37 protein-coding genes (1 of these 37 running past the window's edge) are annotated in these 57671 nt (G+C 51.6%); 19 read left to right on the top strand and 18 right to left on the bottom strand.

What is annotated here, in order from left to right:
- Positions 1–1859 carry the 5' portion of a sodium-translocating pyrophosphatase gene (locus CRP01_RS03280; protein ID WP_099148570.1) on the bottom strand. Its footprint begins 343 nt before the window's first position, so only the first 1859 of its 2202 coding nucleotides appear in the window; it begins with the start codon at positions 1857–1859; the stop codon falls past the left edge of the window.
- A 424-nt stretch (positions 1860–2283) separates the two neighbouring features.
- Positions 2284–2526 (bottom strand): MoaD/ThiS family protein, encoded by a 243-nt coding sequence (locus CRP01_RS03275; protein WP_099148569.1) that lies wholly within the window; start codon positions 2524–2526, stop codon positions 2284–2286.
- A gap of 716 nt (positions 2527–3242) precedes the next feature.
- On the opposite strand from CRP01_RS03275, the gene CRP01_RS03270 reads away from it, so the two are divergent.
- Positions 3243–4259, top strand: a complete 1017-nt coding sequence (locus CRP01_RS03270; protein ID WP_170110198.1) for a lytic transglycosylase domain-containing protein — start codon at positions 3243–3245, stop codon at positions 4257–4259.
- Positions 4260–4422: 163 nt separating this feature from the next.
- Here the strand turns inward: CRP01_RS03270 and CRP01_RS03265 are convergent, their stop codons facing one another.
- The gene (locus CRP01_RS03265) at positions 4423–6954 is read right to left on the bottom strand and encodes a M14 family zinc carboxypeptidase (RefSeq protein WP_099148567.1); all 2532 of its coding nucleotides are present in this window, start codon (positions 6952–6954) and stop codon (positions 4423–4425) included.
- 237 nt (positions 6955–7191) lie between these two features.
- On the opposite strand from CRP01_RS03265, the gene CRP01_RS03260 reads away from it, so the two are divergent.
- Positions 7192–8028, top strand: coding sequence for a sulfurtransferase (locus CRP01_RS03260; protein ID WP_099148566.1), 837 nt, complete (start codon positions 7192–7194; stop codon positions 8026–8028).
- A 12-nt stretch (positions 8029–8040) separates the two neighbouring features.
- On the opposite strand, the gene CRP01_RS03255 is transcribed toward CRP01_RS03260, so the two are convergent.
- Positions 8041–8292 (bottom strand): hypothetical protein, encoded by a 252-nt coding sequence (locus CRP01_RS03255; protein ID WP_143473245.1) that lies wholly within the window; start codon positions 8290–8292, stop codon positions 8041–8043.
- 283 nt (positions 8293–8575) lie between these two features.
- On the opposite strand from CRP01_RS03255, the gene CRP01_RS42960 reads away from it, so the two are divergent.
- Together CRP01_RS42960 and CRP01_RS03245 are read left to right on the top strand one after the other, a co-directional pair.
- On the top strand, positions 8576–9673 hold the full coding sequence (locus tag CRP01_RS42960) for a ferredoxin--NADP reductase (RefSeq protein WP_099148564.1): 1098 nt from the start codon (positions 8576–8578) through the stop codon (positions 9671–9673).
- Positions 9674–9711: 38 nt separating this feature from the next.
- Positions 9712–11385, top strand: coding sequence for a tetratricopeptide repeat protein (locus CRP01_RS03245; protein ID WP_099148563.1), 1674 nt, complete (start codon positions 9712–9714; stop codon positions 11383–11385).
- 33 nt (positions 11386–11418) lie between these two features.
- On the opposite strand, the gene CRP01_RS03240 is transcribed toward CRP01_RS03245, so the two are convergent.
- From CRP01_RS03240 to CRP01_RS03230, 3 genes are read right to left on the bottom strand one after another with little or no spacing between them, the layout of a single operon-like run.
- Entirely contained in the window at positions 11419–12921 is a 1503-nt protein-coding gene (locus CRP01_RS03240; RefSeq protein ID WP_099148562.1) for an alpha-amylase family glycosyl hydrolase, read from the bottom strand.
- Positions 12914–13714 carry an alpha/beta fold hydrolase gene (locus tag CRP01_RS03235; protein ID WP_099148561.1) on the bottom strand — a complete coding sequence of 267 codons (801 nt, stop codon included), beginning with the start codon at positions 13712–13714 and terminating at the stop codon, positions 12914–12916. The genes CRP01_RS03240 and CRP01_RS03235 overlap by 8 nt, the downstream gene beginning before the upstream one ends.
- Before the next feature lie 9 nt (positions 13715–13723).
- Complete coding sequence (locus CRP01_RS03230; RefSeq protein ID WP_099148560.1) at positions 13724–14839, bottom strand: tRNA-queuosine alpha-mannosyltransferase domain-containing protein; 1116 nt, start codon at positions 14837–14839, stop codon at positions 13724–13726.
- A 127-nt stretch (positions 14840–14966) separates the two neighbouring features.
- Here CRP01_RS03230 and CRP01_RS03225 point away from each other — a divergent pair, with 127 nt between their 5' ends.
- The 3 genes from CRP01_RS03225 (at position 14967) to CRP01_RS03215 (ending at position 18021) form a co-directional block, all read left to right on the top strand.
- Complete coding sequence (locus CRP01_RS03225) at positions 14967–16199, top strand: GAF domain-containing SpoIIE family protein phosphatase (protein ID WP_233752616.1); 1233 nt, start codon at positions 14967–14969, stop codon at positions 16197–16199.
- A gap of 199 nt (positions 16200–16398) precedes the next feature.
- A complete protein-coding gene (locus tag CRP01_RS03220) occupies positions 16399–17214 on the top strand; it encodes an NINE protein (RefSeq protein WP_099148617.1) in 816 nt (271 codons plus the stop codon).
- 147 nt (positions 17215–17361) lie between these two features.
- Positions 17362–18021: a CBS domain-containing protein gene (locus tag CRP01_RS03215; RefSeq protein ID WP_099148558.1), complete on the top strand. Its 660-nt coding sequence runs from the start codon at positions 17362–17364 to the stop codon at positions 18019–18021.
- A gap of 70 nt (positions 18022–18091) precedes the next feature.
- Here CRP01_RS03215 and ruvC read toward each other — a convergent pair whose 3' ends face one another.
- On the bottom strand, positions 18092–18658 hold the full coding sequence (gene ruvC / locus CRP01_RS03210; protein WP_099148557.1) for a crossover junction endodeoxyribonuclease RuvC: 567 nt from the start codon (positions 18656–18658) through the stop codon (positions 18092–18094).
- A 33-nt stretch (positions 18659–18691) separates the two neighbouring features.
- Between ruvC and CRP01_RS03205 the strand changes: the two genes are divergently transcribed.
- From CRP01_RS03205 to CRP01_RS03195, 3 genes are read left to right on the top strand one after another with little or no spacing between them, the layout of a single operon-like run.
- Positions 18692–19693, top strand: coding sequence for a lysylphosphatidylglycerol synthase transmembrane domain-containing protein (locus CRP01_RS03205; RefSeq protein WP_099148556.1), 1002 nt, complete (start codon positions 18692–18694; stop codon positions 19691–19693).
- Positions 19694–19707: 14 nt separating this feature from the next.
- A complete protein-coding gene (locus tag CRP01_RS03200) occupies positions 19708–20586 on the top strand; it encodes a DUF3108 domain-containing protein (RefSeq protein WP_099148555.1) in 879 nt (292 codons plus the stop codon).
- Between the two features lie 8 nt (positions 20587–20594).
- Complete coding sequence (locus CRP01_RS03195) at positions 20595–21239, top strand: DUF4230 domain-containing protein (RefSeq protein ID WP_099148554.1); 645 nt, start codon at positions 20595–20597, stop codon at positions 21237–21239.
- 116 nt (positions 21240–21355) lie between these two features.
- Here the strand turns inward: CRP01_RS03195 and CRP01_RS03190 are convergent, their stop codons facing one another.
- Entirely contained in the window at positions 21356–22720 is a 1365-nt protein-coding gene (locus CRP01_RS03190; protein WP_099148553.1) for a DUF5723 family protein, read from the bottom strand.
- Between the two features lie 98 nt (positions 22721–22818).
- Positions 22819–24366 carry a hypothetical protein gene (locus CRP01_RS03185; RefSeq protein ID WP_099148552.1) on the bottom strand — a complete coding sequence of 516 codons (1548 nt, stop codon included), beginning with the start codon at positions 24364–24366 and terminating at the stop codon, positions 22819–22821.
- Between the two features lie 320 nt (positions 24367–24686).
- Here CRP01_RS03185 and CRP01_RS03180 point away from each other — a divergent pair, with 320 nt between their 5' ends.
- Positions 24687–25916: a Pycsar system effector family protein gene (locus tag CRP01_RS03180; RefSeq protein WP_099148551.1), complete on the top strand. Its 1230-nt coding sequence runs from the start codon at positions 24687–24689 to the stop codon at positions 25914–25916.
- Positions 25917–26064: 148 nt separating this feature from the next.
- Here the strand turns inward: CRP01_RS03180 and CRP01_RS03175 are convergent, their stop codons facing one another.
- From CRP01_RS03175 to pheT, 5 genes are all read right to left on the bottom strand, one after another.
- Positions 26065–26829, bottom strand: a complete 765-nt coding sequence (locus CRP01_RS03175) for an SGNH/GDSL hydrolase family protein (protein WP_099148550.1) — start codon at positions 26827–26829, stop codon at positions 26065–26067.
- 110 nt (positions 26830–26939) lie between these two features.
- A complete protein-coding gene (gene rny / locus CRP01_RS03170) occupies positions 26940–28622 on the bottom strand; it encodes a ribonuclease Y (protein ID WP_099148549.1) in 1683 nt (560 codons plus the stop codon).
- Positions 28623–28846: 224 nt separating this feature from the next.
- On the bottom strand, positions 28847–29149 hold the full coding sequence (locus tag CRP01_RS03165) for a cell division protein ZapA (protein ID WP_099148548.1): 303 nt from the start codon (positions 29147–29149) through the stop codon (positions 28847–28849).
- A 2-nt stretch (positions 29150–29151) separates the two neighbouring features.
- Complete coding sequence (locus CRP01_RS03160) at positions 29152–29448, bottom strand: hypothetical protein (RefSeq protein WP_099148547.1); 297 nt, start codon at positions 29446–29448, stop codon at positions 29152–29154.
- Between the two features lie 46 nt (positions 29449–29494).
- Positions 29495–31939, bottom strand: coding sequence for a phenylalanine--tRNA ligase subunit beta (pheT, locus tag CRP01_RS03155; protein WP_099148546.1), 2445 nt, complete (start codon positions 31937–31939; stop codon positions 29495–29497).
- 346 nt (positions 31940–32285) lie between these two features.
- On the opposite strand from pheT, the gene CRP01_RS03150 reads away from it, so the two are divergent.
- The 6 genes from CRP01_RS03150 (at position 32286) to CRP01_RS03125 (ending at position 39714) form a co-directional block, all read left to right on the top strand.
- A complete protein-coding gene (locus tag CRP01_RS03150; RefSeq protein ID WP_099148545.1) occupies positions 32286–32732 on the top strand; it encodes a MarR family winged helix-turn-helix transcriptional regulator in 447 nt (148 codons plus the stop codon).
- Positions 32733–32786: 54 nt separating this feature from the next.
- The gene (locus CRP01_RS03145; protein WP_099148544.1) at positions 32787–33956 is read left to right on the top strand and encodes an efflux RND transporter periplasmic adaptor subunit; all 1170 of its coding nucleotides are present in this window, start codon (positions 32787–32789) and stop codon (positions 33954–33956) included.
- A 33-nt stretch (positions 33957–33989) separates the two neighbouring features.
- Entirely contained in the window at positions 33990–37133 is a 3144-nt protein-coding gene (locus CRP01_RS03140) for an efflux RND transporter permease subunit (protein WP_099148543.1), read from the top strand.
- 211 nt (positions 37134–37344) lie between these two features.
- A complete protein-coding gene (locus CRP01_RS03135) occupies positions 37345–37884 on the top strand; it encodes a 5' nucleotidase, NT5C type (protein ID WP_233752615.1) in 540 nt (179 codons plus the stop codon).
- A 3-nt stretch (positions 37885–37887) separates the two neighbouring features.
- Positions 37888–38304 carry a GtrA family protein gene (locus CRP01_RS03130; RefSeq protein ID WP_099148542.1) on the top strand — a complete coding sequence of 139 codons (417 nt, stop codon included), beginning with the start codon at positions 37888–37890 and terminating at the stop codon, positions 38302–38304.
- Between the two features lie 24 nt (positions 38305–38328).
- Positions 38329–39714 carry a TolC family protein gene (locus CRP01_RS03125; RefSeq protein WP_099148541.1) on the top strand — a complete coding sequence of 462 codons (1386 nt, stop codon included), beginning with the start codon at positions 38329–38331 and terminating at the stop codon, positions 39712–39714.
- A gap of 95 nt (positions 39715–39809) precedes the next feature.
- On the opposite strand, the gene CRP01_RS03120 is transcribed toward CRP01_RS03125, so the two are convergent.
- Entirely contained in the window at positions 39810–40697 is an 888-nt protein-coding gene (locus CRP01_RS03120) for a glutamate--tRNA ligase family protein (protein WP_222845651.1), read from the bottom strand.
- Positions 40698–40760: 63 nt separating this feature from the next.
- Between CRP01_RS03120 and CRP01_RS03115 the strand changes: the two genes are divergently transcribed.
- Complete coding sequence (locus CRP01_RS03115) at positions 40761–41144, top strand: bleomycin resistance protein (protein WP_099148540.1); 384 nt, start codon at positions 40761–40763, stop codon at positions 41142–41144.
- Between the two features lie 126 nt (positions 41145–41270).
- On the opposite strand, the gene CRP01_RS03110 is transcribed toward CRP01_RS03115, so the two are convergent.
- Both CRP01_RS03110 and CRP01_RS03105 read right to left on the bottom strand, forming a co-directional pair.
- The gene (locus CRP01_RS03110; RefSeq protein ID WP_099148539.1) at positions 41271–42752 is read right to left on the bottom strand and encodes a DUF1501 domain-containing protein; all 1482 of its coding nucleotides are present in this window, start codon (positions 42750–42752) and stop codon (positions 41271–41273) included.
- A 9-nt stretch (positions 42753–42761) separates the two neighbouring features.
- Positions 42762–45566: a PSD1 and planctomycete cytochrome C domain-containing protein gene (locus CRP01_RS03105; protein WP_222845650.1), complete on the bottom strand. Its 2805-nt coding sequence runs from the start codon at positions 45564–45566 to the stop codon at positions 42762–42764.
- Between the two features lie 856 nt (positions 45567–46422).
- On the opposite strand from CRP01_RS03105, the gene CRP01_RS03100 reads away from it, so the two are divergent.
- Positions 46423–57671: hypothetical protein (locus CRP01_RS03100; RefSeq protein WP_143473244.1), on the top strand; the 11249-nt coding region annotated here is incomplete at its 3' end.

Below are 57671 nucleotides of genomic sequence, written 5' to 3'. Positions count from 1 at the left end.
ATCAGACCGGGGATCACCATTTCGCGAATAGAAGCGGCGGTAGAGATCTCTACACATTTGCTGTATTCGGCTTTACCGTCAGCAGCGTCGAACGTTTTCTGGTCCGCTTCGCTCCACTCACTGTATTCCTTACCGTCGTTTTTACGCATGACGTTCAGGGCAGCCGAAAGTTCCGGGATCGTTTTGAACTGGCGGCGTACTTCCTGGATCATATCCATCGCCGCACGGCCAACTGCACCCATAGAGAGGGCGGAGAACAGGAACGGCAGCATACCACCGATCAGCAGACCCGCCATAACAACCGGGTCGGCAATATTGATACTGTTGATACCGGCAGTGGTCATGAAGGCTGCGAACAGTGCCAGTGCGGTCAGCGCCGCAGAACCGATCGCAAAACCTTTACCGATAGCGGCAGTCGTGTTACCTACAGCGTCCAGTTTATCGGTACGCTGGCGTACTTCTTTCGGCAGATCACCCATTTCGGCGATACCACCGGCGTTATCGGAGATCGGACCGTAAGCATCCACCGCCAGCTGAATACCCGTGTTGGAAAGCATACCAACGGCAGCGATCGCAATACCATACAGACCGGCAAAGTGGTGCGCACCGATAATAGCAACCGCCAGGATCAGAATAGGAATTGCAGTAGACTGCATACCCACTCCCAGACCGGCAATGATGTTGGTGGCAGAACCGGTCAGTGACTGGTCTACGATCCCTTGTACCGGCTTGGTACCGGTACCGGTATAGTATTCGGTGATGTAACCGATACCCAGACCAGCTACCAGACCGAAAAGTACGGCGAAGAATACACCGCTTGCATTATAGGTTACGTCACCATAAGTCCAGGTAGCAGGCATCATCCACACTACGATCAGGTAGGTAGCGATCAACATGATCACCGCGGAGATCAGTTCACCCTGGTTCAGTGCCTTTTGCGGATCACCTCCTTCTTTAACCCGTACGAAGAATGTACCGATCACGGAAGTAATGATACCCACACCGGCCAGCAGGAGCGGAAGCAATACTGCGTTCAGCGCATCGAAACCACCCGTGTGGTTCTGGAAAGCAGGCAGGTTGATGAAGGCAGCACCCAGTACCATCGTACCGATGATGGAACCTACATAAGATTCGAAAAGGTCGGCACCCATACCGGCTACGTCACCTACGTTGTCACCTACGTTATCCGCAATAGTAGCGGGGTTCAGCGGGTGATCTTCGGGGATACCGGCTTCTACTTTACCTACCAGGTCGGCTCCAACGTCAGCAGCTTTGGTGTAGATACCACCGCCAACACGGGCGAAAAGTGCGATAGAAGAAGCACCGAATGAGAAACCCGTTACTACGGTAATTACCCGGTTTACGTTTTGTGCCGAATCCAGGCCAAACATATTGCCGTAAAGCAGGAACAGAATACTCAGTCCTAAAACCCCCAAACCTACAACACCAAGTCCCATTACGGAACCTCCTGCAAATGCTACTTCCAGGGCTTTACCCAGGCTGGTCCGTGCCGCGTTGGTCGTACGCACGTTGGCCTTGGTAGCGATCCGCATACCGATGAAGCCGGCAAGTGCGGAACAAATAGCACCCAATACAAAGGAAAGCGCAACCAGTGCGGAAGAGGCTTCCGAACGGCTACCACTCCAGGCAAGAAGAATGGCCACCACCACTACGAAGATGGCAAGTACCCGGTATTCTGCTTTCAAAAAAGCCATTGCACCGTCCGAAATGTTCTTTGCAATTCTCGCCATACGGTCCGTACCTACCTCCTGCTTGGATACCCAGGCTGAACGCCAGAAGGTATAGGCAAGGGCAATCAAGCCGAAAATGGGAAGCGCAAAAGTAATTGTCTGACCCATAGTTTAATTTTTTACTATATCTGTAATTTGCAATTTATAAAAGGTGCGCAAAACTAAAGCAAATTTGTGTTTTGTCCAATAAAATTGCCTATTGATGAGTGAGTTAGCGGGCAATTGCCGCTATTAGATATTAAAAAAATGAGGAATGGCGGTGGTTTGGAGGCCAAATCTCCGGTAACCGGAGGGCGTAAAAAGATGGCGGTAGTGATATCGGCTTACTTGAAACCGGGCTGCGAAGCCGACCTCCGGCGGGCAGAAGAACGCGTAGGACCCGCTATTAGATGATAAAGCAAAGTAAGTCTTTCGGAGCGACACCTTATAATAAGGTATACCGCTAACGGAGTCTTTTCGGATAACCCGTTTCCGGTCGCGGAAATTCGGGCAGCAGCCCAAACCTGATCCGTTGGAAATGATAGTTGGTAGGTTACCCTCCGCTTACCGGTGGGATCAGCACGACGTCATCCTGCCCCCGCAGCAGGAGTTCATCGCCGGCGTACTCATTGTTGACCGCAATGGCGAGAGATCGCAATTTTTTGAAATCCGGATACTGCTCGAACAGCACGTCTTTCAGTTGGGCGACCGAAGTGGTTTCCGGGAGGTCTATATTTATTGTGTTGCCACCGATGATATCTTTGGCAATTCCGAAGCCGAAGATGGTTAATTGCATGAAACGAACTTTTTTATACCCCAAATTGGGTAGAAAATGAGCGGTTTAGGAGTCAAAATGGGCCAAAAACGCAGTTGCGGGAAAAAATTTAACATATTTTTAACATTTTTCTGGCTTTCAAAGGTATCCAACATTTAATTTGGCCGTATACCCCATTTAGGGTAGAAAAAATTTTTTAAGAGCCTTCCATATTACCATTTATCTTCCGCTTTTACGTGTGGGTAATACCCTATACAAACGCCATTTTACCCCACAGAACATGGATACAACGTTTTAACCCGCAAATTCGTTGACTATATCGACGAAACGCTATAGTTTTGCCCTTCGGTTACATGAAGCTACTCAATTAAGAATCTGATCCTTAACGTATTAGACAACACGAACATATCAAACCAAATTAATTTTAACGAGGGATCAGCTCGTTCTTCCTGTGAAACACTATCACTCCACAGGGCTTTTATTAGGAAAGCCAAGGAGGTGCGAGATTACGTCGACTACAAGCTGAAAAGCTTAATACCAGGTGACCTGGTCACATTAAGCTCGTCAGAAACACATTGAACTAGTAGTTCGGCCATTAAGAACTTAAAAAGATTGAGATGAAATTCCCATGGACAATCAATGTTCTGGCAGGCCTTTGTCTGTTGGCAACAACAACTGCTGCGAGTGCAGCCCCAACAAGTAACGCTACCGACCCCTCCCCGGTGAAGATCACGTCTTTGTCAAATGAGGAAATCCGAGAGCGCCTGGAGCGAATTGACCTACCTTTCAAGGCTCCGATCAACAAATCTGTTCGAGATTACATCAAGCAGTACACGATCAATGGTTACAAAGATTCCGAGTTGATCCTCGGCCGGACCACGATGTACTTCCCGATCTTCGAGCACTACCTGAACGTTTACCAGTTACCGAAATCCCTGAAGTATTTGCCGATCGTAGAATCTGCCCTGAGAGCAGATGTGCGTTCCCACGCCGGCGCTGCCGGACTCTGGCAATTTGTACCGATCTCTGCGCGTCACTTCAAACTGGAAGTGAACAGCGTGGTTGACGAACGACTAGACCCTTACCGTTCTACCGAAGCCGCAGTGAAAATGCTGGACTTCCTGTATAAAGAACTGGGCGACTGGCCCCTCGTACTGGCTGCTTATAACTGTGGCCTCGGACGCGTACAGCAGGCTATCCGCCGCGCACGCTGCAACAACTACTGGGATATCCAGCAATATCTGCCGCAGGATACCCGCCGTTATGTACCCGCTTTTATCGCCGCCGCTTATCTGGGCAACTACTACCAGGACCACGGTTTGACCCCCCGCTATCCGGATATGGATCTGCAGGATACCCGTGTTTTCCGGGTTTATTCCAATTTGTCTTTCTATAAGTTGTCAAAAGCTGTAAATTTGCCACTGGACATTCTGAAGAGCCTGAATCCCGGTTTTGTAGGAAGATATATCCCCTACAACCGCAAAGGACATTTTCTGAGTGTGCCGGCCGTTTACGCAGCGGCAGTGAGAGCCTATCTGGACGAGCTGCAGAACATTGCACTCGATACTCCGGAAGGGTATTTTGAGACTTTTTACACAGTAACTCCGGGGGACCGCATTGAAACGCTGGCTTCCCTGTTTGAAAGTAATACAGAAGAACTACTGGAGTGGAATGGCCTTTTCCATCAGGATATCGTGGCCAATCAACATCTGAGGATTTATCTACCCAAGACGAACCGTATCGTTCGTCCTTAATTTTCCCAAACATTGTAACCGAACTACTACTACGTAATCCTCCCACTCAAAAATCCAGATGAATAGGTGGTCGACAATTGATCGACCACCTATTTCCTTTTTAAGTGCGTTTGGGAATTACTAATCGGAAAGAAAAATCCCAAACACACGCTAAGAACTTATCCTAACGCAGGAACAGCGCATTACTGAAGAGGAACAGTCCATTCTCCCAGAAACCCCGGAACAGCGGATTGTCCACCAGATAGACAATACTGCCGCCGCCGCGCTCCTGCACGCCGTAAACCACCGTATTTTTCATCTGCTCGAGGGCCTGGGCGCCCACAAAGCCCGATACCATCGGGTTTTCACCGATCACACCCACATTCCAGCTGTTTTTCATCGGAGCGTAATGCAGTGTACTGGTCTTCAGCGAAAAGTACTCGTCGGAAAGTCCGAAAGCGAGGGGGTGCGTTTCGTCCATTTTCAATTTGAAGATTGCACCGGGCAGGGAACGGCTGATGCGTCTGCGGGCTGCACCGGCATAATCGTCGTACCGACTGTCCAGTGTCGCTTTTTCGTCAGCCTGGTCGGCGTCTTTTTCGTCCTTATCCGTGGCAAATTCACTGAGATTGAAACCGGATTTTCCGGCCAGTGCGCTATTAGCATAACCTAGTGCGATGAGTCGCCCACCGCCGGATACCCAGTCCTGGATCTCTTTTAAGTTGGATTCACTCAGCCGGTAACGCCCTTCGGGCATCACCAGGGTATTATAATCATTCAGATCGATCCGGCCGATATTGTCGGCATCGTAGATCCCGATCGGGTAACCCAGGCGCTGTTCGAAGTAATACCACACCTGACCGAAGCCGTTTGCGGAAGTACCCTCACCGGAAAGTACGGCGATCTTAGGCGGTTCCACGATCCGCATGGCGTCGGAACCGAGATCCTGTCCCTGATCCGAGAAGCCGGTCTGGATACTCGTTAGCGATATGCCGTGCTCCCCGGCGATCTTCCGAACGATAGCGACAAAATCCTGTTTCTTGCGATTGTCGGAGCGGGTGATGACGAGGGTGCCGGCCGGATAGCTCTCTCCTTCAATGGCGAATGGCGAACTGGCGTAGCGAACGAGTAGGTCCCTACGCAGCAGGTCCGCCAGGAAACTGGCATCTTTCATGGATGCCCAGCTGGCCAGATAAGCGTAGGCACCATCCTCTACGGTAGACCGGGCATTTTCCGTGTCGGGGAAGGTGAAATCGCCGCTGACGGAAAGGCGTTGCGTGGTGGCGTAAGCTTCCAGTCCGTAGGCATAGGGTAAGGACCAGGAGGTAATATCGTAAGTCAGGGAATCTTCCAGCTCCGCAGTCGGGTCCATCAGTACCTGGGTAAGTGTAGATAAAGGCTGGTAGGCACTGATGATCAGATCGCCATCGGCAACAGAAATATTTCCATTGGAGCCATTTTGATAATTGTAGGCCGAAACGCTGGTGCCGCTGGCCCGCCCGTAGCGGATGCCATTCTTATCCAGCAATTCGGTAAAGGCCTTCAGCTTGCCCTGCGGATTATCTCCTTTTATGATGTAGGTCCGGTATTTGCCTTTCGGGTTCCGCTGGCTTTCCTGATAGTAGGAGGTGTAATTATTGAGCAGGCGCTCGGAATTCACCGAAGCCACTTCAACGGTTGAAAGCGCGGTAGTCCGGTGGTGGGTTACCCGGTCCAGCAGAGTAAGCGTATCGCGGTTGGGGGCGATGATGGCCCGGCCTCCGCGGCTGTGCCCTCCCTGTTCGTAGGTCATACCGATCGCTCCGGTAAAGGTGGGATAGGTATCCCCGTAGCTCGGATAGAAGAGGTCAAATACTTCCTTGGTGAAATACAACCAGCCATTCTTATCGAAATATTTTGCGTGGTTCTTTCCGATCTCTACCTGAAAATCCGCCTGCCAGTCGGTAATGTATTTGTGATAAGGGCGGGCTGCCGGTGCGAAGTAATAAGGGCTGTCGTAATACTGCTCGTGCAGGTCCGCATGGATCTGCGGCAGCCACTGCTGGTATACCTTCAGGCGCTGCTGGGATTCTACCTGGGTCTGCCAGGCCCAGTCCCGGTTGAGGTCAAACAGGTAGTGATTTACCCGTCCGCCGGGCCAGGGCTCCAGGTGCTCACGGACACTCGGATTGGGATTGGGGATCAGGTTGGCCACGCCGCGCTGCCAGTGCGTATAACGCGAGTATCCATCCGGATTCAAGGAAGGGTCCAGGATAACTACCGTATTTTCCAGCCAGTTGCCGGTTTCGCTATTGGCGGGATTGGCCAGATCATACACTACGCCCATGGATGCTTCCGAACCGGCCGCTTCGTTACCGTGTACACTGAAGCTCAGCCAGACAATGGCAATATCCAGATCCGGATCGGGAGTACCTTCCAGGACACCCGCCCGGCGCAGGTTGTTTTCCCGAATGGCGTCCAGTCGGGCGAGATTTTCCGGAGTAGATACGAAAGCGTGGAGCAAAGGCCGCTTTTCATTGGTCATACCGTATTGGGTAAGCTGAATACGATCGGAGTTCGCCGCAACGTGTTGGAAATAATCCACCAGCAGATGATGAGGTGTGAAGGTTTCTCCCAAACGGTGCGGTAAAAAGTCGTCCGGTGACTGGAGTTGGGCACTGCCCGCCAGCGGCAACAATAAAGCGAAGAATAAAAGCCCGAGGATATTTTTTTGCATACTAGATTAAATTGGTGCTAGAGAATGTAAAATAGATGATCAGAGGTCTTTCTGACCAAAAGTCGAATCTACAATAATAGGAAAAAGTACCGATGCGCGGGTTGTCTTTCTTTTTTGAGAACTCTCAAACTTGTTTTAACTTACCCGCCTGTACGTAGTGCGAAGTGATTTGATCCGGACTGTGTTTGGCAAATCGCCTGGCGTCAGCAAAATCACGCTTCAAAATATAGCCTTCTTATGTATAAAACTCTGATCTCTCCCGCAGAACTTCAGCAAAACTACCAGGCGGGCAACTGGGTAATTGTCGACTGTCGCTTCGATCTCGCGGATACCCAGGCCGGGCGGCGAGCCTACGAATCCGCCCATATTCCGGGGGCGATCTACGCTCATCTGGATGATGACCTTTCCGGGGAGATCATTCCCGGAACCACCGGTCGGCATCCGCTGCCGACGGTCGAGGAAGCCATTGCGTTGTTTTCGCTGTGGGGAATCGATGATTCGGTGCAGGTCATTGCTTATGATGACAAAGGAGGCGGAGTTGCGTCCCGCCTGTGGTGGATGTTGCGCTGGCTCGGGCACGAAGCCGTGGCGGTGCTGGACGGCGGCTGGCCGGCCTGGCAGGCTGCGGACTTGGCAATCAGCGACAAGCTGGCTACAGTCCGGCCCCGGCAGTTCAAACCCCAATCGACCCTCGCCAGTAGCATCGATGCCGCCGGGGTAGATGAAGTGCGTGAGCGTGCAGATTACGTAGTAGTGGATTCCCGTACCCCCGAACGCTACCGGGGTGAGGTGGAGCCCATCGATCCCGTTGCCGGTCATATTCCCGGGGCGATCAACTTACCTTTTCCGGCCAATCTTGCGGATGGAAAATTCCTGTCTCCGGAGGAACTGAAGGCGAGATTTGCAGCTGCTTTGGGAAATACAAAAGGGGAGCAGGTGGTATTCTATTGCGGCTCGGGCGTAACGGCCTGCCACAATATTCTGGCTTATGCCCACGCCGGACTGGGAGATGCGGTGCTGTATCCCGGTTCGTGGAGCGACTGGATCACGGATACCAGCAGACCGGTAGGTTAATAGGACCGATCGTCAGGTCGACTGGCCGGCTCCCGGAGGCGGCGTTTCATCCGATTGGTGCTCCTCTACGGGCGTTTCGGATACGGCTTCCGGCATACGGTGCCAGAAACGCAGCTTCAGCATGGTGAAGATCCCTACCGCCGCAACGATACCCGCTTCGGGATCAGCGCTGAGTTCTTCGAGGCCGTCGCCTAGTTCCGGATATTCCGAGATCATCTCCCACCACTGGAATTCGTCCGGGTCATTTTGATGTGGAAATGGCATATTATCTTTCTTATTCGGAAGCTATGAGATCCTGTCGATACACGATACGAAAGGCCCCTGCTTCCGGGCTCTGTCTGCAAGCTTAAGCATAATTATTGGATTTTTAGACCTTCTCTCCCGAATTCCGCGCGCAGGTTTTTACTTTCTCATGGCGGAAACTAGGATAGGCTTCTCTATATTTGCCGACTTTAAGTGCAGGCAGAGAAAACCCACAGATATTTTCTTTGTTGTTGACACAGTATCACTTATTCATCCAACAAGCTTTTTAAATCATCAATAATAAATGGACCACTCTTTTTACGAATTGAAAGTAAAGGCGATCCGGCCCGAAACGGAAGATGCGGTAACCGTAGTACTGGAAGTACCCGAGAGCTTATCCGATACGTTCCAATATACTCAGGGACAATATCTGACCCTTCGCTTCCAATTCAACGGAAAAGAAGAGCGGCGGGCCTATTCGATGTGCAGCAGCCCGCTGGACGATGATCTGGCCGTAACGGTGAAACGTCTGAAAGGCGGCTTGGTATCCAACTACATCCACGATAAGCTCAAAGCCGGTGATACCGTAGAAGTTATGCCTCCCGAAGGTCGCTTCTTCACGCCGCTCAAGGAAGAGAATAAAAAGACCTACTATATATTTGGCGCAGGAAGTGGCATTACTCCACTGATGTCGATCCTGAAGACCATCCTGGAAAAAGAACCGCTGAGCAAGGTTTGCCTGCTGTACGGTAATCGCAATGAAGAGTCCATCATCTTTCAGGATAGTCTGGAAGCGCTGGAAAAGCGCTACCGGGATCAACTGGTAGTTGAACACATCCTGAGCCAGCCGAAGCGGGAGAAATCGGGCGGATTACTGAGTTTCCTGTCGAAAGGTACCGTACTGTGGCAGGGCAAAGTAGGACGGATCAACTCCGGGATCGTGAAAGAGTTTTTAGACCAGCATCCGGCCCGTACGGAACAGGTGGAATATTTCATCTGCGGCCCCGGGAGTATGATCGAAGCCGTGGAGAAAGCATTGAAAGACCTGTCCGTCAATAAAGACCGCATCCATACGGAGCGTTTTACGACCGATATCGATGAAAAAGACCGCGCCAAAGGCACCGCCGGAGCCAAGATCATTGTGCACCTGAACGGCGATAAGATCGAAACGGAAGTGCCGGAAGGGAAAACCATCCTGGATGTGCTCCTGGACCTGCGCTACGATCCACCCTATTCCTGCCATTCCGGAGCCTGTTCTACCTGTATGGCCAAGATCATCAGCGGTAGTGTGAAAATGGATGCCTGCTACGCCCTGGATGACGATGAGATCGCAGAAGGTTATATCCTGACCTGCCAGTCGCATCCGACTTCCGATACCGTAGAGCTGACTTACGAGATCTAGATTTCGCAAAAAAGACCGGAATTTCGTTATTTTGATGTGTGGAAAATAATGAACACATCAAACCGGAGAAGCGCCGCCTCCACCAATGGCGCTCGGCTTCTGCCCGTACCCTGGGCAGAAGCTGGTACTACGTTGAAAAGTATACCAACCTTCGAAAGCCGGAAGCCTGGCTGACGGTTCTATCCTCCTTGTTACTCCGTATCGGAGCCATCCTGCTGGTAGTCGGGCTGGTGCTTTTCCTCTGGAGGATGCTGAACTACGAAGGATATAACATCCAACAGTTCAGCGTACCCAAGCAACTGGAAGAAAACGGCTTTAGCGGTACGGTGATCGCCCGTCAACTGGAGGACCAGTATCTGCACCTGAAAAGTATTGCGGTCTCTATTAAGGAAGATTCGGTGCAGGCCGTGGGCGATGAGCAGCAGCCGGAACTGAATGTGGATGTCCTGGGCGTAGGACTTTCCCTGCGCAGTATCGGTTTCCATTTACGCGACCTGTTTGGCCGGGAGAATAATTTTATTCGCGGCGAGATCACCCAAACGGAAGAGAATCTGGCGCTGACCCTGCGGATGTCCGGCACGGATCCGGAAACGATGATCGAACCTCTGGACCAGGGGCGGAGAGAAGCCGTCAGGCGTTTACTGGAGCGAGCCGCTGAGTCCATCCTGAAAAATACGGATCCCTATCGCCTGGCCATTTACTACGACCATACCGGAAATTACAAACAGGGCATCAAGGTGGCCCAGGAAATGCTGATGCATCGCCCGTCCGAAGAACACTGGGCCTACCTGGCCTGGGGCGTTAATCTGGAAAGCCGGGGCCGTCACCAGGAAGCTCTGGGAAAATACGAACGGGCAATCGACGCCCGACCTGACTTCCCGCTCCCCTGGCTGCGAAAGGGATATACCCTGCGGCGTCTGGGGCGAAACGAAGAAGCCATTGAGTTTCTCGGCAAAGCAACGGATCTGAAGCCGGAGGAGAGCAGCTACTGGAATGCGTACGGAATTGCACTTTATTTTGCCAAGCGATACGATGAGGCCGATCTCGCTTTTCAAAAGGCGGAAGAGTTCGCCGGCGATAATACGGCCTGGTTGTTCAACTGGGCCGATAAAAAAGCCGGGCAGGGCCAAATCCAGGAGGCCATAGAGATCGTCGACCGGGCCATTCTAAAAGCGGAGCAAAATAACAAACTGGTTGAGGAGATCGACGCCCGGTTGTTTAAGGCCGTATTGCAGATGGATACGGTGCAAATGAATAATTATGCAGACATCAAGCTGGCCATCGATCCGGGCAATATTTACAATTTGAACCTGATCTCTACGGCTTATTTCCGGGCCAAAAGTTACCGCCGGATGATCCGGACCGGAAAAATGGCCATCGCTCTGGACGAGAATGCCGAACAGAGCCAACGCATTTTGAACCTGATGGCCATGTCCTATAATTTTATTGGCCAACCCGATTCTGGTCTCTATTATATCCGGCAATCTATCGAGAGGGATACAGCTACCGGCTATCCTTATTCCACACTGGCCGAAACTTACCACTATCTCGGGCAGCAGGACGCCTTCTACCAGACGCTGGAACTGGCTTTACAAAAGGGAATGTCTCCTCAGAGTCTCCGAAAGGAAGACGAACCTTATAATGTGTATTGGGAAAAGCCACGGTTCAAGGAATTGATGGCACGCTACGACCCCAATCGTCTGAAAGATTGAATTACGTCAGTTCGGAAAATAAAGGGTAGTAGGTCAGCCCGCAGTATACTCGATAAACCGGTATTCGTAGGGGTACAACTTAACCTCCAGCGTGAGCGAACTGTGCGGATAACTCAGGGCACGCCAGGGTTCGGACAGCTTCAATTTGTCGGCATCCGGAAAGGCGGATAAACGCCCCGGAACGGTTTGATTGGAATAATTGACCACAACGATCAGGTGTTCCTTTTTCATTTGCCATTTCCACGCTAGTATTTGTTCCTGCCCTTCCTCTACTTCTATCTGCTCCCAGGTACCTTTCTGAAAAATAGGCTTTTGCAGGTACTGCAGCAGCTTTTCGTAAAATGCGTAGGTACACTTGCACACCGGACGGATCCACTCCGTGAGTTGTTGCTGGTAGAGATATTCGGATTGTACGCAGGTGCAGGCCGCCTCCAGTGGTTCGCGACCGAGCTGTACGGGCAGACGCACCCTTTTCCCTTCCCACTGTCCGTCGTGGAAAAAACGCATGCCGGGCAGGGTGTAAGTGATCACCGCTGCCGCTTCGGCCTCCCGGGTATTGACCCGGCTGAGGATCCGGTCTTCATCGTGATTTTCCAGAAATCGAACGGATCGGTCCCGAAAATCCGGATCGGCAAACAAATGGCCGCGAACGGAACCGACATTGCCCTCGTGGAGGCGGTCCAGTAAGCGTTTATCGTAGGTGTAATCAAAACCCAACTGCTGCAGTTGCCACTCCAGGTCCCAGTAAGCTTCGGCGATGAAGTGAAAGTCGGGAAATTTAGCTTTGACACGGGAAATAGTCCGGTCCCAGAATTCGGTATTGCGATCGGCAAAACCGGTCGTATGACGCCAGGTACTTTCAAAAACCGTATTGAGCATCAGCATGGCCATATCGCAACGGACACCGTCGCAGACCGCTCCGAGTTTCATCAGTTGATCGCTCATGAAGTCCCGGGCGCGGTTGTCGAAATAATTCACCTGAATGGTGTCTTTCCAGGCCGGAAAGTAGGGATCGCGCCCGTGTGCCCAGATCTTTCCATCGTGACGGTAGAAAGTGGCCGGATCGGATTCCAGATGGGTTTCCTCACCGGGCAGAAATACCCCGGGGTGATCCGCTATCAGGCTGCTTTCAGCGTGGAAATGATTGGGAACAAAATCGAGAATGAGCCGCATTCCCCGCGCGTGCAGCTTATCGCGCAGACCGGCCAGGTCTTCCCAGCTGCCGATACCGGCCGCCGGTTCGTACTGATCGATGGCGTAGGGGGAGCCGATGACATCTTTTTTACTCCAGTCGGGCAGGGCATAACGGTAAGCGTCCTGCAAACCGTCTTCCAGGGCGTATTTCAGGATCTGATCGTGGCCAACGGTTTTCCAGATGCCCATCATCCAGACGTATTCGATGCCTTTTTCCTGCAGATAATCCCAGTAAGTATCCGGGATCTGCGGGAGACGTGCCGGCAGGCCGGGCTGATCGAATTTGTGTAACCAGACCCGGGTATTGATCTCGTAAAGAGCGGGATAGCGTTGCTTATCCATTTTGGCAGAATTGGACGAACTGACGAACGATACTTTGCGTTTGCTTGGTGGCCTCGAACATCCCCATATGGCCTACTTTTTCCAGAATGTGGATGTCGGCCCGGGCGGGCAGATGGGTTTGGGCCATGCTGTTTTCCCAGCTTATGGCGCCATCCAGTTTGCCGATGATAAAGAGTACCGGACATTGAAGCCCGCTCAGCACTGGTGAACGATCCGGCCGGTTTTTCATAGCGGCCAGAGCGGCAGTGATCCCCTGGGGGGCGTACTGGGAAGCCCGAAAGGACAATTTCTCGATCAGAAAGGTATTACTGTTGATAAAGTTGGGTGCAAACAAGCCCGGGATGGTCTGTTTGACGTAGAGCGCCGAACCCTGCCGGTTGATGAAGTCTATACTTTTCTGACGGTTGGCTTTTTTCTCTTCGCTGTCGGCCATCGCCTGGGAGTGGAACATGCCCAATCCCAGCAGCCGTTCCGGATATTTCTCCGCGAAGGCCAGACTGACGTAACCTCCCATGGAATGCCCGATCATCACCACCTCATTCAGTTTGAGGGCATCCAGTACGGTCAGGACGGCATCGGCCATTCCGGCAATGGAAATGTCTTCAATGACGTCCGAACTGCCGAAGCCGGGAAGGTCAATGACAATAACCCGGTATTTTTCTTCCAAAAGGTCCTGTTTGAAGTCATCCCAGATCCGGCTGTCTTCACAAAACCCGTGCAGAAAAACGACTGCGGGGCCTTTCCCTTTGGCATTGTAACTGATGCGATGCCCCTGATAGGTGGTGTGTTTCATGTAGCTTGTTTACTGATGTGCCGACGCTAACTGCTCCATTCGCCGGTCGTAATCGGTGGCTAAAATACGCCAATCATAGTGGGCTACAAAATCAGAGTAGGAAGTATTGTCGGACCGGGCCCTGATTTTTGGAAGCACTTCCAGCAGTCGGGGCAGCAGATCATCATCCTTTGCGTACAGATGCCGGGGCCTCTCTTCCGCGGGGATATGCTCGGGGAAAGCCAGCCGGTCCGGCAGCAGCGGATAACAGCCGGCATAGATGGCTTCCACGGCGCTGCCGCCAAAAAAGTCCTGATTGCTGGTGACGGGTAGCAGGTCGGCGAGTTGGAGCCAGGCGGCATAGCCTGAGCGGTTGTCGGCATAACCGAAGTGCAAGACGTGGTCCGCCAGTTCCTGTTTCGCAGTTTTAAAGATCTTCGGACTGTGCCGGAAAGCTTCACCCAGCACTACCAGGCGAAAGTCCTGGCCGGTGGTTTTGAGGCGCAGGAGCGTATCGAAAAACAATTCCGGATTTTTATCGTATTCCCAACGGTGGTTCCAGAGGATGACCGGTTCAGCCGGCCGGTCCGGTAGCGACGGTTGATCGAGCGACTGGAGATCCAGGCCCAGAGGCAGTACTTCGCTTTTGGTGCGGATCGAATCAATGAGATCGCTTTCCCGGTGATCGGGGAATTGCCCGAGAAATTCCGGTAGGGCCTCCAGAAAGCTGCGCCGGTGGTATTCCGAATTGAAAAAGACCCGGTCGGCGGCCAGCGCACTGGTGTAGTTGATGAATCCGTATTGATTGTTGCGCTGGAGCTTGGGATCTTCATCCGCCGGCGACCACGGATAGGTGATCTGGTTTTCGTGAAAATAGAGGGCAACGGGTATCCCGGCGGACTTTTTACGGCTCAAACTCAGAAAGGTTGGCAGATCGAGCATGTCGGAGGCAAGGATAAGGTCCGGTTGTGCGTTAGATTCCAGGAATTGTCTCGCCAGACTCACCGCCCCACCGTACATACGCCACTTCCAGTACCGGCCAGGCAGGCTTATGATCTGCACCTGATGGCGACTGAATTTCCGGAATCCTTCCGCCCATTGCCGGTGGCTTCCGGTAAAAAATGGCTCGATCAACAGAATTTGCATGCGAGTTTAGCGTTTTGGCAAAAAAAGCGCATAAATGACGCTTTTCCTAACGTACTGAGGCAACTTCTTTTACTATATTTACCCACAAGCGTAAATTATGCCTGATTTAACAAAAATAAAAACCGGATTGTCCAAGATAGAAGCACTGGAACGGGAGCTTAACCTCAAGCAACTGCAGATCAACCGTTTGCTGAATATCACTCAGGCGATTAACAACAATGTTTCGGCGGAGGGTCTATTCAATATGTACCGTTCTTTTCTGAGCTGGGAAGTGGGGATCAAGAAGATGGTGCTGTTTATCAAAAAGGGCAACCAGTGGCTGAGTGCCACTTCTATCGGCATCGATGAAGCGCTGTTTACCGATGATATTCCCCGGCATTTTCACAAATTCGCCAGCATTAACAACATCGACGAAACGGATCATCCTTTTTTTCGGGAGTTCGATGTCGTTATTCCGGTCATGCACAAGGATACCGCTATTGCTTACGTATTTATCGGTGGCTTCGGGGAAGAGGATGATATGTACAATAAGATCCAGTTCATCACCACCATCACGAACATCATTGCGGTAGCGATCGAAAATAAACGCCTTTTCCGGCGCCAGTTGGAGCAGGAACGCCTCAAACGCGAAATGGAACTGGCCAGTGAAATGCAGCGCATGCTGATCCCGCAGAGCCTGCCGAGTAAGGACTGTTATGAACTCAGCAGTATCTACAAACCACAGCTGGGAGTAGGTGGGGACTATTTCGATTTCCTGGAATTTGAAGACGGTAAGATCGTTTTTTGTGTAGGAGATATTTCGGGTAAGGGCATGGCGGCAGCCCTGCTGATGGCCAATTTCCAGGCTAACTTTTATACCCTGGTGAATAAGCGCACCAACCTGATCGAGTTCATTCACGACCTGAACCTGTCCGTCAACCGGATCACGATGGGGGAGCGTTTTATTACTTTTTTCATTGCCCAGTACGATATCCATACGCGGGAGCTCCGGTACATCAACGCCGGCCACAATCCGCCGGTACTGGTTACGAACGATGAGGTGATCCTGCTCAATAAAGGCTGTACTATACTGGGGTCTTTTGGTGAACTCCCGGAAGTGGAAGTAGGCAGCCTCTATCTGGAAAATGAAGCCATTATTCTGGCCTTCACCGACGGATTGACGGACCTGAGGAACGCCGCCGGAGATTTTCTCAACGAACAAATGCTGTACAATTTCGTAAGAAAACACTACCAGTTGTCCGCTTCGGCTTTCAACGATAAACTGGTGGAACGGCTGGGCGTTTTTACCGGAGATCAGGACTATCCGGATGACTTCACAGTACTGACCTGTAAGATCTTTTTACCTCCGGTGACCTGTTAAAAAGTAAGCACCAGCGGAGCTGAAATTATAAAGTACGAATACCAAAAATTCCATATCTCTGTCGTTTATCTTTTAATTACAGCGTCTTATCTAATGTATTTAAAAAAACTAAATTCCCGGGGTATCTATGTTATTTTGAACGGAAGGCGGTATTTGACCGTTTACTAAATAGCGACACAGCTGTAAAAGAGCGTAAAGCATGAAGGACAAGAACGTAGCCGGTATTTTAGCCCTGTTTTTCGGATGGTTGGGCATTCACCGTTTCTATCTCGGACAGATCGGCTTGGGGATCGTATACCTGTTTTTTTTCTGGATCTCCTGGATCATTGCCCTGATTGATGCGATCGCCCTCTTTGCGATGGACGAAGATGAATTCAACCGGAAATACAACCGGGCCTATTTTCGTCAGCAGGAAGCCGGGTATAGCCGCTACGACCGTCGCCGGGAGCGTGAATATCGCCGTGAGGAAAGAACGCAGCGCCGGACGGAAGAACGACCCCGGAGAAGCAACCGGTCGACGAGCCGCACGCAAACCCAGACCCGGGAATACCAGCGCCGGCCCAAACCCCGCCGCGAAAACCCGTTCAAGGCGAGCGGCATTCAGAAGTTCAAGGATTTTGACTACGATGGCTCTATCCGGGATTTCAATAAAGCCCTGGAGATCGCACCTAAAGATATTGCTATACACTTCAATCTAGCCTGTGCCCATTCTCTAACCGAAAATGCAGATAAAGCCTTTTTCCATCTGGATAAGGCTGTTGCCAATGGTTTCGATGATTTCAAGCGGATCAAAGAACACGATGCCCTGGCATTTTTGCGCATACAGGATCAATTCGATCAGTTCGAAGCCAACGGATTTCGGCTGACCCCCCAACTGGATGCACCGAAAGAAGATCTGTTGAGCTCTCCAAGAGGAGATCTATTGGAGCAGTTGAAGCGCTTGGGAGATCTCAGAGAAAAAGGATTGCTAACGGAAGAAGAATTTGTCGCCCAGAAGAAAAAGCTCCTGGATTAAGCACTTTCCAGAGAACTGTTCTTGCCAGGAAAAAGCATTCAGCAGAGGGTGCTAAACAGAATTTAACATTTTGAAAATCAAGCTCTATTCCCTAGCAATCATTATTTAGTGTAAATTTAGTCTGTACCTAATTCTTGCGGAACGACAATGATTGCAGAAACACTCTTATCGAATACGATCATTCCTTTGCGTACTTCGGACACCGGAGAGGAAGCACTGGGAATGATGAACGACTTTTACGTCCGGCACCTACCGGTAGTCAATAATGAACAACTACTGGGCCTCATGTCGGAAGACGATATCCTGAACTACGATGTGGAAGAGCCGATCGGCTCGTACGGTTTATCGGCGCCTACGCCCTGCGTACGGCTGGATGATCATATCTACGAGGTCATGCGCATGCTGGCGGAATATCACCTCACCGTTATCCCGGTGGTGGATGAAAGCGCCAATTATGCCGGCTTGATCACGCTGGAAGACCTAATGCGCTTTTTTGCGGAGACGGCATCCTTCAAGGATCCGGGAAGTATCCTGGTGCTCGAAATGACGCGGATGGATTATTCCCTCTCAGAGATCGCCCGGATCGTGGAATCCGAAAGCGCCGTGATCCTGAATGCCTTTGTGCACAGCTATTCGGATTCGGCCGCGATCGACGTTACCCTGAAGATCAACCGGCAGGATATCCTTTCCATTATCAGTACCTTCGAGCGCTACGACTACAATATCAAGGCTTCTTTCAACGAATCGGAATACATGGATGCGCTGAAAGATCGATACGATGCCCTGATCTCTTACCTGAATGTGTAGCCGGACGTGAGGTGTGGCGTATAGAGCGGGAACCAAGAACAGAAGTTCCCGCTCCATACGTTATGCCCGCTCATTTCTTTACCCGCTTCGGGTTATTCTTGATAAAAGCGTCCCACCCGCTATACCGTTTCCCCCCTCCCGGAAAGGCTTTTGATTGGTAATAATGACAAACGGCGGCCGCCAAAGCATCCGTAGCGTCCAGATAGTGGTCGCTGAGGTCGATGCGGAAAGTTTGTGTGAGCATAGCCGCGACCTGCTCTTTGGCCGCATTACCGTTGCCGGTAACGGACTGTTTGATCTTTTTGGGCGAGTATTCCGTAATTTCCAGTCCTTTGGTGATCGCGGCGGCCATGGCTACTCCCTGGGCGCGCCCGAGTTTGAGCATAGACTGGGGGTTTTTGCCGTAGAAGGGCGCTTCGATGGCCATTTCGGTCGGTCCGTACACATCGATGATCACCTGAATGCGTTCGAAGATGCGCTTGAGTTTCAGTTCCTGTTCCTTGAATTGTTTGAGGTGTACTACGCCCAGTTCCAGCAACTGCAGTTTTTTACCATTCACTTCGATAATGGCAAATCCCAGTATATTTGTACCCGGATCCACTCCTAATAAACGATATGGTGCAGTTGTATCTGACATTTTGGATTTAGACACGCTCTAAAATTTTTCGACTTGATCACCCAAGCCAAAATACGCTCTTTTTTAGCGAAACCCACGCATCGAAAGTGGATATTCACGATATTAAAGGTGCTTATACTGGTCTTACTGACCTGGGCGATCTACCACCAGGTATTCCAGCGGAAGGACCTGGGGGCGGTTTTATCCGGCTTTCGCGAGCACTTCCGCTGGGAGCGTTCCGGTTGGATCTTCCTGGCCATTCTACTGATGCCGCTGAACTGGGGACTGGAAACCTACAAATGGCGCTACCTGCTGCAGCCGGAACTCCATTTACCATTCTTTACCGCTTTGCGCAGCATCCTGGCGGGTATTTCCGTTTCTTTATTTACACCCAACCGCATCGGGGAATACGGTGGTCGTTTATTATTGATACCGGCATCGAAAAGCTGGCTTGGCCTGTCGGCCACATTTATCGGCAGCGTAGCCCAGTGGGTGGTGCTGCTGCTGGCCGGTTGCTGGGGGATCGCGACGGTAGGTTTGGATCTGTGGCCCAAAATGGCTATCTATTACCAAAGTTTTGGCTGGTTGTTATGGGGGATCGCGCTGGTGTTACCCATCCTGTATATACACATCGGACGCCTGTCGGACTGGCTAAAACGCCTGCAGTGGTTAAATAAACTTAAAGAACAGCAGCGGGTACAACTTCATTCCGGGCTGCAAAGTTATAAGAAGGACAAGCTGATGTGGGTATTGGCCATGGCCTTTGCCCGCTATGCGATCTACAGTAGTCAATACCTGCTTTTGCTGTACGGTTTTGGCTTTGAAATGGATCCGATACTGGGACTGGCGGGTATCGCCATGATTTTTCTGGTGCAGTCCAGTGTGCCGTTACCGCCGTTTTTGGCCCTGGTGGCCCGCGGTGAGCTGGCGCTGCTGCTGTGGTCCGAATACGGTGCAAATGAATTAGTTATACTGGCTTCGACCTTTTCATTATTCATAATAAACCTGATTGTCCCCGCGTTACTTGGTGGGGCAGCTATCGTCAAAACAAAGTGATAAAACATACCGAGATGAAAACATTGAACAAAACCCTGGTCATGACGATGTGCCTACCTCTGTTTATGGCATTCGCGCCATCGACCAGCATAAAAGCTCCCAATTCGAATACCGAATTTACCGCTCCGGTGGATCTGCGCCTGGAGGCGTGTACCATGGAGAACAATACCTTCAAGGGGGGCGAAGAAATTACTTACAAGCTTTATTATAACTGGAATTTCGTCTGGCTGTCCGCCGGAGAAGTCACCTTTCGCGTGCGGGATCTGGGCGATCAGTACCATATTTCGGCAGTAGGCCGCACGTATAAGTCCTACGAGTGGTTCTATAAAGTACGGGACTACTACGACACCTACGTCGATAAGGAAACGCTATTGCCTTCCATTTCGATCCGCAACATCCACGAAGGTGGATACCGCCTGTACGACAAAGTGACTTTTGATCGCGACCGGAACGTAGCCGTGGGACTACGGGGTAAAACCCGGGCGGAAGCCAAGGTGACGGAGTATAAGATCGACAACTGTATCCACGATATGCTGTCGATCGTCTATTATTCCCGCAATATTGACTTTGATAAATTAAATTCCGGTGCAGAATTCCCGATCAAGATCTTCCTGGATAAGGAGACTTATCCGCTGAAAGTAAAGTATTTCGGGACCGAAGACCGGAAAAAAGTAAAAGGTCAGGGCCGCTTCCAAACACACGTATTCAGTCCGCAACTGATCGCCGGAGACGTTTTTAAAGAAGACGATCAAATGAAAGTTTGGGTGTCCGCTGATCAGAACAAGGTGCCAATGCTGATCGAATCGCCGGTATCCGTCGGTTCGGTGAAAGCCGTACTGAAGAGCTATAAAGGCCTGAAGTACGAATTTGATGCAGACGCACTGGATGAATAACCACACTGATGTCTAAAAGAATATTCACTATTGTAGCCCTGGTGGCGGTTTTTGTGCTGGGGGTGATCATTACCCGCTGGTTCTACCGAGCCGAGCAGAAGGAGATCATTGAGAGCCAAAGCACCATTCTTTTGGATAAGGTCAGAGATGTGATGAAATTGGTCACGGTAGAGGCCAATTTCAATGAACTGTATAACGAAACCCGTACCCGGCCCGTCACTTTGTACCTGCCCCTGCCGAGTACCTTCAATTTTGATAAAAAAGCTATTCTGGAAGTAAGAGGGAAAGTCCTGGTCGGCTACGACTTGGAAGCGGTGAAGATCACCGCCGACAGTACTGATCGCGTGCTACGCCTGAGCAATCTTCCGGAACCGGAGATCCTTTCCATCGACCACCAGGTCGCATTTCGCAACCTGGAAGAAAGCTGGTTCAATTCTTTCACCGCCGAAGATTACACGTCGCTGAGCGCAAATGCCAAAGAAGTATTGCGCAAGAAAGTGATCGAAAGTCAGCTACTGGATCGGGCCCGCGATCAGGGCAACCGCATGATCGATGTGATCCGTTTTATGGCGGAATCCGCCGGTTGGACGGTAGAACTGGAACCGGGGATCGGAGAGGAACTCAAAGTACAGATCGATAGTATTTTGCGGTAAAGCCATAGCCTGCGAATTTTCTATCTTTTCTGTCCCAAAACTTAAACGACAACAGCCATTGCAGTTACTAGCGCTGCAATGGCTGTTGTCGTCTAAATAGGTATTAGATCAATTTTCTAGTAGATCGCCTCACCCCGGCCCGCCGGTCTGGTCTTACCGAACAACAGGCTGGTGCCCAGACGTACGTTGGCCGAATGGCTTTCCTTGGGCCGAATAGCCGTAAAGATATTATCCGTTGCCACCAGTATCCTGGCCGGCCCCAGTTGTAAACTAAGGTTGAGCCCCAGATTGCTGAACTGTTCGTGGCGATAAGCGAACGTACCGCCGATATTCAATTGCGGGATGATCTGAGTATTGGCCGCGAAGGCGAAAGCCGGCTCGGAAAGTCCGAATTCACCGTTCTCGTAGTAGACCAGCGCGCCCAGATGCCAGCTGTCGGTAAGCTGGTAGCCGGCATTGAGATAATATCGCTGGGGAAGAATGGTGGTGTAGGGATCGTTGGTCTCCACCGGATTATAGATCTCGCGCAGGGTGTCCAGTACCGAACCCAGTGCCTGATCATCCTCCAGAATATTCTGGGCCAGATCGAGCCCTACGTATTCGTAAGTCCCGTTCAGGCTGTAATTATGCACATCCTGTTTCCACTTGATGCCCGCACCGAGATCCAGTGCGCTGGCGGACAGGGTCAGTTTGCCGAGCTGTACACTGGCTCCCAGGTCGAAAGCCGTACCACTGTTCTTGCCAAACAGATTCTCGCCGGTCAGAGCACCGAAATTGAAAGCGACATCCAGTTCATTCCAACCGTCGTAGCGAAGTGAGCCGGCGGAATTGACGAGATAATCGGCGTCCAGAGTGAGCTGGTATACATCGTCATCGGTGGTCAGTTGCAGCAGATTGCGTTGGCTGGAAATACTGTTGAGGCCACTGAGGTATTTAACCCGGCCGCCCAGTGTAAAGGTCTGCGTGACTTCGAATACAAAGCCCAGGCTGAGTTCATGGTAGGTATTCATGTTGATCTGCGGCCCGAAACTCACCGTTTGACCGATGAATTGAGCGTTGCCCTGCCAGATCAGCTGGGGTAAGGTTTTCGGGTAGTTCAGAATGGCATTGGACCGCAGGCTGTGACCGAGGGTCAGCCAGATCTCACCCAGTTTGGCCCCGAAACTCAGGGTCTCGATGTCGAGATTTTCCAGGATCCGGTTCTGGACGCCCAGTTTGGCGATTGCGTTATCGATCTGCAGGGCCGTTTCGCCCAGTTCGTTGGTTCCGAAAAGGTCGTTGTAAACGATGTTGTTTACGCGGAGGTTATTGTAGAGGCCCGGCCCGCCGATCACGAATTTAGCGTCCGGCACCACGGCCGGATTCAGGCGGTTGGCCTGCCAGGTATTAGGAATGAGCAGCGTGCTCAATTCCTGTTGCTGGGCAAAAATGGTCGAAAAACTAACGACAAATAGAAATATAGTAAAAAGCGATTTACGCATAGGTTTTGGATTTTGAGGGATGCAAAAGTTAAGAAAAACGGGTGGGCGGTAGCCTGGCCGTTCAGTCTACTCGAATTGGCTAAACTGCCCCAGTTCAATTACTCGTTCTTAACTTTCAGGATGGCACCCATACGGATGTCGGTAGACTGGTCCTTGAGTACTTTTACGGAAACGCTACCGTCATTCACGGTGGAGAAAGCGGCGATCAGCAGTAATCTTTTGGCAGATTGCAGATTCTTGAACCGATCCTCCGGGATGTCGATGTATTTGACCTCCTGCGACGGACTCGTCACCTCTCCTTCGGCATTGACCGGAGCGGCGGCGATCACTCTTTCCTGGGTCTGCAACAGGGAATCGATGATGATGCCCTTTTCATTCATAAAATAACCCTGGATGTCCACGGAAAGCGGAAGACCGTTGTCCGTCACCATTTTAAATTCGGCGGCGCTCACCTTTCCGAAGGTGGAAAAATCCAACTCAAAAGTATCGCGGGCGATGAAACTGGACGCCTGACCGTAAAGGGGCAGATCCACATCGAGCCGGACATTATAATAACTGCTATCGGTAATGAAACCGCGGATCTCCGTCAGCTGATCCGGGTTGGTGAGTGCATTCACCTCGTAATCGACGGCGATCGGGCCGGAGCCCAATACCAGATCGATATTGGAGTTTTCCTTGGTGAACACAAAGTTTCCTTCCTTGACCTGGCCTTTTTCCGACAGGGTAGGGTACGGGAAGTCGATCCCTTCATCGATCAGGGTACTTTGGATGGGCAGGATCTCATTGCGAACGGTAAACACATTGAATACCTCAAATACCGAACGGGTAGGGATACCGAAAGAGTTTTCTACATTGACCGTGATCTTCGGCTCTTCAAAGTATACGTCTCCCTGCGTCCAGGAGTCGAAGAAATCGATGATGATGGTATCGCGGCCACCTTCGTAGATCTGATTGCCGAGGTAACCTTCCACGTAATAAAAATCGAGATCCTGAATGCGGATAAAAACGGTAGAGAGGTCTACCGGATTACCGTCCGGATCCAGCGCTTCGTAATCAATATAAACTACATCATCCGTCGGGATGATCTTGTAATCCTTAAGCGAAGCGGGTGTAAACAAGTTGGTGAAAAAGGGCTTGTCCCCACTGCCGCTGTAGGCCTGGATGGTACCACTAAATTCCATGGGTACCCCATTTTTGGTCACCTGCTGGGAAGAAATAGAAAACTTCACCGGAAAGGGGTGATCATTCTGTGCGGTGTAGTAAAATTCCCCTGCTTTCAGGTCGAGCCGGTCCATCTGCAGACCGTCCGGCGAGCTGAAAGGCAAGGCCTGGTGTTTTTCGGTAATGGGGATCAGCGGGACGCTGGCGATGGTTTGATTGATATTGGCAAAAACATCCGCACTGGTCTGGCGCAGTACATCTCCGCTGTACTGAAGGCGGATCAGGCCATCGGGATCCACTACCAGGGTCGTCCGGTCGTCCAGCTTTTCGAGCAGATCTTCCAGTGCAATGTTGGTATTTACGATGGGAATAGCGTACTCGGCCTGATAATCTACCTTGGTAATTTCTTCCAGTTCGTTGAATTGATTACAACTGATAAAAAGGAAAAGACAGCCTGCAAACAAATAGAGTAAATGACGATCCATAGCATAAATGTTTCGATGGTATAAACTAAAATACCTGGTATAAGTTGGCTCCGGATCAATGATCCGGCTTTGTAGGATGTTTTGTCAGAATAGCAAGAAGAATGGGTGTAGGTAGCGGGCTATTACTCTCAGTGTGAGCTACAAAATTACGCTATATAACGCAATCGTGCCGGAAAAATGTATCTAAATGGCGATAAATGATGAGTGATATATGACAGAGCTGGTTTTTTCGTTAGATTTTTTGAGCTGCTCCCCACTTGCATCATTTATCGCTCATTCACTAAAAAGTAGTATCTTTTCGCCAAAGATCAAGCTGATTTATGGAAATATCGGAAGCGAATACTTCAAAGTCTTTACCGGTATCCCCCCTTGTTGAGCAGGCCCGACAGTACGCCTGGGAAATGTTCGAGCAACACCGTGTGCCCAGACTGGTTTTTCATTCATTTCACTTTACCAGTGATCTGGTGGATACCGTTACCCTGCTGAGTGAGAAATCGGCAGCGCCGGAAGCGGAACGGGAACTGGCCCAGGTAGCGGCCTGGTTGCTGCCCACCGGATATCTGATCAACTACCAGGATCCGATCCATGCCAGCGAGCAACAAGCCCGGACTTTCCTGCGCCAGCAGAACGTTGAGCATTATCCCGAAGCACCCCTGGCGGAACTCATCGGCCGGGTCATGCGGAAACAAAAGCCGCAAACGCTGGCCGAACAGCTGCTTTCGGATGCCTACCAGATCGTAACCTTTATTGACCAGTACGAAAGCCGGCACGGCCTGATACGGCTGGAGCAGGAATTGATGCTGCAACGCCGGCACAATCGCCTGGAGTGGTCCCAACTGGAATTGCAGGAACTCCTGGGCGTGCGGTTATACACGCCCTACGCACGGATGCACTACGAGGGGCAACTGGCCGAACACATTCTGGGCCGCAAGCAACGGATCGAAAAGCTGAGCCGCCGGGAAAGCCTGGAACTGATCGCTAACGAGGGCACCGCTGTCCCCTTTCAGGGATTGGAAGGCGGCGATACGGCCCGGGCCATTCAGACGTTCTTTCGGGCCAATTACCGCAATCATATCAACCTGAGCGCCATTGCGGATAATAAGGCCAACATTATGATCAGCGTCAACTCCATCCTGATCAGTGTGTTGATCACTTTTTTGTCCTACCGGAATATCGGAGAGAACAATCCGGCTATACTGCTTCCGGTGGTGATCTTCATCGTTTCGGGGGCGGCTTCGCTGATTTTTGCCGTGCTTTCCGCCCGCCCGAAAGTAACCACTCTCAACCATAAGGGCCAACCCGCTCAGGACACACAAAAGAACATCGTCTTCTTCGGTAATTTCGTGCACCTGGACCTCGATCAGTACGAGTCGGCTATGGACGCTATTTTTCGCAGTGACGAGCTGATGTACGGCAACCTCACCCGCGACCTCTATTACCTCGGTAAAGTACTGGATCAAAAATACCGTTACCTCAGCGTATCCTATACGATCTTCATGATCGGTTTCGTGACAACGGTGCTGACTTTTTTGATCGTTTTGTTTTCGTGACGGTGCGAGGGCCGAAAGGGCATTGCCACGATGATTTGCTTCCGGTGGCACCATGTACCCGGAAGAACAAAAAAATAAAGGGAACGTGCCGGATAACACGTTCCCTTTATTCATAGCATTCCGGCCGCACTGCGGCACGATCTCACTTTTATCGCTTTAGCTTATTGTAACCCTCCATCCAGGTTGCGGCCATCAGGTGCGCACCGGCAATAGACGGGTGTACACCATCCGGGCACCAGTAGCCGACGGGGGCCGATTTCAGGGCCTCGGCGAAAACGCTGTGGTAGGGCAGGAAGACCGCACCGTAGTCACTGGCGATCGCCTTGGCTACCTTGCGGTATCCGTGAAACGCTTCCCACTTTTCGTCGATCGCGCGGCCGCCTTCTACGGCAAACGGCTCTCCGATGATCAGCTTCACATCGGGCAGTGCCTTTTTCGTGCGATCAAGCAGCGCCCGGTAGTCTCTTTCGTAGATATCAACCGTACCGTCGTAGTTGCCGTTCAGGGTGTGCCAGTAATCGTTCACACCGATGAGGATACTGAGAATATCGGGTTTGAGGCTCAGACAGTCAATATCCCAGCGATCGGCCAGTTGGAAAACCTTGTGGCCGCTGATACCGCGATTGTAGCACTGGTAGTTCTGCTCGGGATGAGTACCCAGCAGCTGCCCCACGATCTGCATGACGTAGCCGCGCCCCATACCACCGGCCTGATTGGCGTAGTACTGATCTTTACTGCGGCCGGCATCGGTGATGGAGTCTCCCTGGAAGACGACCACGGCTTCGTCCTTATCGAATGTTAATTTTTTGGGGTGTGGATTGTGGGCGCTTACCAGTTGGGGAATGACGGTAGCGCCGAGAGCGGTAAGACTGAGTTCCCTGAGGAAAGAACGACGGTTGGATTGGTTATTCATTGATCTAGCATGTAAAAGGGTGAAATGAAAAGGTGTATAAGTGGGTCGACATTTCCACCTATACACCCTTACAATTTTTAGAAACTGTTTTAAAAACGGTCTCTTACTTTTTATCTCGCATAAGCGACCGCCCGCTTCTCGCGGATAACGGTTACCTTGATCTGGCCGGGATACTGCATTTCATCCTGGATCTTCTGAGAGATCATGAAGGACAGATCGTCGGCGTATTGATCACTTACTTTTTCGGATTCTACGATCACCCGTAGTTCGCGACCGGCCTGCATGGCGTAGGCTTTCTGTACGCCATCGTGCGCCAGGGCCAGTTCTTCCAGTTCACCGATACGCTTGAGATAGCTTTCCAGGATCTCCCGGCGGGCACCCGGACGGGCACCGGAGATGGCATCACAAGCCTGAATGATCGGAGAAATGATGTTGTTCATCTCGATCTCATCGTGGTGAGCACCCACTGCGTTGGAAACGGCGGGGTGTTCCTTGTGCTTCTCGCAAAGCTTCAGACCGATCAGTGCGTGGGACAGTTCGCTTTCCTCTTCGGAAACCTTCCCGATATCGTGGAGCAGACCGGCGCGTTTGGCCAGTTTGATCTGTTTCGGACTCAACTTCAGTTCGGCGGCCATAATGGCGCAAAGGTTGGCGGTCTCGATCGAGTGCTTCAGCAGGTTCTGTCCGTAGGAAGAACGGTAGCGCATCCGGCCCACCATCTTCACCAGGTAGGGATCCAGCCCGTGGATATCCAGTTCGATCACGGTGCGTTCCCCGATCTCGATGATCTGTTCGTTCAGTTGTTTTTTGGTTTTAGCCACCACTTCCTCGATGCGGGCGGGGTGGATACGGCCGTCGGCAACCAGGCGTTTCAGCGCCAGGCGGCATACTTCGCGGCGGATCGGGTCAAAGCTGGAGATCACGATAGCTTCCGGCGTGTCGTCTACAACGATCTCCGCTCCGGTAGCGGCTTCCAGCGCCCGGATGTTCCGGCCTTCCCGTCCGATGATCTGACCTTTGAGGTCGTCGGAATCCAGGTTGAAAACCGAAACGGTATTTTCAATGGTATACTCCGCACACATTCGCTGAATGGATTGGATAACGATCTTCTTGGCTTCTTTGTTGGCGGTGATCTTGGCCTGCTCCACCGTATCTTTTACGATGGCCATGGCGTCGGTTTCTGCTTTGGCTTTAACGGCTTCAAGCAGTTGTTCTTTGGCCTCGGCTTCCGAAAGTTTGGAAACGATCTCCAGTTCTTTGATCCGGCGTTCGTTGGCCGTATCGAGTTCCTCTTTCTTCTTGGCGATCACTTTGAGCTGGGTTTCCAGATTTTCCCGGATCGCTTTTATTTCAGCTTCCTTCTGCTCTACTTCCTGGCGACGTTTTTCGATCTTTTTATCCCGTTCGTCAAACTTATCGACCTTCTGCTTCAGCTCTACTTCCTGGGCTTTCACCTCCATCTCCCGGTCCTTCATCTCCAGCATGTGTTCGGACTTCTTGCTTTCGAAATCCGACTTCATCTTGGCAAAACGATCTTTCGCCTCCTGGATCTTGCGCTGCTTGGTCTTTTCATTGCGGATCTCCGCCTGAGACATGGCCTTTTCGGCTTTCATTTCCGCTTCGTCCTCGATCCGTTTGGCGGTAAGCCGGGCTTCTTTGATCACCTGGTCCGCCTGGGCGTTCATCTCGTCGATCTTCTTCGTGTTGGCCTTCTTGACGGTCAACTGAAGAATAATATAAGCCACCACCGCCCCAACGAGCAGGCCGATGATGAAGAGCGTTATAGTATCCATTGGTAATACATTTATCTAGTACTAATGATTGAATAAATGCGGGTTTTCCAGGGGAATCCGCATTGTTTTTGGAAAACAGAGTGGAAATAATAAAGGAAGGAAGTAGGAAGAGATCTATAATGTAATGCGGAACTCTTTCGGAAAAATCCGAAAACCGGTTATGTCGGTCCATTCCGGATAGTCGATCCGGCAACATGGAACACCGAAAACCTGGTACCGCAAAATTATACCAACAACTTATCTAAGAGCTCGTCAATTTGGTTAAGCTTATTATCCAATTCCGGGTCCGGAACGTTAGGCTGGCTGGTTTGCATAAGTTTATGTAGATCTACCGCATACGTAAGAATAGCCATGGACAGGCAGTCCTGCTTGTCCTTGTTCGAATAGGTCAACTGAAATTGATTGATCTTATCATTAATTTCCTTGACGATTTTTCGGATCGTAGGCTCGTCATTTTCTTTGATCTTCAAAGGATAAGGTCGGCCTGCGATCAGTACGGTTATCTGTTTGTTATGCTTCCCTTCCATGCCTAGCTGTTCTGTAACCACTCAATACATTTATCAATCTCTTTAATGTATTGATCGAGCTGTCCTCTCAGCTGTTGGGTGTGCTCTGTCTCATTCACTTCCCGTCTTTCCAGCACCCCCTGCGTTTTAGTTAGTTTATCTTTTAGCGCACTCACCGCCCCTTGTTGTTTGTCCAATTCGGCTTTGAGTTGCTCATTTTTATCGGTTAAATCAATATTTTCTTTCCGCAATCGCTCTACTTTTAAGGCGAGTTGGCGGATTTTTAGCTCAATATTATCAATTTTTTCAGACAAATTCATGTCTTATAGTTAAGTTCTGGGATGGATCGTTCAAGATCTTCTTCAATTAACGCCGGATCAGTGCACCTAGTTGTGTTTCGTAGGTCTTAATCAGACGTTCCATCACCTTATCAATTTCCTTGTCCTTTAGCGTCTTGGTATAATCCTCGAAAACGAAGCTCACCGCGTAGGATTTCTTATCGGCGCCCAACTGTTCCTCATTGACGTAAACGTCGAACAGGTTAACCTCCCGCAAGATCTTTTTACTCAATTGCTTAGCGATGGATGCAATATCATTAAATTTCACCGAATTACCAACGACCAGGGCCAGATCGCGCCGTACCCGGGGATACTTATTCAGTTCCTGCATGGATACATCCTGCTTGCGCAGACTTTTCAGGATGGTATCCCAGTTGAAATCGGCGTAATAAACGGCCTGTTTGATCCCCATGCCTTTCACCAGCCGGCCACTGAGGCGTCCAAATTCGACGATCACCTGCGGACCGCGATGGTAACGCAGTCCGTACTGGAAGGTCTCATCCTGGAGATCGGTTTCCTGGTAGCGGTCGAGGCCCACGCGTTCCAGCACCTGCCGGACGTAGGCTTTGAGGGTATAGTAGCTCATCTCGGACTTATCCGTATTCAGCCAGCTTTCGGGATAGCGCTGGCCGCTCAGGAAGAGGGTCAGGTGGTTGATCTCTTCGAACCCTTCGCCATCAGCCTGGTAAGACCGGCCGAATTCATAAAGCTTGACATCGGAGCGCTGGCGGTTCTGGTTGTGCAGAATAGCTTCCAGTCCGCTGAAAACCATCGACGGACGCATGATGTCCAACTGCACATTGGACGTATTGTTGATGTAGACCAGCTTTTCCGCCGGAATGGACGGCAGCAGGTCCCGGTAATAGCGGGATTCGGACAAGGACAGTCCCATCATCTCAAAAAAGCCATTAGCCGACAGCAGGTCGCCGATCGCGTTTTTCACCACACCGGGATCCGGTTTCGGCGAGATCACCATCGCGCTGCGGATCTGATTGGCGATGGGCACATTGTTGAACCCAAAGATGCGCAGGATCTCTTCCACCACGTCGGCGGGCCGCAGTACATCCGCTTTGTTGGTGGGGATGGAAACGGTGAAGCGATCCTCGTCTTCCTTGACCACGGTCATTTCCATGGCTTCCAGGATGGCCCGCACTTTCTCGGGGGAGATCTCCACTCCGATCAGGTCATTGACGTAGCTGTAGGCTACCTCAATCTCTTTTTCGCTGATAGGGTTGGGATAAATATCCACGATCTCCGATGCGATGGTACCGCCGCCGAGTTCTTTGATCAGCAGGGCCGCCCGCTTCAGCGCATAAAGCGTAATATTGGGATCGCTGCCTTTTTCGAAGACCTTGGCGGCGTCGGTGCGCAGGTTGTGCCGCATGCTGGAGCGGCGGATGTACTGCGGATCGAAATGAGCGGATTCCAGGAAGATATTGCGGGTCGTATCCTTTACACCCGAGTTGATCCCGCCGAACACCCCGCCGATACACATACCGTTTGAGTCGCCGTCGCAGATCATCAGGTCTTCCGCGTCCAGTTTGCGCTCTACCTCATCCAGGGAAACAAAAGTCGAACCGGCCGGCAGGGTCTTGACAATGATCTTTTGTCCGTTGATGGCATCCAGATCGAAGGCGTGGAGCGGCTGCCCCAGTTCGTGCAGTACGAAGTTGGTGATATCTACGATGTTGTTGATCGGGCGTACGTCGATGGCCAGCAGGCGCTGCTTCAGCCAGTCCGGACTTTCCTGGATCGTAACGCCCTCAATGCTGACGCCGGTGTAACGTGGGCAGGCTTCGGTATTTTCCACCACCACTTCTACCGGCAGTTCATTATTATCGATCTTGAATTCCTCCACCGAAGGCCAGCTCAGATTGCCGTCGTGATCGTGATTGATCTTCAGGGCCGCTGCCAGGTCGCGGGCAACCCCAATATGGTTAGTCGCATCCGAGCGGTTGGGCGTCAGGCCGATCTCATAAATGTAATCGGTCTGGATATTGAAGTAATCGCGCGCAGTCTGGCCTACGGGTGTCTCTTCGGGCAGCACCATGATGCCGCTGTGGTCCACTCCCAGACCGAGTTCATCTTCGGCACAGATCATACCTTCCGATACTTCGCCGCGGATCTTTCCTTTTTTCAGGGTAAGCGGATCTCCTTCGATCGGATGCAGGGTGGTTCCCACCGTGGCCACCATTACTTTCTGGCCGGCGGCTACATTGGGCGCTCCGCACACGATGGACAGCGGTTCACCGTTGCCGATATCGACTTTGGTCAGCGACAAGCGGTCCGCATTGGGGTGTTGGCCGCATTCTACCACTTTTCCAACTACCACGCCGTTCAGTCCACCGGGGATGCTCTCCACTTCCTCCATGCCTTCCACTTCGAGTCCGGTGCCGGTCAGTGTCTCAGAAATTGTTTCCGGGTCCAGTTGTACGTCTATATAGTCCTTCAACCAATTGAGCGATACTTTCATGTCTTACCTTGATTTGTATATGCGTTGATACGGTAAAAGGTAATCTGGTGCATCACCGTATCACAATGTCAATTTTGGCGCAAAGATAGTAAACCTATAGCATTGAAGGTTGCCAACTGATTTGTAGTTCCCGGCGGGAGGCAAAAAGTTTTTAAAAAATTAATGCCTGTGGTTAAACTATTCGGGAGAGCGTGTGTTTTTGGTTGCAAGTGCAACTAATAATTAGGCAGGTAAATCGGGTAAAGCGGATCGTTTGCACCACCCTGGATCGTGGCTATTGAGTAACTCGCCACAACTTAGCGGTCGGTAAAACTTTCTTTACCCCGGAAGACAATTTCAGAAATACATGACGATAAAGTCAGATCCATACGATTCTTTGGTATTCCTCACCAATCGGGTAGGCCGCTTACTGAGCAATGAGGTGCGGAAAAAGCTGGAAGAGGAAGGAGGCCCGCAGATACTACAGACCACGCATATCGGTGTTCTGGTGGATCTCTGGGTTCAGGACGGGGTTCGCCAGCAGGATCTGGCCGTCTCAACGATCAAGGATAAGGGAACTATTACCCGCACTTTGAACTTCTTAGAACAGGAAAATCTGGTAGTGCGGGTAACGGACCGTTCGGATAAGCGAAACAAGCGGATCTATCTTACCCATAAAGGTAAAGAAATGGAACATCGTTTACTGCCCTACGCAGAGCACGCCACGGTCGGAGCTACCGACGGCATTAGCCCGGAAGAACTCCGGGTATGCAAAGATGTGCTGGCTAGGCTGTATAAAAATTTAATAAAATAGTTGCACATGCAACTTTGTCGAAATTTTATTTTAAGATTTTGAAATCACCCATTTATGGATAAACAACTATTATTTCGCCGACTGGGGATCATTCTGGGAGTTATACTGTTGGTGATCGCCGTAGTGATGGCTAAAAAACTGACCGCAGAAAAACCCGAGCCTCCGCGTAAAGAAGAAGTGCGGGCCATGCCGGCCGTCAGTACCTTTCCCGCAACGGTCGAAGAAGTGGCTACTACGCTCAGCGTACAGGGAGAACTGGTGGCGTTTGACAAGATCGATATTTTCTCCGAAGTCACCGGTGCGCTGGTCTCAACTTCCCGTCCCTTTAAGGTAGGAACCTATTTCCCGCAGGGAGCAATCCTAATCAAGATCGACAACTCGGAAGCTCACCTGGCCCTCCTGGCCCAGAAAAGCAGCCTGCTTAACGCCATTACGCAGTTGATGCCGGACCTGAAAGTGGACTATCCGGAAAGTTTCGCCCACTGGCAGCAATACCTGGACAACTTCGAGCCGGAATCAGCCATCAAGCCGATGCCCGATCCACTCAACGATCAGGAAAAATACTTCATTGCTTCCCGCAATCTCTATACCCAATACTACAATATTAAAAGCCAGGAAGAACGGCTGGACAAATACGAGATCCAGGCTCCTTTCGGCGGGGTGATCACCCAGACCAGTATCAACCCGGGAGCAGTAGTTCGCGCCGGACAGAAACTGGGAGAGCTGATGAATACGGGCAACTACGAACTACAGGTAACCGTTCCGCTCAGCGATCTGAAATACATCAAGACCGGGAATACGGTCACGCTGCTGTCCGACGACCTCGACGGCGAATGGAGTGGCCGCGTAAAACGGATCAACAACCAGGTGGATGCGGGTACCCAGACGGTGAAGGTATTCATTAGCGTAAGCGGACAAAACCTCCGGGAAGGCATGTACCTCCGCGGAGATATCGCCGCTACCAGCATCGCCGATGCCGTGCGCATCCCGCGCGATCTGCTCATCGATCAGCGGGCGGTGTACGTAGTGCGCGACAGCACTCTGGAATTGGAACCGGTACAGGTGGTGAAGATCACATCCGATGCCGCTATCGTTCGGGGTATACCGGAAGGGGCACAGTTGCTGCGGGAGCTTTTCCCCAATGCTTTTGACGGGATGAAAGTGAGACCACAAGGGGATCAGAGCAGCGGACAGACTTCGGTTAACGCCGTGGGTTCGCTGTAATTCTTGACTAATGACGCTTATCAAAACTAACCTATGAGAGGTTTTATCAATTACTTTATTAAGTACGGTGTGGCGGCCAACCTGCTGATGGTTGGCCTGCTGATACTGGGCGTAGTCAGTATGTTCAGCATCAAATCTACTTTCTTTCCGGAAGTGGAAAGCCGCATTATTTCCATTCAGATCGTCTATCCGGGAGCTTCACCCGAAGAGATCGAGGAAGGGGTGATCAGCAAGATCGAAGAGAATCTTAAAGGGCTTACCGGTGTGGAGCGTTACACTTCGGTGAGTAGTGAAAATAGCGGGACCGTTATGGTAGAAGTATTCAAAGGATACGATACCGACGTGATCCTGCAGGATGTGAAAAACGCGGTGGATCGCATCAATTCCTTCCCGGTGGGCATGGAGCCGGCGGTAGTGTATAAACAGGAATTCCTGGGCTTCGCGATCAATTTCGCACTCAGTGGCGATGTGGACCTGCGTACCCTCAAACGCTACGGCCGGGAAGTGGAGGATGATCTGCGCGCCATCGATGGTATCTCCAAGGTGGAGCTGAGCGGTTTTCCGGATGAAGAGATCGAGATCGCTTTCCGCGAAAGGGACCTGCGCTCCTATAATATGACTTTCCAACAGGCTACACAGGCGATACGCGCCGCGAACCTGGACATCACCGGCGGTACGCTGAAAAGCGAAAAAGAAGAACTGCTGATCCGGGCCCGCAATAAGGAGTACTACGCCGACGGCCTGCGTGATATTATCGTAAAAACCACGGCGGACGGCAGTGTGGTCCGTCTTTATCAGATCGCCGATATCCGGGATAAATGGGCCGACAATCCGGACCGCAGTTTCCTGAACGATGATGCTTCGGTGATCGTGACCGTTCAAAATACGCTCGAAGAGGACCTGCTTACCGTTGCGGAAAATGTACGCAACTACCTTGAAGGCTTCAACGAGCGCAACGATATTGTACAGGCGACGATCATCCGGGACGGTTCGGAGATCCTGCAGCAACGGATGAGCCTGCTCACCAAAAACGGGGTGCAGGGTTTCATCATTGTAATGATACTACTGGCGATGTTTCTTCACTGGCGACTGGCCTTCTGGGTGGCGCTGGCCATCCCCATTTCCTTCGCCGGTATGTTCGTGGTGGCGAATCTGCTGGACATTACCTTCAACGTGATCTCGCTCTTTGGTATGATCATCGTGATCGGTATCCTGGTGGATGACGGTATTGTGATCGGGGAAAATATCTACCAGCAGTACGAAAAAGGGGTGCCGCGTTTTCAGGCGGCTCTGAACGGTACTATGCAGGTATTGCCCGCAGTATTTGCGGCGATCATTACCACCATCATTGCGTTCTCTACCTTCCTGTTTATCGACGGTAACCTGGGGGATTTCTTCGCGGAAATGTCCATTGTGGTGATCTTTTCGCTCGTCTTTTCGCTGGTGGAAGGCGCCATCATATTGCCTACCCACGTGGCCCATTCCAAGGCCCTGAGTAAAGACCGCAAGCCCAATGCCGTACAGCGGAACCTGGATAAATTGATGAATTTCATGCGCGATACGCTGTATGCGCCCGCGCTGCGATTCTCCATGCAGAATAAGTTCCTGACCATCTGTATTGCGGTAGCGGCCCTGATCCTGACCATCGGGTCCATTGGTGGCGGTATCATCCGTACGACTTTCTTCCCGGTCATCGAACGGGATAATATCAATATTACGCTGCAGATGCCGGCGGGTACCCGCGAGCAGGTCACCGAGAAGTGGCTGACCCACATAGAAGATGCCGCCAAGCGGGCAAATGAAAAGCTGAGTCAGCAATTTTTCAACGGTGAAAAAGAAGCGATCGAACGCATACAAATGACCATCGGTCCTTCTACTTTCCGCGGATCAATTGACCTGGCGATCCTGGACGGTGAGAATCGCGATCCGATGAAGGTGCGCGACGTGATCAATGCGATCCGGGAAGAAGCCGGAACGATCCCACAGGCGGAAGTAGTAACCTACGGTTCGCAGTCCGCTTTCGGTAAACCCGTTTCCATTTCGCTGGTCGGTGAAGACTATCCGCAACTCCAGAAGGCCATTGAAGCCGTGAAGCTCGAGATGCAGCAACTGGCCGAACTCACGGATGTAGTGGACAACAACCAGGAAGGCCTGCGCGAGATCAATATCAGCCTGAAGGACAAAGCCCGCTATCTGGGGCTGAACCTGCAGGAAGTGCTGGGGCAGGTGCGGAGCGGTTTCTTCGGGAGCGAGGTACAGCGTTTGCAGCGCGGCCGCGACGAAGTACGCGTATGGGTGCGTTACGATGAGGAAGACCGGAAGGATATTACCCAATTGCAGGATATGCGCGTGCGCTTTCTGGACGGCCGGGAATACCCGCTTAGTGAGATTGCGAACCTGGAGATCGACCGGGGCGTGATCAACATCAATCACCTGGACGGCAAACGGGAAGTGAAAGTAGAGGCTGATGTCGCGAACGATAATGTATCCGTGAGCGATCTCACCACCAACCTGAAGGAAGTGATCCTGCCGTCGATCCTGGTCGACTATCCCGGAGTACAGGCTAAATTTGAGGGCCAGAACCGGGAGCAGGAAAAATCGGCCAAGTCACTGCAAACGGTCGGCACCGTAGTGCTGGCGCTGATGTTCTTCGTGATCGCCTTGACGTTCCGTTCCATCAACCAGACCATTGCCGTTTTTCTGCTGATCCCCTTCGGTTTGATCGGAGTGGGTTGGGGACACTGGCTGCTCGACAAACCGATCAGCTTCTTCTCCATTCTCGGATTTATTGCCCTGGTCGGTATTCTGGTGAACGACGCCCTGGTGTTCGTATCTACCTATAATGACAACATCCGCGACGGGCAAAAACAGATGGATGCACTATACGATGCCGGTCTCAGTCGTTTCCGGCCGATCATTCTGACATCGCTGACTACTTTTGCCGGACTGGCTCCGCTCTTGCTGGAGAAAAGTCTGCAGGCTCAGTTCCTGATCCCGATGGCTATTTCCGTTTCTTTCGGACTACTGGCCATTACGTTCATCATTTTATTGGTACTGCCGGCTATGCTGATCATCAACAACCGGATCAAGGTATATACTGCTTACGCCTGGAATGCGAAAAAGCCGACCTACACCGAAGTGGAACCGGCTGCCAAAGAATTGCAGGAGGTCGAGTGAACGCACACGAATAGATGATGTGTTATTACCTTATGTAGGCCGGCGGTCCGGAAGGGCCGATGGCCTACATAAATGAAAAGATGTGGTTTTCCTGATACTGTTGGTTGGGAATGGTAAATGTTGGCCGCCGCACTGCAAAAGAATGTATTTGCAAAACTATTTTTTCGGCCTTGCGCCATCTTTACACGAACAAGCAAATTATAGAACCTAAATGATGAAACCACGTATAGCCATTGACATGGACGAAGTGATGGCCGACATTGAACCGAAGTTTCAGAAGATCTACGAACGTGAATTTGGAGAAAAGATCACTCGCGACGATTACTGGGGGCAAAAGATCTACGAGACCCGTGATGAGACACGCTACATCCGGGACTTTCTGCACGACAAAGGATTCTTCCGGGATCTGGAAGTGATGCCCGACAGTCAGGAAGTGATCCGCGAACTGATGGAAGATCACGAAATCTTCATTACCACCGCGGCGATGGAGTTCCGTTCTTCTTTCGAAGACAAGTACGACTGGTTGCAGGAACATTTTCCTTTCCTGCACTGGAAGAATTTCGTTTTTTGTGGTGATAAGAGTATTATTCGCGCCGATTACATGATCGATGACCATGTGAGGAATCTGGAAAGTTTCCAGGGGACCGGCTTGCTGTTCACGGCTTCGCACAACATCCATGAAGACCGCTTTACGCGAGTAGACAACTGGCAACAGGTGCGGGAATATTTTAAAACCCAAAAAGCCAAGTAAGAAATGATAAACTGGAGAGAGAGCAAAGTGAGCAAATTGTTCCTGCTCAAGGGCAAGTATGCTACTGCAAGTCTCGTGGCAACGCTATTTGAATATGGACTTTATTCGCTGTTCATATATGCCTTCGCGTTTGAAAAGACGACGTCACACATTATGAGTTTCGGCATTGCCATGATCGCCAATTTTCTCCTCCAGCGCTTTTTCGTATTCAAGCTGAAGCGGCCCGTGATGAAAGTATTCGCTATGGCGATGGGTTTTTCTCTGGGTGGCTTGCTGCTGAGTTCGCTCATCTTTTCCACTTTGGTTAAAATTCCTTTTCTGGAACACAACCACTATCTGGCGAAGGTGATGACCTCGGGGATGATCTTCTTTTATAATTTTTATCTGAAGCGTTTTTCCTTCGAGAAAAAATTTGTGTAAAAACATTCGAAATAACCAACAGACATGATTAGCTATCTACGAAATAGGGTCACCACGGTTCGACCTATTCACCAACTAGCCGCACTGATGATCTTCGGCAGTGTGCTGGCGGCGGGCACGCTTCGGGCGCAGGAGACGAGCCTCAGCTTGTCGGAAGCGATCGAGATCGGGTTGAAAAATAATTATCAGATCCAGATCCGGCAGTTGGAAAAAGAGCAGGCGGCCAACCTGAACGACTGGGGTGTAGCGGGTAAATACCCCACCATCAACCTGACGCTGAATAACAACAACACCTACAGCGGATCGAAAAACCCCGCGTCTTTCCTGCGGGAACTGTCGCAGTTCGGTACGGGGCTGGGCCCGGGCATTGAAGCCAACTGGGTGCTGTTTGACGGCTACCGGGTGCGGTTCACCAAAGACCAGCTCGAGCAGCAGGAAAGAATGAGTGAGATCTCTACCAAGCTGGCGGTGGAAAATACCATCCAGTCCATCATTCAGGCCTACTACGCGGCGCTGGTGCAGAAAGAGCAACTGGATGTGCGCATGGAAGTACTCGATCTTTCACGCGACCGGGTGGCTTACCAGGAAGTACGGCGGGAATACGGGCAGGCCGGTACTTTCGATGTACTGCAAACCCAGGATGCCTACCTGAATGACTCTACCAGCTATATCGTGCAGCTCAATACCTATGAGAATGCCCTGCGCTCCCTGAACCTGGCCATGGGAATAGACGTTTTCGGCACCAATTATACGCTGACCGATACGCTGACCCGCGAATTGCCCGCTTATGAATTTGAAGCCATGCAAACCCGCCTGTTGGCGAATAACCAGTCTATTCTGAATCTGCAGATGGCCCGGGAGCTCGCTCATACCAATACCCTTTTACAGGAAGCGACTAAATCACCGACCGTAAGTGTGCGGGGAGGCGCAAATTACAACCTGAACAAAACCGTATTCGGTACGGGTACTTTCTCCGACGGCAACGAACGTGACCTGGGTGGGATCGGTAGCTCTAACTACTCGGCCTTCATCAACCTGAGCGCTACCTACAATATTTTTGACGGTGGAGTGCGCAGAAAGCAGGTGGAAAATGCCAAAACCGGAGAACTCATTGCCCAACTCAATATTGAAGAGGCCAAACGCAATCTGAATTTGCAGTTGCAAAACGGTCTGGCGACTTTTGAGAGCCAGAAAGAACTCGTACGGGTGACCCAGCAGCTGGCGGACAATGCCCGCCGGAACCTGGAGATTGCCGAAGAGCGTTTTCGGGGCGGTCTCATCAACTCGTTTGATTACCGGACGATCCAGTTGGGATACATCAACGCCAATCAGGCCTTGCTCAACGCTATCTACAATGTGAAACTGACGGAAACGGAACTGATCCGCCTGACGGGTGGCCTGGTACGTTAAAACCGTTTCTGCGGTAAAGAAAATTTTAAAAGGTGGCGCCATTGATCCTGTGTTTTCAGCGGATCAATGGCGCCATTTTTTATGCCATACGGTGATTACAAATTTTGGTCTTTTACCGCCGCCAACAGTTCCGCAGAAGTCCGGATGGACCCTTCGGTAACTCCCAGCCAGTCGGCCGCAATCTGAAAAATGTCGCCAGGAGTTTTTCCTGCTTCCCGCCAGGTCTTAAGGGCATCCGCACCCGCTGATTTAGATAACTTCTGCCCATCCTCGCCGGTGATGAGATCGTGGTGCCAAAACGTCGCTTGCGTAAATTGCTCGTAGCCCAGCAAATCGGCCAGGTACAGTTGCGCTCCCGTAGAAGGCAGGAGGTCCAGCCCCCGCACGATAAAATTGATCTTCCAGTGTTCGTCGTCTACCAGCGAAGCGATCTGGTAAGCGGGCGCGCGATTTTTCTGCCGGACTACAAAATCGCCCATTTCCCGACCCAGGTCAATGCTTTCAATCCCCCGCTTCCACCCGGGGATAGTCACTTCCCTTGTTGGACCGACTTTAACGCGCCAGGCGGTTCGCGGTGCATCGAAGTCTTTGCCCTGCTTCAGACAGGTTCCCGGATAATTCCCGTTCGTACTGAGTTGGCGGATCTCTTTGCGGGAGCAGGTGCAGGCGTACAGGTGTCCCTGTTCTTTCAGTTGCCGGAGGGCTTCGTGGTATTGGGGCAGCCGGAGTTGTTGGGAGTACTGAGCCAAAAAATCGTCCGGTCCTTCGGGGCCCTCATCAAAGTCGATATCCAGCCATTCGATCGTGCGAAAAATATCTTCCAGATATTCGGGGCGGCGCCGGCCGGCGTCCAGGTCATCAATACGAAGTAAGATTTGTCCTTCCCGTGCCCGCGCTATCGCCCAGGTCACCACAAACGACAGTGCATTGCCGAGGTGAAGGTAACCACTGGGGGTTGGAGCCAAACGGGTGCGAAGCAGCATACTGAAATCATTGAAACAAAATATTTCTATTTTGAAATAATTTGTTAAATTCGAGAAAAAACCATGCCCGACCTACAACATCATTTCTCCCATGCCGCGTCCGTGATGCCGGTAGCTGACATGGAACGTTCCTTACACTTTTACCGGGACCAACTTGGCTTCGAGCTTTCTTTTACCTGGCAGGAACCGGTTTCCTACGCCATTGTCCGGGGAGGGGAGAACGTTCAGATCCACCTATCTCTCCGGGATCAACCCGCGACGGGTGATGACCGTAAAAATTCCCGGGTCATGATCTACGTCTTTGTTCATGACATTGACGGCCTGTATCAAACGTACCAGGAAAGAAAGGTAAAGATAAAAACACCAATCGGCGATCGGGATTATAAAATGCGGGATTTTGATGTGGAAGATCCCGATGGGCATTTGATCTGCTTTGGAGCGGGGTGATAAACGTGTTGAGGTGTTGATGTTTTGAGGTGTTAATGTGTTTGTGTACGGGGTTATCGGACTGCTCAGGTTGCCTCAAACATTAGCACTTTCCAACGTCAACACTTTAACACCTCAAAACATTTATCAGGCCAGAATGTTTTTCACCACATGTCCGTGCACATCCGTCAGCCGGTAATCCCGTCCCTGAAACTGGAATGTGAGTTTTTCGTGATCCAGCCCCAACTGGTGGAGAACGGTCGCCTGGATATCGTGGACATGTACCCGGTCCTTAATGCCGTAATAGCCGATCTCATCCGTTTCGCCGTGAGAAATACCGCCCTTAATTCCTCCGCCGGCCATCCAGGTCGTGAATGCTTCGGTGTGGTGATCGCGGCCTTTAAACGGATTGATCTTTCCGTTGCGGTTTTCCTGCATGGGGGTCCGGCCAAATTCACCGCCCCACACTACGAGGGTCTCTTCCAGGAGGCCTCGCTGTTTTAGGTCAGTCAGCAAGGCGGCGGTAGCCTGGTCGATCTGCCGGCATTTTTCCTGCAGGCCGCCTCTCAGGCCGGTATCGGCTCCGGTGCCGTGGGCATCCCAGCCCCAATCGAACAACTGGACGAAACGGACGTCATTTTCCACCAGCTTACGGGCCAGCAGACAGTTATTGGCGAAAGAGGCGGCACCGGGTTCGGCCCCGTACAGATTGAGAATATGCTCCGGCTCTTTGCTGATGTCCATGACTTCCGGTACGGACATTTGCATGCGGTAGGCCATTTCGTACTGACCGATGCGGGTAAGGATCTCGGGATCACCGACATCCTGATAGTGCTCTTCGTTGAGGCGATTGATGGCTTCGATGGTGCGCTTGCGCAGGTTCCGCGGCATGCCCACCGGATCGGATACGTACAGCACCGGATCCCCTTTACTGCGACATTGGACGCCCTGGTAAATGGTCGGTAAAAAGCCGCTACCCCAGATACTTTTTCCGGCACTGGGCGTTTTGCCTCCCGAAACAAGTACCACAAAAGACGGTAAGTTATTGTTTTCCGATCCGAGGCCATAGGTCACCCAGGACCCCATGCTGGGGCGTCCCAGATTGGCAAAGCCGGTATACAGCAGCAATTGCGCCGGCGCGTGATTGAACTGGTCCGTATGGCAGGCTTTCAGGAATGCAATATCATCGGCGGATTTGGCCAGATGCGGCAGGTTATCCGAGATCCAGGCGCCGGATTCTCCGTGCTGGCGGAAGGTTGCCTGGGGACCGAGCATTTTGGGTACGCCCCGAATAAAAGCGAAGCGTTTGCCTTCCAGAAGAGAGGGAGGGCAATCCAGTCCGTCCAGTTTCTCCAGTTCCGGCTTGTAATCAAATAGCTCCAGTTGGGAGGGTGCTCCGGCCATATGCAGGAAGATGACCCTCTTGGCCCGCGGGGCAAAATGGGGGATGCCCAGGATGTTCTTGCCGGCCAAAGCATTCATGATCTGGCTATCCTGACCATCCGAACTACCACAACCCGTCAGTGCTCCCATGGCGAAAGCACCCAGTCCGGTAGCACACTGCTGCAGAAAATGCCGACGGGTATGGTGCCGGTGGTAGGTATGTTGAAGCTCATCAAATAATTTCATGGTAGTTGTTTATTCCTTAGTGATAAAGGCGTCGAGATTGAGGATCACATTAGCGACCACGGTCATCGCGGCCAGTTCGGCGCAATCTTTTTCCGCACAATCCGGTGGCGGTGTCTCCTGGGGTACGCTGTTGAAAAGTAACTGATCCTGGGGCGTCAGCAGATCCCTGGCGGCCTGCTGATCATCTTGGTAATCGGCCAGAGCGTCTTCGTATACTTGTTCCAGTTGTTGCAATTCCGATCCGGTGGGAACGCGGAAAATAGCTTTTTGAAAGATCGTTTGAATATTTTCATCAACACTGTCCGAAGTTTGGCTACCGGATCGGGCCATGGCCTGGGCGGCTTCCAGAAATACCGGATCATTCAGCGCTACCAACGCCTGTAGAGGCGTATTGGTCCGGATGCGGCGCACCACGCAGAACTCCCGGGAGGGCGCATCGAATGAAACCATCGACGGATAGGGACTGGTACGCCGCCAGTAGGTATACACCGCCCGGCGATAACGATCTTCGCCGGTACTCGGTACCCACTGGGCGCCGTTGTAGACGACCGACCAGATTCCGTCCGGTTGCGGTGGCATTACCGGAGGCCCGTACATTTTTTTACTCAACAGGCCACTCACCGCGAGGGTCTGATCCCGGACCTGCTCGGCACTCAAACGGACCCTGGGGCCGCGGGACAGCAAAATGTTATACGGGTCCTTTTCCAGTTTAGACGAGCTGACGTCCGAGGCCTGCCGGTAGGTAGCCGAACTGGCGATCTGACGAAGCAGGGCTTTTACACTCCACTGCTGGGTATGCATAAATTCGTAAGCCAGATAATCCAGCAGTTTCGGGTGGGAGGGCACGGAACCCTGACTACCGAAATCCTCGGAAGTTTCCACAATGCCCCGGCCGAATAACTGCTCCCAGAAACGGTTGACGGTTACCCGGGCGGTCAGCGGATTTTGGGGACTTACGATCCATTGTGCCAGATCCAGACGGTCCTGCATGGGTTCATCGGCCGACTCGGCAAAAACGCCGGGTACGTCCGGTTGGACGGTATCGCCGTGCACCAGCCAGTTGCCCCGCTCAAAGACGCGGGTAGTCCGCTGGTATTTGCCTTCACCTTCCATCATGACCGGCACGGATTTCACTCCGCGCGTATTCAGGATATCCGTAAGGGACGGTTGCAGGTCGCTGAAATTATCGTAGGGAGGTTGGTAGAAAACCATCCAGCCGATACTCAAATTGCCGCCCTGATCCGGGGCCGGAGTGTAAGAAAAATAGAGGTCGGCCGCATGGGGTTGCGGCTTAACCGGAAAAAATACCTGCCGGCCGCGATATTCTTTAGAGAGGGCAATTTCACTTACCAGCGGGCCGTCGCGTTTGTCTCTGCGTATGGTCAGGGTGCCACCGTCGGGTACGCCACCGAAGCTGATCAGCAGCAGGCTATCCTGCCCGATCAGGAAGTTAGGCAGCTTAACCAATCCCTCGGGATACATGACCAGCGTTTTGGTATCTCCGTGGGCGCTGTTTTCCAAAAATTCGAAATAGTGCGGATGCACTTTGGGTTCGGTAGTATGCAAAAGCTGAACGATGCTGGCTTCGGTCCGCTCGCGTTGTGCTTCGTCAATTCCCGGCAATTCCCGGATAAAATTGCGGATACTATCTAGCTGCAGGGAATCCGGACCTTGGTAATAGCGAAACCGCGGTGAGTCATGGTGGGTATCTTCATCCCGGCTGTTATTAAAAAAGGCATAAGACGTATAGAAATCTTCGTGCCGGATCGGATCGTAAGGATGGCTGTGGCACTGGACACAGTTCATGGTCGTACCCAGCCAAACGCCCCAGGTAGTATTGACCCGGTCGATGATGGCCTGCACCCGGTATTCTTCATTATCGGTACCACCTTCATCGTTACTCATGGAGTTGCGGTGAAAGGCCGTGGCCGTGTATTGATCGGCGGTGGGATTGGGGAGCAGGTCGCCGGCCAGTTGTTCTACGGTGAACTGATCATAATGCATATCCTGATTAAAAGCGCGGATGAGCCAGTCGCGGTAGTGCCAGATCTCCCGGTGGGCGTCCCGTTCGAAGCCTTTGGTATCGGCGTAGCGGGCCAGATCCAGCCAGTGGGAGGCCCAGTGCTCACCGAAAGCCGGGTCATTCAGGAGAGTGTCGATAACGGCCTGGTATTGCTCTTCACCGGGGTTTGCACAGTATTGGTCCACCAGGTCCGGTGCCGGGGGAAGCCCGATAAGGTCCAGGCTTAGCCGACGGATCAGACTGGCACAGTCTGCCGATTCGTTCGGATAGAGTCCTTCCTGTACGAGGCGACTGATCACGAATTGATCGATGCCATTATGGCCCCATTGGTCCGTATTACTTTCGGTATTTCCAGCGCTGACGGGGTAGGGCGGCAGTTCGGGCTTTTCGATTGATTCGTAGGCCCAGTGTTCTCCCCATTGGGCGCCTCCTTCGATCCACCGGGTGAGGATGTCGATCTCTTCCGGTGTGAGCGGATCGCCGTCCGGCGGCATGCGTACTTCCGGATCCTGATGGGTAATGCGACGGATCACTTCACTTTTTCCGGGCTTTCCCGGCACGACGGCTATGTGGCCTGATTCCCCTTCGGTGATCATTTCATCGCGAAACAAAAAACTGATACCTCCGCTCTTTTTAACCCCTCCGTGGCAGGCAATACATTTTTTGTTCAGCAGCGGTTTTACCTCAGAACTATAATCTACGCCGGAAGAAGAGGGCATTAAAACGTACAGCGCAATTATTCCAACAATACACAAAATAACGAAATACAGCAGCCGTCTGGAAATACCCATTGAAGATCTATTGAAAGGTTTTGAAGGAATAGTGCTTTCGAATTAACGTATACAAACTTATGGAAAGTGAAATCTAATGTCACAAACTATTAGTCTTTTTTTGAATTAGTCTGCTAAATTTTTTTAAAAAAAGGGGCATGTATATATATTGCAGGACAATAAATACGGATTGTTAAACGATAACAGCTTATTTATTAAAAATTTATCTATTTTTATTTGATGTTTTTTAACAGTCTCCCTACCACAGATAATTTACCCGATTATCACTTTTTGTCCTCTAGCAAACCAACTTACTGATCGATTAAATATTCTGCGAGATACCCTTACAATTCTGAACAGAGTCCTAGAATAAATTTACGATTTCTTATAACATTCGTGATAACGTACTTGACTGGATAAACCGATATACAGGGCATTCGGCGTGAGTATGCTTATCACTATTGCGGTTTTTCGGTTACCCTTAATGTACCTCATAAAGCAAATGATTAGATACAGAATTCCAGTTTTGGTTATCCTCGGATTGCTATCCGTTGAAATAGGGCAGGGGCAGATGCTTTATGAAGCTACTCGTTTCAGCCCACCTGAGAGCTGGTGGGCGCCAGAACACATCTTTGCTATTGCTACCTGGAATGATCCAGGGATCGAGCAGCTGTCACAAGCTGAAACCGACGGTCCCGATGGACTGGAATCGGCCGGAAATGACGATGAAGCAAATCCTTCCTTGCAAAATGGATCACTGTCGCTAAACACAGCACTATCACCTTATATTATACATCCTCGATTTCGCAACGAGGCGTCGGTAACGGCGGACAATACTGTAATCAACCGAGCTAATGTTTTCAAAACGGCCGGCGGGATGAGCAACTTTTTGCTTTTCCTGCTGGAGCCACTTTCCGTTTTAGAACGGGAAGAAAAGGAAAAATCTGAGGCTGGGATCAAAGCTGCTATTACTACTTTCGACTGCCCTCCTGCACTGACGGCTTCCTGTAGTATCGCCGAGCAGCCGGCTTACGCCAATCTGGCGGCATTGATCGCGGCCGGAGGAGATACCCTGTCAACATGCGGCATCGATGTTAATTCACTGACCGTGTTCAGTCAAACATCCGATAATGCCAGTTGTCCGGAGACCATAACCCGCATCTACCAGATAACCGACAGCTGTAGCGAGACTGCTCAGTGTACCCAGCTCATTACCGTTGACGATACCACCTTGCCCGTATGGAGCGGGGTGCCGGCCAATACAACTGTTTCCTGCGATAATGTTCCCGTGGCGGCCAGTCCGACTGCATCGGACAACTGTACCGCGACACCGGTAACGAGCTTTTCGGAAACCACTGCTGCCGGCAGTTGTACCGGTGAGTATACCCTGACCCGTACCTGGACGGCCACGGATGATTGTGGCAACATCGGTACGGCCACGCAGGTGATCACGGTTACCGACAATACGGCTCCGGTCCTGGCGGGCGTACCCGCCAATACGACGGCTTCCTGTGATAATATTCCCGCCGCGGCCAGTCCGACGGCCACGGATAATTGTACCGCTACCCCCGTGATCAGCCTTTCGGAAACTACTACCGCCGGACTTTGTACTGGAGATTATACCCTGACCCGCACCTGGACGGCCACGGATGACTGTGGAAATGTGGGGACGGCCACGCAGGTGATCACGGTTACCGATAATACGGCTCCGGTCCTGGCGGGCGTGCCGGCGAATACGACGGCTTCCTGCGATAACATTCCGGCGGCGGCCAGTCCGACGGCTACGGATAATTGTGACGGTTCACCTAACGTCACCCTTTTGGAAACGACTACCCCCGGCGCTTGCGATGGAGAATATGTACTGACGCGTACCTGGACGGCCACGGATGATTGCGGCAATAGTGTATCGGAGAGTCAGGATATTACGGTGAGCGACAATACGGACCCGGTATTCACCAGTGTGCCGGTCAACGCTACCGTGGAATGTGATAATATACCGACCAATGTCACCGTAACGGATAACTGCGATCCTTCCCCGACCGTCACTTTCGTGGATGCCATTACTCCCGGGTCTTGCTCGGGCACGTATACCCTGACGCGTACCTGGATCGCTACGGACGATTGTGGAAATGTAACCAACGTCAGCCGTACTTTCAATGTAGAAGATACCACGCCTCCGGTGATCAGCGGGGTGGCCGCCACTATAACCGTAGAGTGCGATGAGATCCCCACTACCGTTACGGCTACGGATAACTGCGATAACAACGTAGACATTACGTATACCGATTCTAACCAGATCCCCGGTTCCTGTGTCAATGAATATACGGTAACCCGTACCTGGACGGCCACGGATGATTGTGGTAATACCACTACGGCTACCCAGACGATTAACGTTTTTGATAATACAGATCCGGTAATCCTGAACGCCGGGAAAACCAATGCTACCTGTGATAATATTCCCCTGCCCTCCAGCGTCACCGCCACGGATAACTGTAGCCCGGCACCAACGCTGACCTACACGGAATCGATTAACCCGATCGGTAACTGTTCCGGCTTTAAATACTACGAGATCACCAGAAACTGGACGGCCACGGATGCCTGCGGTAATTCCGTATCGACCAGCCAGAAGATCAGTATTTCGGAATCCAACACGCCTCCGGTCATTGTTTGTCCACCCAATACCTCGGTGAGTTGCCCGGCCAATATTCCCAATCCGGATCTCTCCTCGGTGACTGCTTACGACGATTGTAGCGTAGGGAGTGTGGATGTGGACTTTGTTAGTGATAATCGCCGGGGTTTTACCTATGAGACCGAGACCTCCTGTCCGGATACACTTTTTCGGGTCTATAGCGCGACCGATGACTGTGGCAATGTAGTTACCTGCGAGCAGGCTATCCGGATCGATGATTCCTGTGATCCCACTTTTGAATGTCCGCTTTGTGATCCCGATGTGCCACACTACGTGGCGGATCTGAGTGGAGATCCCGATGGGGTTTGGATCTCCCCACAGGATTCCCGGGAGGGCTATTGCTGCGGTGCGGTCTGGCCGGATCGCTGTATTTCCTTTACCGTCATATTAGACGAGTTGGCGGTGGGGATTATCTTCGATTTCTATTCGGGGGCGGAGCCTTCCGGGGCTATGTTCTACCAGATAGAATGTAATGAGCCTACACCGGTGGGAGAAGATATCTGTCTGCCCGGTGGAGAAACCTATTTTGTGACTTTCTGCAAACCGGGTAACAACCCGAATGAATATTCGATCACTTCCATTCCGGGGATCATTGTGGCCGATGACGTAGTGACGCGGCAGGACTGTGATCAGCCGATTGAAGTAACGGGCCCGGATCCCAGTTCGATCTACTGGACGGATCTGACCGGAGGTGGTATTTACCTCGATTATCTCGAGTGTATCGGTACCGGTGGCGCCTGTGACATAGTGGCGGTCACTCCGGATGAAAATGCTCCCCAGTTCATCGAATATGAGGTTTGTGGATCGCCGGACCCTTCTGTATTTACCTGTACGACTGCTTTCGAAGTTTGTGATCAGGTAACGGTAGAAGTGGTTTTTTTCCCTGAGGTAATTATCGAACCCAATCCTTTGGTCTTTTGTCTGGAAGACGCCGAAGAAGTGACAGGGACCCTGGTCGGTCCCTTTCGATCGACCTATTCCATGGAATGGTTCAGCGGGCCGGACGGCACTGGTTCCTCGCTCGCGAGTGCTTCCAGTGCCACGGAGTTAAGTTTTGTTCCTACCCAGTCGGGCACCTATTCTCTGGTAGTGATTGATGAGAACCGCCCCGATTGTGCGATGGAAACCTTCAATGTCGATATCCTGGTAGATCCTTATCCGGTAGTGGACCTTGGAGATAACCCCTCAATTTGTTTGGGGGAATCCGTGACTTATGATTTTGAAGATGGAAATACTTACGTTTGGTCTCCAGCGACAGGCGTCGTTCAGGGAGCCGATCCTTCGATCTGGACGGTGACTCCGGGAGCAGGTACCACCGTGTATACGGTGACCGCTACTTCGCCGAATGGTTGCGAAACGGTGGCTACGGTAGAATTTACCGTGCTGGAATGTTTGGCTTGTCCGGGTCCTCTGACGGCCTGTTTCATAGAAGATCTTCCGGCCTATCCCACCGTAACCGACTTCCTGAATGCGGGAGGATACATTAATTATCCCTGTACGGTCCCCGAAAATGGTATTGCTTACGCGGACTTAAGTGATGGCAATACCTGCCCGGAGATCATTACCCGAACCTATACCATTACGGATGAGTGTGGCAATGATGAATCCTGTGATCAGATCATTACGCTGAGTGATGATGTTTTGCCGACGATGACCTGTCCGACCGGCCTGGATCGGTACTGTGAAGACGGGCCCGATCTGAGCTATGCCACCTATGCGGAGTTCATTGCGGCCGGTGGCTCGGCAGCGGATAATTGTGGAATAGATGAAGCCTCTTTCATTCTCGTTGGTGAAACTACGGACAACGGGGTTTGCCCGGAAACGATTACCCGTACTTACCAGGTAGCCGATTTTTGCGCACAAACCGTCCAGTGTACGCAGACTATTGAGATCAATGATATTATCCCGCCGGTATTGACCTGCCCGGATGCGGAAACGGTAGAATGTACTACCGGCGTACCCGCTGCAGACATCAGTCTGGTCACCGCAACGGACAATTGTAATACGGTAACGATCACTTTCGTGAGCGATGTATCGGACGGTGGAAGCTGTCCGGAGATCATTACGCGGACCTATCGCGGCACGGATGATTGCGGTAATTTTACGGATTGTACGCAATTGATCACGATTAATGATATCACGGCGCCGGTAATCACCTGTCCGGTAGCCGAATCGGTAGAGTGTAATGCCGACTTCCCACTTGCGGATATCACCCTGGTGACGGCGACGGACAATTGCACTAACGTAACGGTAACTTTTGTGAGTGATGTGTCGGATAACGCGAGCTGCCCGGAGACCTTTACCCGTACCTACCGGGCAACGGATGATTGCGGCAATTTTACCGACTGTACCCAACTGATCACGCTTGACGACACGACCAACCCGGTAGTAACGGGACCGGATGATCTTACGGTCGAAGCTTGTGATATTACCGGCGGTCTGGCGGATTATTCCGAGACGCCGGTAGACATTTCCGGTCAGGAAGCGACCTACGGTCTGACGATCACGGAAGCTTGTACGTATACCACCACTTATGTAGATACCCAGGCGGGTACCTGCCCGATCGTGATCACGCGGACCTTCACGGTGACCGATGAATGCCTGAATGTTGGTACCGTTTTGCAAACGATCACCATCGATGATACCATCAATCCGGTAGTGACGGCACCGGATGATGATACGATCGAGGCCTGTGAAGTAACGATTGGCCTGACTGATTATTCCGAAACTCCGGTAGATATTACCGGTCAGGAGGCTGCTTACGGAGTTACGGTTACGGAAGCCTGTAACTACACGCTCACCTATGTGGATACGCAGACCGGCACCTGTCCGGTCGTGATCACCCGGACTTTCACGGTTACGGATGAATGCCTGAATGTTGGTACGGATACACAGACCATTACTATTGGTGATACGACCGATCCGGTAGTAACGGCTCCGGATGATGATACGATCGAGGCTTGCGATGTAACTACTGGTCTGCCGGATTACTCCGGGACGCCGGTCGATATTACAGGACAGGAAGCTGCTTATGGATTAACGGTGACGGAAGCGTGTAACTATACCACGACTTATGTGGATACCCAAACGGGTACGTGCCCAATCGTGATTACGCGGACCTTTACAGTCACGGATGAGTGCTTGAATGAAGGCTCCGATACCCAAACGATCACCATCGATGATACCACCAATCCGGTAGTCACCGCTCCGGATGATGATACCATTGAAAATTGTGATGTGTCAAACGGTTTAACTGATTATTCCGAAACCCCGGTAGACATCACGGGCCAGGAAGCCGCTTACGGCGTTACAGTGACGGAATCGTGTAACTATACACTCACCTATGTGGATACCCAGACGGGTACCTGCCCGATCGTGATCACCCGGACTTTCACGGTTATCGATGAGTGCCTCAACCAGGGCGTGGACGTACAAACCATCACCATCGATGATACGACTAACCCGGTAGTAACGGCTCCGGATGACGACACCATTGAAGCGTGTGATATTGCCGGCGGCCTGACGGATTACTCTGAGACTCCGGTAGACATCAGCGGCCAGGAAGCTGCTTATGGATTAACGGTTACGGAAGCTTGTAACTATACCACAACTTACGTGGATACCCAGACGGGGACCTGTCCGATCGTTATTACCCGGACTTTCACGGTTATCGATGAGTGCCTCAACCAGGGCGTGGACGTGCAAACCATCACTATTGACGATACGACTAATCCGGTGGTAACGGCACCGGATGATGACACTATTGAAGCTTGTGATATTGCCGGTGGCCTGACGGATTACTCTGAAACTCCGGTAGACATCAGCGGCCAGGAAGCTGCTTACGGGCTGACGGTGACCGAGGCGTGTAACTACAGCACAACTTACGTGGATACCCAAGCCGGCACCTGCCCGATCGTAATCACGCGGACTTTCACCGTTACGGACGAGTGTCTCAACCAGGGCGTGGATGTACAAACCATCACCATCGACGACACGACTAACCCGATTGTAACGGCTCCGGATGATGATACGATCGAGGCTTGCGAGGTAAATACTGGTCTGGCGGATTACTCCGAGACGCCGGTAGATATTACCGGTCAGGAAGGTGCTTACGGCCTCACGATCACGGAAGCTTGTAACTATACGACCACTTATGTGGATACGCAAACGGGCACCTGTCCGGTAGTAATTACCCGGACTTTTACGGTGACCGACGAGTGTTTGAACGAAGGCACGGATACGCAGACCATCACTATTGGTGATACCACTGATCCGGTAGTAACCGCTCCGGATGATGATACCATTGAAGCGTGCGATATTGCCGGTGGCCTGGCGGATTATTCTGAGACTCCGGTGGATATTACGGGGCAAGAAGCAGCCTATGGCCTTACTATCACGGAAGCTTGTAACTATACCACCACTTACGTAGATACCCAAGCCGGTACCTGTCCGATTGTAATCACGCGGACTTTTACCGTAACGGATGAATGTCTCAATCAAGGGACGGATACGCAGACCATCACCATCGATGATACCACTAACCCGGTAGTAACTGCTCCGGATGATGACACGATTGAAGCTTGTGATATTGCCGGTGGTCTGGCTGATTACTCCGAGACTCCGGTGGATATTACGGGCCAGGAAGCGGCCTATGGTCTTTCCATTACGGAAGCCTGTAACTATACGACCACTTACGTGGACACGCAGGCCGGTACCTGTCCGATCGTAATCACGCGGACTTTTACCGTAACGGATGAGTGTCTCAATCAAGGCACGGATACGCAAACCATCACCATCGATGATACGACTAATCCGGTAATAACGGCCCCGGATGATGACACCATTGAAGCGTGCGATATTGCCGGTGGCCTGACGGATTATTCTGAGACGCCAGTAGACATTAGCGGTCAGGAAGCCGCTTATGGACTAACGGTTACAGAAGCGTGTAATTATACCACGACTTACGTGGACACGCAGGCCGGTACCTGCCCGATCGTAATCACGCGGACTTTTACCGTAACGGATGAGTGCCTCAATCAAGGCACGGATACGCAGACCATTACAATTGATGATACGACTAATCCGGTAGTAACCGCCCCGGATGATGACACCATTGAAGCGTGTGATATTGCCGGCGGCCTGACGGATTACTCTGAGAATCCAGTAGACATTAGCGGCCAGGAAGCTGCTTATGGATTAACGGTTACGGAAGCTTGTAACTATACCACGACTTATGTTGATACCCAGACGGGTACCTGTCCGATCGTTATTACCCGGACTTTCACGGTTACGGATGAATGTCTCAACCAGGGCGTGGATGTGCAAACCATCACCATCGATGATACCACTAACCCGGTAGTAACTGCTCCGGATGATGACACCATTGAAGCCTGTGATATTGCTGGTGGCCTGACGGATTACTCTGAAACTCCGGTGGACATCAGCGGGCAGGAAGCTGCTTACGGGCTGACGGTTACCGAGGCGTGTAACTACACCACAACTTACGTGGATACCCAGGCGGGCACCTGCCCAATCGTAATCACGCGGACCTTCACGGTTACCGACGAGTGTCTCAACCAGGGCGTGGATGTGCAAACCATCACCATCGACGACACGACTAACCCGATTGTAACGGCCCCGGACGATGATACGATCGAGGCTTGCGAGGTGACTACGGGCTTGGCGGATTACTCCGAGACGCCGGTAGATATTAGCGGCCAGGAAGGTGCTTATGGCCTCACGATCACGGAAGCCTGTAACTATACGACCACTTATGTGGATACGCAGACGGGCACCTGTCCGGTAGTGATTACCCGTACTTTTACGGTGATCGACGAGTGTTTGAACGAAGGAACGGATACGCAGACCATCACGATTGGCGATACTACCGATCCAGTAGTAACGGCCCCGGATGATGATACGATTGAAGCGTGCGATATTGCTGGTGGTCTGACGGATTACTCCGAGACGCCGGTAGACATTACGGGGCAAGAAGCGGCCTATGGTCTTACTATCACGGAAGCTTGTAACTACACTACGACTTACGTGGATACCCAGGCCGGCACCTGCCCAATTGTGATCACGCGGACTTTTACCGTAACGGATGAATGTCTCAATCAAGGGACGGATACGCAGACCATAACCATCGATGATACGACTAATCCGGTGGTAACCGCACCAGATGATGACACCATTGAAGCCTGTGATATTGCCGGCGGCCTGACGGATTACTCTGAGAATCCAGTAGACATTAGCGGCCAGGAAGCTGCTTATGGATTAACGGTTACGGAAGCTTGTAACTATACCACGACTTATGTTGATACCCAGACGGGTACCTGTCCGATCGTTATTACCCGGACTTTTACCGTAACGGATGAGTGTCTCAATCAAGGCACGGATACGCAAACCATTACCATCGATGATACGACTAATCCGGTAGTAACCGCACCGGATGATGACACCATTGAAGCTTGTGATATTGCCGGTGGCCTGGCGGATTATTCCGAGACGCCGGTAGACATTAGCGGCCAGGAAGCTGCTTATGGATTGACGGTGACGGAGGCGTGTAACTACACAACGACCTACGTGGACACCCAAGCCGGCACCTGTCCAATCGTCATCACGCGGACCTTCACGGTTACCGATGAGTGTTTGAATGTCGGTACGGATGTGCAGACGATCACGATTGATGATACGACTAATCCGGTAGTAACCGCCCCGGATGATGGCACCATTGAAGCGTGCGATATTGCCGGTGGCTTGACTGATTATTCTGAAACTCCGGTAGATATTAGCGGCCAGGAAGCTGCTTACGGGTTGACGGTGACTGAGGCGTGTAACTACACGACAACTTATGTAGATACCCAGGCCGGCACCTGCCCCATCGTAATCACGCGAACCTTCACCGTTACGGACGAGTGTCTCAACCAGGGCGTGGATGTACAAACCATCACCATCGACGACACGACTAACCCGATTGTAACGGCTCCGGGCGATGATACGATTGAAGCCTGCGATGTAGCCACGGGATTAGCGGATTACTCTGAAACCCCGGTAGATATTACGGGTCAGGAAGCGGCTTACGGAGTTACGGTTACCGAAGATTGCAACTATACACTCACTTATGTAGATACGCAAACCGGCACTTGCCCGGTAGTGATTACGCGGACCTTCACCGCGATTGATGAGTGTCTTAACCAAGGCACGGATACGCAAACGATCACGATTGGCGATACGACGGATCCGGTAGTTACCGCTCCGGGAGATGATACGATTGAAGCCTGCGATGTCGCTACGGGATTAGCGGATTATTCTGAGACCCCGGTAGACATCACGGGTCAGGAAGCGGCCTACGGAGTAACGGTCACCGAAGACTGCAACTATACCCTTACTTATGTTGACTCTCAAACGGGAACTTGCCCGGTAGTGATCACGCGTACCTTTACCGCAATCGATGAATGTTTAAATGAAGGCACGGATACGCAAACGATCACGATTGGTGATACGACCGATCCGGTGGTAACGGCTCCGGGCGATGATACGATTGAAGCGTGCGATGTAGCCACGGGTCTGGCCGATTATTCTGAAACCCCAGTAGATATTACGGGGCAGGAAGCGGCCTACGGTGTAATGGTCACCGAAGACTGCAACTATACCCTTACTTATGTTGACTCTCAAACGGGAACTTGCCCGGTAGTGATCACGCGTACCTTTACCGCAATCGATGAATGTTTAAATGAAGGCACGGATACGCAAACGATCACCATTGGAGATACGACCGATCCGGTAGTAACGGCCCCGGGCGATGATACGATTGAGGCTTGCGATGTAGCTACGGGATTAGCAGATTATTCTGAGACGCCAGTGGATATTACGGGTCAGGAAGCCGCTTACGGGGTGACGGTTATCGAAGATTGTAATTATACCCTCACTTATGTTGACTCTCAAACCGGCACCTGCCCGGTAGTAATTACGCGGACCTTCACCGCCATTGATGAGTGTCTTAACCAAGGCACGGATACGCAAACCATCACGATTGGTGATACGACGGATCCGGTAGTAACGGCCCCGGGCGATGATACGATCGAGGCGTGCGATGTAGCTACAGGTCTTACTGATTATTCAGAAACGCCGGTTGATATCACCGGACAGGAAGTCGCTTACGGAGTGACGGTTACCGAAGATTGCACCTATACACTCACTTATGTGGATACGCAAACCGGTACTTGCCCGGTAGTCATAACCCGGACCTTTACCGCGATTGATGAATGCCTCAACCAGGGTACCGATACCCAAACGATCACGATTGGCGATACGACCGATCCGGTAGTAACCGCCCCGGGCGATGATACCATTGAAGCTTGTGATGTAGCTACGGGGCTGGCTGATTACTCAGAAACTCCAGTAGATATTACGGGTCAGGAAGCAGCCTACGGAGTAACGGTTACGGAAGATTGCACCTATACACTCACTTATGTAGATACGCAAACCGGCACCTGTCCGGTCGTGATCACTCGGACGTTCACCGCCATCGATGAATGTTTGAATGAAGGCACTGATACCCAAACAATCACCATTGGTGATACCACCGATCCGGTGGTAACGGCTCCGGGCGATGATACGATTGAGGCTTGTGATGTCGCTACGGGCTTGGCGGATTATTCTGAGACCCCGGTAGATATTACGGGTCAGGAAGCGGCTTACGGAGTTACGGTTACCGAAGATTGCAACTATACCCTTACTTATGTAGATACGCAGACTGGCACCTGCCCGATCGTCATTACGCGGACCTTTACCGCGATTGATGAGTGTTTGAATGAAGGCACCGATACGCAAACCATCACGATTGGAGATACGACTGATCCGGTGGTAACGGCCCCGGGAGATGATACGATTGAGGCGTGTGATGTAGCTACGGGTCTTGCGGATTACTCTGAGACGCCGGTAGATATTACGGATCAGGAAGCAGCTTACGGGGTAACGGTTACGGAAGATTGTAACTATACACTCACTTACGTTGACTCTCAAACGGGAACTTGCCCGGTAGTGATCACACGGACCTTCACCGCCATTGATGAGTGTCTCAACCAAGGAACGGATACGCAAACGATCACGATTGGTGATACGACCGATCCGGTGGTAACGGCCCCAGGAGATGATACGATTGAAGCTTGCGATGTAGCTACGGGCCTTGCGGATTATTCTGAGACGCCGGTAGATATTACGGGTCAGGAAGCCGCTTACGGAGTGACGGTTACCGAAGATTGCAACTATACCCTTACTTATGTAGATACGCAGACTGGCACCTGCCCGATCGTCATTACGCGGACCTTCACCGCCATCGATGAGTGCTTGAATCAAGGCACGGATACCCAAACGATCACCATTGGTGATACGACGGATCCGGTGGTAACGGCTCCGGGCGATGATACGATTGA

Origin of the sequence: Flavilitoribacter nigricans DSM 23189 = NBRC 102662, assembly GCF_002646595.1 — a bacterium.
GTDB lineage: Bacteria > Bacteroidota > Bacteroidia > Chitinophagales > Saprospiraceae > Flavilitoribacter > Flavilitoribacter nigricans.
This window is presented reverse-complemented; position numbering and strand designations above follow the sequence as displayed.

Coding starts and splice junctions, on each gene's coding strand:
- CRP01_RS03275 (WP_099148569.1), bottom strand. CDS start 2,526: ATGCAATTAACCATCTTCGGCTTCGGAATTGCCAAAGATATCATCGGT.
- CRP01_RS03265 (WP_099148567.1), bottom strand. CDS start 6,954: ATGCAAAAAAATATCCTCGGGCTTTTATTCTTCGCTTTATTGTTGCCG.
- CRP01_RS03260 (WP_099148566.1), top strand. CDS start 7,192: ATGTATAAAACTCTGATCTCTCCCGCAGAACTTCAGCAAAACTACCAG.
- CRP01_RS03255 (WP_143473245.1), bottom strand. CDS start 8,292: ATGCCATTTCCACATCAAAATGACCCGGACGAATTCCAGTGGTGGGAG.
- CRP01_RS42960 (WP_099148564.1), top strand. CDS start 8,576: ATGGACCACTCTTTTTACGAATTGAAAGTAAAGGCGATCCGGCCCGAA.
- CRP01_RS03240 (WP_099148562.1), bottom strand. CDS start 12,921: ATGGATAAGCAACGCTATCCCGCTCTTTACGAGATCAATACCCGGGTC.
- CRP01_RS03235 (WP_099148561.1), bottom strand. CDS start 13,714: ATGAAACACACCACCTATCAGGGGCATCGCATCAGTTACAATGCCAAA.
- CRP01_RS03230 (WP_099148560.1), bottom strand. CDS start 14,839: ATGCAAATTCTGTTGATCGAGCCATTTTTTACCGGAAGCCACCGGCAA.
- CRP01_RS03220 (WP_099148617.1), top strand. CDS start 16,399: ATGAAGGACAAGAACGTAGCCGGTATTTTAGCCCTGTTTTTCGGATGG.
- CRP01_RS03215 (WP_099148558.1), top strand. CDS start 17,362: ATGATTGCAGAAACACTCTTATCGAATACGATCATTCCTTTGCGTACT.
- ruvC (WP_099148557.1), bottom strand. CDS start 18,658: ATGTCAGATACAACTGCACCATATCGTTTATTAGGAGTGGATCCGGGT.
- CRP01_RS03200 (WP_099148555.1), top strand. CDS start 19,708: ATGAAAACATTGAACAAAACCCTGGTCATGACGATGTGCCTACCTCTG.
- CRP01_RS03195 (WP_099148554.1), top strand. CDS start 20,595: ATGTCTAAAAGAATATTCACTATTGTAGCCCTGGTGGCGGTTTTTGTG.
- CRP01_RS03190 (WP_099148553.1), bottom strand. CDS start 22,720: ATGCGTAAATCGCTTTTTACTATATTTCTATTTGTCGTTAGTTTTTCG.
- CRP01_RS03185 (WP_099148552.1), bottom strand. CDS start 24,366: ATGGATCGTCATTTACTCTATTTGTTTGCAGGCTGTCTTTTCCTTTTT.
- CRP01_RS03180 (WP_099148551.1), top strand. CDS start 24,687: ATGGAAATATCGGAAGCGAATACTTCAAAGTCTTTACCGGTATCCCCC.
- CRP01_RS03175 (WP_099148550.1), bottom strand. CDS start 26,829: ATGAATAACCAATCCAACCGTCGTTCTTTCCTCAGGGAACTCAGTCTT.
- rny (WP_099148549.1), bottom strand. CDS start 28,622: ATGGATACTATAACGCTCTTCATCATCGGCCTGCTCGTTGGGGCGGTG.
- CRP01_RS03165 (WP_099148548.1), bottom strand. CDS start 29,149: ATGGAAGGGAAGCATAACAAACAGATAACCGTACTGATCGCAGGCCGA.
- CRP01_RS03160 (WP_099148547.1), bottom strand. CDS start 29,448: ATGAATTTGTCTGAAAAAATTGATAATATTGAGCTAAAAATCCGCCAA.
- pheT (WP_099148546.1), bottom strand. CDS start 31,939: ATGAAAGTATCGCTCAATTGGTTGAAGGACTATATAGACGTACAACTG.
- CRP01_RS03150 (WP_099148545.1), top strand. CDS start 32,286: ATGACGATAAAGTCAGATCCATACGATTCTTTGGTATTCCTCACCAAT.
- CRP01_RS03145 (WP_099148544.1), top strand. CDS start 32,787: ATGGATAAACAACTATTATTTCGCCGACTGGGGATCATTCTGGGAGTT.
- CRP01_RS03140 (WP_099148543.1), top strand. CDS start 33,990: ATGAGAGGTTTTATCAATTACTTTATTAAGTACGGTGTGGCGGCCAAC.
- CRP01_RS03135 (WP_233752615.1), top strand. CDS start 37,345: ATGATGAAACCACGTATAGCCATTGACATGGACGAAGTGATGGCCGAC.
- CRP01_RS03130 (WP_099148542.1), top strand. CDS start 37,888: ATGATAAACTGGAGAGAGAGCAAAGTGAGCAAATTGTTCCTGCTCAAG.
- CRP01_RS03125 (WP_099148541.1), top strand. CDS start 38,329: ATGATTAGCTATCTACGAAATAGGGTCACCACGGTTCGACCTATTCAC.
- CRP01_RS03120 (WP_222845651.1), bottom strand. CDS start 40,697: ATGCTGCTTCGCACCCGTTTGGCTCCAACCCCCAGTGGTTACCTTCAC.
- CRP01_RS03115 (WP_099148540.1), top strand. CDS start 40,761: ATGCCCGACCTACAACATCATTTCTCCCATGCCGCGTCCGTGATGCCG.
- CRP01_RS03110 (WP_099148539.1), bottom strand. CDS start 42,752: ATGAAATTATTTGATGAGCTTCAACATACCTACCACCGGCACCATACC.
- CRP01_RS03105 (WP_222845650.1), bottom strand. CDS start 45,566: ATGGGTATTTCCAGACGGCTGCTGTATTTCGTTATTTTGTGTATTGTT.